The following is a 57,671-nucleotide window of genomic DNA, read 5'->3' as shown; positions in this document are numbered from 1 at the left end:
GGAGAACAAAATGGTTATCTTAGTTAACAATAACAAGATTAATATCAATGGGCACTTAATTATACTTAATCGAAAAATCATTAAAGCGATAGAAATTGATAATGGTTTTGTTCTTGTCTTAATTGATATTCCTATAGGAGATGATGGACTAAATAATTTATTTTCTTATACAAAGAACGGAGAGTTTCTTTGGCAAATAGAGCCTTCGAATTTACAAGAAGAAGGTCAAACAAGTTACCCATACGAACGGTTGAATGTTGTTGAAGGGCAATACTTTGTTGTTGATTTTTATGGAAGAAGAATATTTTTCGATCCTTATACTGGTCTATTCTTATCACGAGATATTGTAAAATAAGATATGGATAATAACGCATTAGCGATCAGTTTGATTCATACATGAGCTAATATAGGTATTTAACATACTTCTAATGGTAGTATTAATTTCAATTATGTTGTTTTTGTGCATTGGGCTGGCTCAAGCTATGTAAAATATGATGGTTAAAAGAGTGATTGGGTAAAGTTTTTATTTATTAAAAACATTATATAGATATTGGTTATATTTTTATGAATCTAACTATTTCTTTATTATCAGATGGTTGTGTCGTTTTTTTATAGACGAAATATTTCTTTTTTCACTTGACGATGTAAATAAGGCTATTAAAAACAGGGGTATTTATCGGACTAATAAGTTATTGATTTATATACTATCACCTGTGTAATTTAATAATCAATCCTTGGATTGAAGTTACTATTTGGAGAAATTTTATGAAGTGTATTAAATGTGAAAACCGAGCATTACATGAATCAGATTTTTGTGCAGCATGTGAAGCGAAAGAACTGAGTGGCATTGGCGGATTTCTCTATTTTCCGGCAATAAATCTTATCTTTGTAATATTGGGTTCTTTATTTAGTGCATATAAAACAATGACAATCTTGATCTCTGGTTATGATTTTTTAAGTGAATTACGTATCTTTATAGGATTTGAGTTTATTTGTTTTATCATTATTTTTGGAGTTGCACTTTATACATCTATTCTTTTCTTTAGAAAAAAGAAAAAAACACCTTTATTTTACATTACCCTTTTAGTTTTTACTTCATTATTTGTAATAACCGATTTAGCATTGGCTCATTATATATATGAAATAAAATTGGATTATAATTATCTTTTCTTGCTTTTTAGAACGGTATTTTATGCATGTATATGGGTTCCTTATTTTATTATATCTATACCCGTCATCTTTCAAGTTGCCTCTTTGTTGGCTGCACTCACTCACCCCGGTCACATAGTTACCTATGCTCCCGGGGATTCGCTCCCTTGCCGTCGCGATGCATCTTGAAATCCATTGGGTATATTCGAGTTAAAAGAACATTTATAAAGTAATGATTAAAATTAAACTATTTTGCAAACAATATTCAACAAGAAACAAGAGTAGGTGAGTTTTTTGTAACTAATATTTTTTAAAAAAATATAAAAGCCAAAAATACCCCGGTCTGGTGAATTTCTGCCAAAAGTTAGATAATTTAAATCACACGTTAATTAAGGTCTGAATCCTGTATTTTACTGGGTTCAGATTATTTAATTGTTATAAATTAGGATTGAGAGAATCTATTGATTTAGCAATAAGTTTTTCTCCGCATTTTTGGCAGATATAATGACTTTCTCCTCGCAGAATTTTATTATGGCGTCGTAGGGTTAGTTCATGTTGCTGGCAATTACAGTAATAAGTAAAAGTTTGACTACGTACTGAATCGATTTTAAATTTGTGTGTACGGTTAGCTGGAACGTTCAGTACTTCTTCCATCATCCAACGCCACTGTTTCCCATGTGGAGGCACTTTCCCAAAGTAGCGATAAACTAATAGATGAGCTAATTCATGTGGCACAACTTCATCAATAAAAGCTTGTTGGTTTTCAATCAGTAACACTGGATTAAGACGGATTTCCCAATTTTTTATATAGGCACTGCCTGCGGTAGTTCCCCGTTGGCGATAGTTTATTGTAGGTTCAGGAAAATCACGGTTGAGATATAAGTTTGCTTGTTGCAGTTTTTGCCGCAAAGTATTCATGATGGCTTGTTGTAAATAAATTGGAATGCTAGCTGATTTCATGTGTTGAAAATAAATAGGTAAGGATCAGTGAATTCTATTAGAAATCTTTGAACAACCGATAATAATATTTTGAGGGATTCTTCAATCATTAGCTAATGCTAAAAAAGCCAGGTTTGGTTATTCAAACCCGGCTTCCATTTTTATATTTTTACATATTCATCGCTGATAGTTTCAAACCCGCAGCATCACGCAGCGCTTCTGCTTTATCAGTGGCTTCCCACGGGAACTGTGGTCGACCAAAATGACCATAAGCGGCAGTATCACGATAGATTGGGTGCAATAGATCCAGCATCTGAATCAAACCATGAGGGCGTAAATCAAAGAATTCACGTACCAGTAGAGTCAGAGTTGCTGTTGAAACTTTTTCAGTGCCGAATGTTTCCACCATGATGGAAGTGGGTTCTGCAACGCCGATAGCATAAGACACTTGAATTTCACAACGATCAGCCAGACCAGCAGCAACAATATTTTTTGCTACATAGCGTGCAGCATAAGCCGCTGAACGGTCAACTTTGGATGGATCTTTACCGGAGAATGCTCCGCCACCATGACGTGCCATGCCACCGTAAGTATCTACGATAATTTTACGACCAGTCAGACCACAGTCACCCATCGGGCCACCAATGACAAAACGACCGGTTGGGTTAATGAAATATTTGGTTGTTGGATTTAACCATTCAGCAGGCAGTACCGGCTTGATGATCTCTTCCATGACCGCTTCTTGCAGATCTTTCTGACTAATATTTTCAGCATGCTGTGTGGAAAGTACAACCGCGTCAACGCCGACAATTTTGTCGTTATTGTATTGGAAAGTGACTTGGCTTTTAGCATCAGGGCGTAACCACGGCAGTACACCATTTTTCCGAACTTCAGCTTGACGCTGAACCAAACGGTGCGCATAGGTGATAGGCGCAGGCATGAGTACGTCAGTTTCGTTGGTTGCATAACCAAACATTAGCCCTTGGTCACCAGCACCTTGTTGCAGGGGATCTTCACGGTCAACACCTTGATTAATATCCGGTGACTGTTTACCAATGGCACTTAATACTGCACATGAGTTTGCATCAAAACCCATTTCAGAATTAACATAACCAATCTCTCGAACTGTTTGTCGCGTAATTTCTTCAATATCAACCCAAGCGCTGGTAGTAATTTCACCACCAACCATGACCATGCCGGTTTTAACATAGGTTTCGCAGGCAACTCGTGCTTTTGGATCTTGTTCTAGAATAGCATCAAGAACGGCATCAGATATTTGGTCTGCAATTTTATCAGGATGCCCTTCGGAAACAGACTCGGAAGTGAAAAGGTATGTGGTCATTATATAACGTTACCTTAAAATATAATTTCAGTTTGGAAATGGATGGATTAACATCTAGATGGCTATTTTAGGGTAATTCTTATCCATGTGCTAGATTTTTTTAGCTCAGTGAGTCATTTTCATCGGGTGAATAAATAATTTCTTGGTTTGTATGTCAGTTTTGTTCAATTTCATTTTGCAATTTTATGTGATTGCGAGTATAAACTGCGGCCGTAGTTGAACTATTTTTGCTACAGACTCGCAGAAAGCTAACTAGCTTCTGTTTCTCAATCGAGAAAATGGCTCCTTAAATATGAGTCATGTGTGGGGTGAATGGGGTAATGAACCATTATCTGCTGATTGCTTATGGCCAACAGCCACACTTGTCGTCGGATGTATCCGCGTCTTTTTCCTTTCTTTTCAATATGTCTTTAATTCGATGTTATCTGTTGTCAGCAAACAGGCCGGATATGTCGGACAGGCGTATTGTCACTCGGTAATTTTGTCGTTGTTTAGTAGTAACTAAACGCTTTTTACAACCTGAGAGCATGCTGTTCCCTGATATTTCTCAACACGCGAGATTATAGTGTTTTGGGTTATTTATTAATTACAGGCGAAGGCGAAAAACTCTAACTCCCTTAAGGAGACTGCCATGAATGATAATATCGCTCGTAAAATGCAACAGACTTACAATATTGCATATTGGGGAGGGAGTTACTACTACGTCAATGATCTTGGCAATGTTAGTGTGTGTCCAAATCCTGATTTGCCGGGGGCAAAAATTGATCTTGCGGAATTGGTGAAAAGAGTTCAGCAGGAGCAGAAACATTTGCGTTTGCCGGCGCTATTTTGTTTCCCTCAAATCCTGCAACATCGTTTGCGTTCAATCAATGCCGCATTTAAACGTGCCAGAGAGTCATATGGTTATAAAGGCGATTACTTTTTAGTTTATCCCATTAAAGTTAACCAACAACGCCGCGTTATTGAATCACTGGCCAGTTCCGGTGAACCTTTAGGGCTTGAGGCTGGCTCCAAAGCGGAATTAATGGCAGTTCTGGCCCATGCGGGTATGACTCGTACCGTCATCGTGTGTAATGGATATAAAGATCGTGAATATATTCGTCTGGCGCTAATAGGTGAGAAGTTAGGTCACAAGGTTTATTTGGTGATCGAAAAGATGTCTGAGATTGCCCAAGTATTGGAAGAAGCTGAACGATTGAATGTGATCCCGCGCTTGGGAGTCCGCGCACGTTTGGCATCTCAGGGTTCAGGTAAATGGCAAGCCAGTGGCGGTGAAAAATCGAAGTTTGGGCTGGCGGCAACTCAGGTATTGCAATTGGTTGAGACTTTGCGTGCTGTGGATCGACTTGATAGTCTGCAATTGTTGCATTTTCACCTTGGCTCACAGTTGGCGAATATCCGTGATATCGCAACAGGTGTCCGTGAGTCAGCGCGTTTTTATGTCGAGTTACATAAACTCGGGGTAAATATTCAATGTTTTGATGTTGGTGGTGGACTGGGGGTCGATTATGAAGGGACCCGCTCTCAATCTGATTGTTCTGTGAACTATGGGTTGAATGAATATGCCAACAATGTTATCTGGGGTATTGGTGATGCTTGTGATGAGCATGGTTTACCCCATCCGACTGTTATCACGGAATCCGGTCGTGCCCTGACCGCTCACCATACTGTCTTGGTCTCCAATGTTATCGGAGTTGAGCGTAATGAATTTACGCAGACGACACCACCGGCAGAGGATGCTTCCCGCCCACTCACCAGTTTGTGGGAAACATGGCAGGAGATGCACTCTGAAGGAAATAGACGCTCTTTACGTGAATCGCTGCATGATGGTCAACTCGATCTACATGATGTTCATACACAATATGCTCATGGCATGCTGGATTTGACAGAACGGGCATGGGCGGAAGAGTTATATCTGAATATCTGTCGCCGTATTCAACAGGATCTTGATCCAAGTAACCGAGCTCACCGGCCAATTATTGATGAGCTGCAAGAGCGTATGGCAGATAAATTCTATGTGAATTTCTCACTGTTCCAGTCTCTGCCTGATGCATGGGGTATCGATCAGTTATTTCCTGTTTTACCCATTGAGGGACTGGATAAGCCGTTGGATCGCCGTGCGGTATTGTTAGATATCACCTGTGACTCTGATGGTATTGTTGATCATTATGTGGATGGTGATGGTGTAGCCGCGACAATGCCGATGCCCGCTTATGATCCTGATTGTCCGCCAATGATTGGTTTCTTTATGGTGGGAGCATATCAGGAAATTCTTGGCAATATGCATAACCTGTTTGGCGATACAGCGGCTATTGATGTTTATGTATTCGATAATGGCGAAGTGACCTATAACCAAAGTGAAGAGGGGGATTCAGTCGCGGATATGCTGCAATATGTGAAACTGGACCCTAATGTACTGATGGCTCGCTTCCGTGATCAAGTAAAAGGCGCGGATTTGGATACGGGTTTGCAAGAGCAATTTTTACTGGAATTTGAAAGTGGTCTTTATGGCTACACATATCTGGAAGATGAATAATCTTCTGGTGTTAATTAAGCCTCCTGTATACAGGTAATGTTATTTGATATAAACCAGATGCGGAGATGCAGATAAATGGGGTTATCTCAGACATACCCCATTTCGTCATGGCATGTATTCTGGAATTAAATAGCTTTGTTCTGTCGGGAAACTTTTGAGGATATATCTCATGACAATAAGTACCTTGGGCAACCAACAAGATGACTCTCTGGTTTCTAATGCCTTCGGTTTCCTGCGCTTTCCGCTGAATTTCCAGCCATATTCCAGCGATGCAGAGTGGGTAATTACTGGCGTACCATTTGACATGGCAACGTCAGGCCGTGCAGGTAGTCGCCACGGGCCTGCGGCTATTCGTCAGGTTTCTACTAACTTGGCATGGGAAAGCCGCCGTTGGCCGTGGGATTTTAAGCTACACAATTGTCTCAAAGTTGTAGATTGTGGTGATGTGGTCTTCAATTTTGGTGATGCTCAGGATATGAGTGATAAATTACAAGCTCATGCTGAAAAAGTGTTGGCTTCCGGTAAGCGTATGCTCTCTTTTGGGGGTGACCATTTTATTACTTTGCCTTTGTTGCGCGCTCATGCCAAACATTTCGGCAAAATGGCTCTGGTTCATTTTGATGCTCATGCTGATACCTATCCAAACGGTAGCCAATTTGATCACGGTACTATGTTCTATCACGCGCCAAATGAAGGGTTGATCGACCCGCATCATTCTGTACAAATTGGTATTCGTACTGAACATGGACGGGACAATGGTTTTACGGTGCTGGATGCTGATCAGGTTAATGACCGTAGTGTGGATGATTTGCTTGCTCAGATAAAAGAGACGGTTGGCGATATGCCGGTTTACCTGACTTTCGATATCGATTGTCTTGATCCCGCTTTTGCGCCGGGTACGGGTACACCCGTCATTGGTGGTCTGACAACCGATCGGGCACTGAAATTGCTGCGAGGTTTGCAGCCGCTAAATATTGTCGGTATGGATGTGGTGGAAGTTGCTCCAGCTTATGATCAGTCTGAAATTACGGCTCTGGCAGGTGCAACTATTGCATTAGAGATGCTTTATTTACAGGCGTCTAAGAAGCGTTAAGTAGTACATAGTCTTAATATAGTTTTAGGGGATATATAGTTCTAGGGGATAGTGAAATAAGCTCGTACTGAGTTGTGGCGCTATCCCCTTGAAACTTAGCTATTATTTGGATTGGTGTAACCTTTATATGCTTTTTTGGTACCCTTTATCGTGTTTCACTTGCTACCTTCAAAATTGAGATGCCGCAGTACTGAACTGGGCATCTATGGCGTACTTTTTGAATCAAAGAATGATATTTTTTAGCGTTATTGTCGTGCTACTGCTAATTTCTTTTCTTTTTCCCACGCATGAGATTCAGCGTTTCTACTGCCATTGAGAAGAACATAGCAAAATAGATGTAACCTTTAGGTATATGCACTTGTACACTTTCCAGAATAAGGGTAAAGCCTACAAGGATTAAGAATGACAGCGCTAGCATTTTGACGGAAGGGTGACGGTCAACGAATTCACCGATAGGACGAGCGGCGAGCATCATAACACCGACGGCTATGATAACGGCTGCCATCATAATGAATAGATGATCGGACAGACCAACTGCGGTGATGACTGAATCCAGACTGAAAATAATGTCCAGCAACATAATCTGGATGATGGCCCCCAGAAAGGAGTGAACAGGGCGTTTTAGCTCTCCTTCATTGTCACCTTCTATCGCTTCGTGGATTTCTTTGCTGGCTTTCCAGATCAGGAACAGACCGCCAAAGAATAGGATTAAGTCACGGGCAGAAATATCATGCTCAAAAACTGTCAATATCGGGGAGGTCAGCCGAATAACCCAGGCAATAGATGCTAACAGCGCCAGGCGCATTAGCATTGCACCCATTAGTCCGATCTTACGTGCTTTGTTTTGTTGATGGTTAGGGAGTTTTGCCACAACAAGTGACAAAAAGATAATGTTATCAATCCCTAAAACGATTTCTAGAATTGTCAGGGTGGCAAGTGCCATCCAGGCGTGGGGATCAACAATCCATTCTAACATTGCTTATTAAAACCTTAAGGTAAAAATCTAATTATACGCGTGATTAGATGTAAGGTAAGTATGTCGATGTAAAAATCAGTCAGAGCTCAACGTTAAATCAAAAAATGACGAGCCAGTAGGGGAGCAGTGAAATTTTTCCTTAGATAGAACCCGCGAGGCAGAGTCATAATAGGCTGGCCGTGTACGCCGATTGCTTCGGTTAATGCTTTGCTGTTAGCCGCTTTTGGGCGCAACTGTAATACTTCGCCATGACGGGCTGTAACGCTCTCTACTTTGCCAAGCACGATGAAATCCATCAATTCTTCCCAGTCGCGGCGTAGTAACTCTTCTTCTTCTTGATTGGGACTCCACAATAAAGGAGAGCCAACCCGGCGTTTGGCTAGAGGAATTTCCCGTTCACCTTCAACAGGTATCCACAGCACCCGCGATAATTTGCGTCTAACATGACAGCTTCCCCAGGTAATACCACTGTTCCCTGTTAATGGTGCAACGCAGACAAATGTTGTCTCCAGTGGATAACCTCTTCTGTCTACCGGGATGGTTTTAAGCTCAATACCGATATGTTCGAAATCTTGCTCTGGCTTACTGCCGGCACTTGCACCGAGGTAATATTCTAGCAACATGCCTACCCAGCCTTTATCTCGTTTCAGATTGGGTGGGATAGGTAAATTTGCTTTTGCCGCGAGTTCTCCCATTGATAAGCCAGCCAGAAGCTGGGCGCATTCAAACAGTTGTTGTTCGTTGTCTGGTGGCGATGGAGGGGAAAAAAGAGTGTTCATTTGAGATATCCGTTTTTTAGGTCAAAAAACAGCCTTAGTTTCTGTGAATAATAAATCTGAGGTTCATTCAATAGCTAAAAAGTGATAATAGCATGATATACAAACATTTTTTATTGCTGTTTCAAATATTGTAAAATTGACTGCCGTTCTTGTTCACCTATTGCCGGTAATAATGAACAGGATCTTACACTATGTTATCCACAGTTTTATGGGATAAGTAGACAAAAATGAGATCACTGGTTTGATTTACAGGTTTGACTAACACTTTTTTCTACAAAAACCGCTGTTTTTTGCTTAACTAAAAAGCATAACCTGTGGATAACATGATGTTTGATTGTTTTTTGTTCTCATCAACTAACGTCGTCCATTATAGCTGTGATTGACGCTAGAAATAGCGAGGTAAATAGCTGCTATTTCAATGAAAAGTAAATACTATTTCATTTTTTGTCTATAGATTGATAATTCATAATATAAAGCTATACCTGAATTACCCTTGCCTTTTTCACATAGATATCCACAGAAAAAGTGAATAAAAGCAAGTTTGCACACCTGTGTATGTTCATAACTCTGGCTTTTTCTGTGAATTACCCTTCATATGGGTTGAACCAGGCAGATTTGAAATCAAACCAACCAAAGGTGTTCATTTTGACTCCCCGCATACTTCTTTGTCCCTGTAACTCAAGCCAGTGGTGGAACAGTGGATGCAGCCAATGTTCATCAACTATTTTTTCGCACCACTCTTCAAGCGATAACTCTTGTCGTCGCCATTGTGATACTTCTTTACTTAAGTCATTACCAAGGCATTTTTTCAATAATGGCATCTCGTACAGCGTAGCGAACAGCGAAAACTCCAGAGGATTATAAAAGTTGGCGGTAGCAAGCCAGAAGTCACTTTCGGTGTTACCATTGAACCATGTGTCATAATCCACGATGTTGATTTTCAATTCGACGCCGCATTTGGTCAGTATGGCTTGAAGGATCTGGCTGATTGTGTGGTATTCGTGATGTTGATGACAAAGCGTGACGGTCAGATGGGTAATATCCTCTGGTTTGTTCAATTCGGATATGAGCTTACTGTGATGCCAGCGTAGTAATAAACCATAAGCAGGTGACCAATGGCGTTGATAAAAGGGGTCACAATGCGCTAGCAGATTGATCGGTGTTAGCAGGCTGCATAGCCATTGGCGAACGTCTTCTCTCTTACATTTAGTTGAACGATGGTCATGTAATAGGAAATAACAGCCTTCTTCTATCCTGCTATCTAGCGAGTTATTATCCGTGCTGTCACTTTCCAGATGCAGAGTTGTACAAACCAGTTTCTCGGCGAGTTCTGGTAGAAACCATATATTCACCTGATCAATCAGTGCCCGAAAGCCAAAGTAATTATCAAAGGCACGAATTTGTAGTTTCTGAGCGCTGTTTTTTATGACCTGGTAAGGGCCGGTTCCCACTGGCATACGAGAGAAGTTCGGTAACTTTTGCCACTCTTGAGGCAAGATCATGGCATGTGGGCTGCCGATTAATAAAGAGAGCCAGAGATCAGGTTCTGAAAGAAAAATATCAATCACATAGGGTGTGGGCGTGGTGACTTTTTCAATATGAGAAAAAAGGGGCAGGTTGCGTAATCTTTGTAGCGAAGCGATGACATCCGCCATCTGTAATTCTCTGCCGTGGTGAAAATGGATAGCCGGGCGTAGATAAAAGCGCCAATGATTTGAGGATAATTGTTGCCAATGATGAGCTAAGTCAGCTTCTGGTTCCCCATTTTCCTCATTTATTCGGGTTAGGCTATTAAATATCTGCCTGACCAGATGAATTTCAGAACGGCGTAAAGGTGAACCGGGTAGAAGATTAGGGAAGGGGCGATAATAGAGTATCCGCAGTAAGTTTTTTCCCTGACGGAAACGGCGTTCAATCTGGGATAGTACCATATGGCGGACTGTATCTTTATCACCAACCAGTTGGACCAACTTCTCAACGTTATGTTGCTCAAGCAACTCTTCCGCTCGTTGTTGTTGAAGTTCCCATCCATCACGTAAGAAATTCAGTTGAGAACGTTTCCCTCGACCAGACTCAGCCTGCCACTGTAACCAGCCCGCTTTCTGCATATTGTTGAGCAGTGAACGGATATGGCGTTTTGAACAATGCAGTACATTTGCCAGTTCTTGTAACGTGGTTTCAGCCTCTTTTCCTTGATGGTGTTGCCATAATCGAATGAATTGTTGTTGTAAGCGTGAACTGGGCATAAAAGAGGAACTCCAGAGTATTATTCATCAATTTTTATTTCCTTATATTGAGACGATAATTATCCATATTGAAAGTAGCTCAATAGGCCAGACGAAATCTGGCTTCTCCCCCAATTTTCTTGAGTAATGGTGATTTGCCAGCCAGTAAGAAAGCTTACTGGCTTTTTTTCTTATTGTACATTGTGTACTCCCCGCTTCTTTTTTACATATCAGTTTAAAGCGAGTAATAATCCGGTATTGGAGGCGTTTTGTCCAGCCACTATAGCTATTTCTATCTGTTAATTTCTTTTAAATGTGATATGGGATGACTAAATATTAGTTAAAACCCTGTATATGACTGAAAAAATGATTGTCTGCATGAGTATTGACGTGGTGGTATTGTTTTTGCTTGTGATAGAAAAATCCCGTAGTAGAAAACTACGGGATAAATCAATAACGGAAAAATTAACGTAGGAAAACCGGTTGTTCTTGCTCGTAGGTTATTATGGCATCCAGATGTTGTAATGTCAGGCCAATACTATCCAGACCATTCATCATACAGTGACGCCGGAAACTATCGATTTCAAAATCATAGCTTTTATTGCCAGCGTGGACTTTCTGTTGTTCTAGATCGACAGTAAAACGACAAGCTTTGTTTTGCTGAACCCACTCAAATAGCTCATTGACATCTGTATCGTTCAGTTTTACCGGCAGTAACTGGTTGTTGAAAGCGTTACCGTAAAAAATATCTGCAAAACTTGGGGCGATAACCACTTTAAAACCATAATCCGTTAGTGCCCAAGGTGCATGTTCACGAGAGGAGCCGCAACCAAAGTTTTCACGAGCCAGAAGGATACTAGCACCTTGATAACAAGGCTGATTTAATACGAATTCAGGATTAGGTTTTTGTCCTGCATCATCAAGAAAACGCCAGTCATGAAACAGATGCTGACCAAATCCTGTACGAGTAACTTTCTGTAAGAATTGCTTAGGAATAATGGCATCAGTATCGACGTTTGCAGCATCTAAAGGGGCAACCAAGCCGGTATGTTGAATAAACTTTTCCATCATTCTCTCCTTTATGACTTCTGTGCTGGGTGGCGTATATCGATAAAATGACCATTAATCGCTGCTGCTGCTGCCATCGCTGGACTCACCAAATGAGTGCGTCCACCACGTCCTTGTCGCCCTTCAAAGTTGCGGTTACTGGTAGAAGCGCAGCGTTCACCGGGTTGCAGGCGGTCATTATTCATTGCCAGACACATGGAACATCCGGGTAAGCGCCATTCAAAACCGGCCTCTATGAAAATTTTATCTAAACCTTCTGCTTCTGCTTGTGCTTGAACGGGGCCTGATCCGGGAACAACGATTGCCTGAACACCAGGTGCAACTTTATGACCTTGTGCGATAGCTGCGGCAGCCCGTAAATCTTCAATCCGGGAGTTGGTGCAAGAGCCGATAAAGACTTTATCGATCTTCACATCTGTTAGTTTAATACCGGGTTTCAAATCCATATACGCCAGTGCTTTTTCAGCAGATGCTCGTTCAACAGGATCACTAAAAGATTCCGGTGCAGGAATTGTTTGATCAATGGCGATCACTTGCCCAGGGTTTGTTCCCCATGTAACCTGCGGGGAGATCTCTTCTGCATTAATCGTAACAATGGTGTCATATTGTGCATCAGGATCGGATTTCAATGTCTTCCAGTAAGCAACAGCTTGTTCCCACAGCTCTCCTTTTGGTGAGAACTGGCGGCCTTTCATATAAGTAAAAGTGGTTTCATCCGGTGCAACCAAACCTGCTTTAGCACCCATTTCAATTGCCATGTTACATAAAGTCATACGGCCTTCCATGCTAAGTGCTTCAATCGCCTTACCACAGAATTCCACCACATACCCTGTACCACCTGCACTACCTGTTTTGCCGATGATCGCCAGAACGATATCTTTGGCGGTAATAGCGTCACCGACATCACCCATCACTTCGATTTTCATAGTTTTGGCACGGGCTTGTTTTAGAGTTTGGCTGGCGAGTACATGTTCAACTTCAGAAGTGCCAATACCGAAGGCTAACGAGCCGAATGCTCCGTGCGTGGCAGTGTGGGAATCACCACAAACAATCGTCATGCCTGGCAGGGTTATCCCCTGTTCAGGGCCGATGACATGAACAATCCCCTGATAGGGATGATTGAGGTCATATAATGTGATACCGAATTCGGCACAGTTTTTCATCAACTCCTGCATTTGAATACGTGCCATGTCACCACAAGCGTTAATATCTTTTGTTTGCGTGGATACATTATGATCCATTGTTGCGAACGTTTTACCTGGTTGGTGCACTGGGCGGCCTTTAGTACGCAAACCATCAAAAGCTTGCGGGGAGGTTACTTCATGAACCAGATGACGATCAATATAGAGTAACGGGGTTTCATTCGGTACTTCCCGAACAATATGAGCGTCATATAATTTTTGATATAAAGTCTTAGCCATGTTAAACACCCTCGGCTATATAACGGGCGATAGTGCTGCCCATTTCATCAGTGCTAATTGCTTTACCGTTTCCGGCTAAATCTGTTGTGCGATAGCCCTGTTCCAGCGCGTAGTTAACCGCTTGTTCAATCGCATTAGCGGCGTCATTGTGACCTAAGCTATAGCGCAGTAGTAAAGCGGCAGATAGGATCTGAGCTATCGGGTTAGCAATACCTTTTCCGGCAATATCTGGTGCAGAACCACCAGCAGGTTCATACAGGCCAAAACCTTTTTCATTCAGGCTGGCAGAAGGTAACATGCCCATTGAACCGGTAATCATGGCGCACTCATCAGATAAGATATCGCCGAAAATATTGGAGCACAGCATCACATCAAACTGAGACGGATCTTTAATTAATTGCATAGTGGCGTTATCAATATACATGTGATTGATTTCTACATCTGGATACGCTTTTGCAATCTCAGTAACAACTTCTCGCCACAATACGGAACTCTGCAACACATTTGCTTTATCAATAGATGTGACTTTATTACTGCGTTTGCGAGCGGATTCGAAGGCGATGCGGGCAATGCGCTCGATTTCAAAACGGTGATAAACCTCAGTATCAAATGCTCGTTCATATTTACCTTGGCCTTCACGTCCTTTGGGTTGACCAAAATAGATACCGCCGGTTAATTCACGGACACATAAAATATCAAAGCCTTTGGCAGCAATATCATTGCGTAAAGGACAAAATACCTCTAATCCGGCATATAAGCGGGCAGGGCGTAAGTTACTGAATAATTTGAAATGCTTGCGCAATGGCAACAGTGCACCACGCTCAGGTTGTTCTGCTGGTGGTAAATGTTCCCATTTAGGCCCTCCCACGGAGCCGAACAATATGGCATCAGCCTGTTCGCAACCTGCTACGGTTTTTGCCGGTAGTGAACAGCCGTGGCGATCGATAGCAATCCCACCCACATCATATTCGCTGGTGGTGATACGGATATTGAAACGCTTACGGATTGCGTCCAATATCTTATAGGCTTGTGCCATAACTTCGGGGCCAATACCATCACCGGGTAAAACTGCAATATGATAATTGTTCGACATGTTTACACCATTTCCTTTGTATTTTGCTGTATGCGTTGTTTCTCTTTCTTAACTTGCTCTGTACGCCAAACGCAGTTCAGAGCATGAACCATTGCTTTGGCAGAGGATTCAACAATATCGGTTTCTAATCCCATGCCGTGGAAGCGACGTCCAAAGCATTCGACAACGATATTGACCTGACCCAATGCATTTTTTCCTTGGCCTTTACCTGATAACTGATAAGAAACCAGTTCAATTGGGTATTCAGTTATTCGACTGATTGCCTGATAGACAGCATCTACCGGGCCGTTACCTGTGGCCGCTTCTGATTTCAACTCTTTACCACACACTAAACATACAGCGGCTGTTGCCATCACGTTGGAGCCAGATTGGATATTAAAGTTGTCCAGATGGAAAAATTCGGGTTCTTGTTGTTGCAAATTGATGAACGCTAAGGCTTCCAAATCATAGTCAAATACCTGGCCTTTTTTATCTGCCAGGCGTAAAAAGGCTTCGTATAAGCTACCCAGATCGTAATCTTTATCCTGATATCCCATCTCTTCCATACGGTGTTTCACTGCGGCGCGACCAGAACGGGAAGTCAGGTTCAATTGAATTTCTTTCAGGCCGATGGACTCTGGTGTCATAATTTCGTAAGTTTCACGATTTTTCAGTACCCCGTCTTGATGAATCCCGGATGAGTGGGAAAATGCATTGCTACCAACAATTGCTTTATTCGCGGGGATCGGCATATTGCATAATTGACTGACCAACTGACTGGTGCGGTAAATTTCCTGATGGTTGATATTAGTATAAACGCCTAACATTTGCTGACGGACCTTAATCGCCATAATGACTTCTTCCAGTGAACAGTTACCGGCACGTTCACCCAGACCGTTTATCGTCCCTTCTATCTGACGGGCACCGGATTGTACTGCTGTGATAGAGTTGGCGACAGACATCCCCAAATCATCGTGGCAATGGACGGATATTATCGCTTTATCAATATTAGGAACGCGTTCGATCAAGTTAGTGATGATGCCGCCAAATTGATATGGCGTGGTGTAACCGACAGTATCTGGGATATTGATCGTTGTTGCGCCTGCTTTGATAGCGTTTTCAACGATCCGACACAGATTATCAATAGGTGTACGGCCCGCATCTTCACAGGAGAATTCGACATCATCAGTGTAACGACGTGCTCGTTTGATTGATTGCGTTGCCATTTCCATGACATTTTCGAATGTTTTTTTCAGCTTGGATTCAATATGTAAATCGGAAGTGGCTAAAAAAACGTGGATTCGAAAAGCGTCTGCAACTTTTAATGCTTCTGCGGCCACGTCAATGTCTTTTTCTACACAACGGGCTAAGGCGCAAACACGGCTGTTTTTTATCTGCTTAGCGATCGTCTGTACAGATTCAAAATCACCAGGAGAGGAAACTGGAAAACCGACTTCCATGATATCAACACCCATTCTCTCCAAGGCCAAGGCAATCTGGAGTTTTTCGTTCACACATAAGCTGGCCTGTAATGCTTGTTCTCCATCACGTAACGTGGTGTCGAAGATAATAACTTGCTGGTTCATATGTAGGTTCCTCTTATGGTTATTTTTTGCGCCCAGCAGGTAAAAAAAACCCGCGCTTGGCGCGGGTTCTTGTTAATGTCTGGTTTGGACCAACTCTGTTTTGAATCAACTCTGTTTTCTGTCCACCAGCATACCGCGCATATCAGATACGATGAGTAGTAGGTTTAGTAGACAAATTGAGTGAATCATATCGATCCAACCTTTCAATAGTATTAATGAGTGTTTGTGATTCGTATGCTTTTATTGATACGTTATCTTAAAAGTGATGTCAAGAATTCATTTAGGCATATGATTCTTGGTTTTACTTTTCTCATGGTGGTAAATTGAAGTGTTGATCTGTTTATATTTAAAAAGATTTTATTTTATCCTTTTTTGTTCTGGTTTGACTTTAATGATAATCTCAGATTTATATAAAAAATAGCGCATTATACTGATTAATTAAAATTAAGTATTTTTTGTGTGATGAGCTGGAAGTCGATTTGTATTTTTCCGAAAAACATCATTTGCCATTGGAAAAATAGATACAAATAGGAAGTTATGTTATATATCTTTGAAAAAATAATTCTATAATATAATAACTCTGATAAAATTGTTTAATAATAATAAATCAGTAATTTTATTATGAATTGTGTAATTCTTTGATTTATCATCATATACAAAATAGCAGGGTGAATAAATTGTTAACATGATTGTACTTTTTTGTGAATGAATAATGAGCACTACATTGTCTACTAATTGGAATTATATATTTTTAACACTAATAAGGGGATGCGCGGGTTAGCTATGCGTATTCAGATTTGTACAAGGACGAGTCTTAATTATTTGTTATCCAAATGATTAAGACAATTGATCTCGTTAATAGTTAGAGTCATCGTAATATCTGAGTAATAAATGAAGGTATTTCCGATGTTTTGTTATTAGCTGGGATCATCTGCATGAGTTTAGTGGAGTTAAACAATGGCTGAATACACCTCAGTAACTGCAATCAAAAAAGATCCAAATGAAATTCATTTACGTAATGTGGATCTCAATCTGCTGACTGTTTTTGATGCAGTTATGCAGATGCAGAATGTAACACGTGCGGCACAGATGCTAGGAATGTCACAACCGGCTGTCAGTAATGCGGTTTCTCGTTTGAAGCTCATGTTCAATGATGAATTATTTGTGCGTTATGGGCGTGGAATACAACCGACGGCAAGAGCTCATCAATTATTTGGTCCAGTCCGTCAGGCATTACAATTGGTATATAACGAGTTACCTGGGGTTGGTTTTGAACCTGATAATAGTGATAGGGTTTTTAGTCTTTCAATTTGTAGCCCTCTAGATATTAGATTAGCTGCAAAAATAGTTGAACAGGTGAAGCAAAACACACCCAATCTGGGTGTGACGATTAGATCATATCTGCATGATAATATTGAACATCAGCTCAGGTATCAGGAAACTGAGTTTGTCATTAGCTATACGCAGCTAGAACGTATGGATTTTCATCATTACCCGTTATTCAATGATGAGTTGGTTTTGGCTGTTTCTAATCATCATCCAAGAATTGAAAATAGTATTAGTGAGCAGCAATTGTATGAGGAACATCATGCCGTTGTATCACTGGATAATATATGTTCATTCAGCGTTCCCTATTATGATGGAGGTAAACGTTTGCGTTCGGTGGTTTATCAGGGGACCGATTTGAATAGTGTGTTGCATATTGTTTCTCAAACCTATTTGGTTGCGATTGCGCCAAGATGGTTAGTTGAGCACTATAGCGAACAATTAGCAATAAGAGCGGTTTCATTACCGTGGGATAAAGTAAGTCGTCCGTGTTATTTGATTTGGCATGAATCTACAACGAAAGATAAAGGGCATCAATGGATGAAATCGTTGTTGAGTCAACTTAGTAGCAGATAATTAACTTGAAAACTCACTACTGGATAAGGGTAGTGAGTTTTTTTATTTTATCACAAATTTTTCAACTTTTGATAAATAGGCTTTTCCTGTTGTTCAGGAATCGGTAGACTGCAAGGAAATAGCTAACACCTGTAAGCTGAAAAGCGAATAAGTGATGCGGAAAGGTATTATCAGAGAATAAAATTACTGTTTTTTCTCCGATAAGAAAAAAAATTTTCGAACAGGAAAAAAATTGTGATAACTAAAAATTTACATCCTTATCACTTGATAAACCGGTTGCAACAACAAATAAAACAACACCCAGAGAAAATTGCTTTTCGCCAATGGTCTCCGGCTGAACAACTCGAACTAAACTGGCATGATATTGGCAAAAAGGCCGACGCTATTAGCCGGGCGTTGTTGGAGATTGGTGTTGATGTGCAAGAAAAAATTGGCCTCTTTGCACATAACAGCATGGCGTGGTCATTGGCAGATATCGCTGTATTACAACTTCGGGCGGTCACTGTCCCTCTATATGCAACCAGTAGTCAGGAACAGGCTGGTTTCATACTTAATGATGCTGGTGTGCGTATTTTGTTTGTTGGTGGGCAGGCGCAGTATGATGTTGCTATTACGTTGACAGAATGTTGCCCTCAGTTAAGTCACATTATTGTCTTAGATGAATCAGTCGATTTGCGGGATTGTTCATTAGCTCAGCATTTATCTGATTTCATGGTCGATAATGAATTACCCTGCCAGTCTGAGTTGGAAACTCGTATTGCTAACCACAATCTGGATGATCTTTTTACACTTATTTATACGTCTGGTACCACGGGTGAGCCTAAAGGCGTCATGCTTGATTACCGCAATTTAGCCTATCAGTTGTATTCACATGATCATATCCTGGCATTAACTGATCAGGACATTTCTTTGAGTTTTCTGCCGTTATCCCATGTCTTTGAGCGTGCATGGAGTTTCTATGTCATGCATGTAGGGGCACAAAATGTTTATCTGACTGACACTAATTTTGTTCGTCAAGCTATGGCGGATGTCTGCCCGACAGTGATGTGTGCAGTGCCGAGATTTTACGAAAAAATTTATAGTGCGGTTTTTGAAAAGGTTTCTAAGGCTCCTTGGCATCAAAGAAAACTTTTTAATTGGGCGATTAAATGTGGTGAGCGTCAGTTTTTACGTAAGTTGCAGAGTAAAAAAAGCTGCCCTTGGTCAACAGCAATGCATCGACTGGCTGATAAATTGGTGTTGAGCAAATTACGGAATGTGTTGGGGGGCAGAGTTCGGTTTTTACCTGCTGCTGGTGCACGTCTGGACGAAACGATTATCCTGTTCTTTCTCGCTGTTGGGATAAATATCAAATATGGCTATGGCATGACAGAGACTTGTGCCACGGTTTCCTGTTGGGAAGAGCAAGGTTATGTACTTGGTTCTATTGGTAAACCATCGCCTGGTATTGACGTCCGTATCGGTGAAGAAGATGAGATACAAGTGCGTGGCCCAATTGTGATGAAAGGCTATTTCAATAATCAGCAAGAAACCACCAAGGCATTTACTCAAGACGGTTGGTTGCGTACAGGTGATGCCGGTAAGTTGGATGAAAATGGTAATTTGTTCATTACTGAACGCCTGAAAGATTTGATGAAAACATCGAATGGCAAATATATTGCCCCTCAAATGATTGAAGGCATTTTGGGACAAGATCGTTTTATTGAACATGTTGCTATTATTGCTGATGCTCGTAAATTTGTATCGGCTCTTATCGTGCCTTGTCATGAAGCATTGGAAGAGTATGCAAGGTCAATTAATCTCAAATATCATGACCGGGTTGAATTACTGCGTCATAGTCAGATTATCAATATGTTTGAGCAACGCTTGAAAGAAATGCAGAAAAACTTTGCTCACTTCGATCAGGTAAAGCGTTTCATATTACTGCCAAAACCATTTTCAATGGAAACGGGTGAATTAACTCCAACACTGAAATTGAGGAGGAAAATTATTATGCAGCGTTACTATGAAGAAATTGAATCTATGTATCAGGATTGATTTTCGGGATTTTATACAAAGAGTGAGTATTACAAGTTATTCATGGGAAGTATGGGGGATATTGTAGTAATATCCCGCTTTGGGTTTTCCCTGAAAAATACCCGTATTTCAAGATTTAAATACTAGAAAAATAAACTTTATTTCAGCCTTAAAATCGCATATAAATTATATTGTCTAAGACCATTTTGTGATTATTAAATATTGCAGATTGAATGATGATAATTTTAAAAATTATCAGATATTTTTTTCTGAAAAATCATATGGATAAGATAATATAAAGTTTGTATGGTAAATAAAATACATTTTGTGTAATTAGGTGAATTGATGAATTTTAATAATGTAGTTATTGTTCATGGTTTTTTAGCAACTCCCGATCACCATTGGTTTCCTTGGCTTAAAGATCAGTATGAAAAGTTAAATATCAATGTTATTGTGCCGGAACTGCCTGAATCTCATGTTCCTTCCCCCCATTTATGGCAAGAAAAATTGCAGGAGAGCATTTCAAATCCTAATGAAAGAACACTTTTTATCGGGCATAGTCTGGGTTGCATTGCTACACTCCGTTATATCTCATCTTTACCTGATAATATAAATATTGGGGGGATTGTATTAATTGCAGGATTTTATGAAAAACTATCAACTTTACCTGAATTAAATACATTTACTGAAGAGGGGCTGGATTTTCACTTGCTCAGACAGAAAATAAACCAACGAATAACAATATTATCGCTTAATGATGAGATTGTATCGCCACAGTTTACCTTAAATTTGAGTCAGCAGCTCCGGGCTGAATTATATGGTTTTCCTGATGGCGGGCACTTTTTAGATCGCGACGGTTTTACTGTTTTTCCTAAGCTAGAAAAGGTATTAAAAGATAACTCAATGTTGTGAATCAGAATTTCCTTATATAAATGAATATGACAGATTTTTTCATGTTTTATGTAATTATGATAGACTTTGTGTGTTTTAAATAAGTTGTCAAAATAATCATTTACCTACTGTAAAATAATCCGCTCTGAATACAGAGCGGGATTATAAGTATATTTTTAGTTACTTTTTCCTACTAATGGGATGGGTTTATATCCCATGAGAATTAAAAAATTATCCCAATGATTTATTATTTCTTGAGATATTTCTTTTTCCACGATGCCCTTTTCAGCATTTATTTTAATATAATGAAATGCCTTTTCTAAATCCTGTGGGCTATTCCCTAAACCATGTAAATAATTCACCCCTATTATCTGATACCCATTTATTATGCCAGAATCTCCAGCTCTTTGAAGTAGATCATTGGCTTTTATTTGATCTTCTTGTACTCCATAACCAAAACTATAAATTATACCGAGATTATATAAAGATTCCGCATGGTTTTTATCTAACTTTAATGCCTTGCTATAATACTCGATGGCTTTTTGGTAATCTCTTTCTGATTTCTTTAATGAACTGTCGGTATAAAGTTTTCCTAATAAAAAATAGGCATTAGAGCTACCATTCTGAGCTTGTTTTTCCAGTTCCCGAAACTCTTCAACTGTTCTCGGTACTTTCAGTGGCAGTTCCTTAACCATACCTGTATATTTAATTCCATCAAATACAGTTCTAGGAATATTTGTTTTCGTCGGTTCTGCACATGCATTGGTAAATAATACGATTATCAGCAAAAGTATATATTTCATTCTACTAGTTTATCCTATCGAGTTGACGGTAAGAAGTTGAATTGGTGTTATCCCGACAGAGATAGTGTTGTTAATTTCTGCTGTTTGCTGGCTGACAAAGCAGGCCATCGCATTAATTAGATTATGTAATTCGTTACTTAGTTCAGCTTCGTGTATAGATATTGGCTCCTGTTTAAACCAGACATCTGTGATCTCTGTCTGATATCCGTTTGACCAGTTGACGGTAGATGTCAGTCCGTGGTAATTACCTTGATTTAAAAAATAATTCTTATCTTTCAGATAAAGTGTCACTAAATTGGTTCTTTTTGTTTTAAAAAATGAATTGAGAAATCATTATCGTTCCTAAAAGGCTTTCTTCGGTTTTGGTTTTTAACGGGTTGAGCACATAGTCAATAATTTTCAGTCGGTCAGTTTTTGTTTCTACCTTTATGTTCATATTGGCAACTAGCATCATTTGTTCACCATTAACAGTCAGATGATTTTTATCTAACTGAATGATAGTCGAATAAATTAGGTTGTATCCGTTTATATTTCTTAGGACGATTATTGAATTGAGGGACACAACTTGGTTTCCTTGGCACGAAATGAAATGTTGTTTATAACCTATAGATTTTAAGATGCATCGCGACGGCAAGGGAGCGAATCCCCGGGAGCATAGATAACTATGTGACCGGGGTGAGTGAGCGCAGCCAACAAAGAGGCAACTTGAAAGATGACGGGTATATCTGTATTCCAGACAGCCCTGCATAAGGCAGGCGGAAAAAATCTTTTTTGATACTTTTAGTCTTTAAACACATAGTCTTTGAACCCATAGTCTTTAAACCCATAGCCTTTAAACCCAATTTATTAGCAGCAAGTAACCACTGGGTTTTATCTAATCCTGCAAGCGACAAATCAGACCCCATCAAACATTAGAAGTTAAAATTGAATTATCTATATCATAACTCATTATTGCCTTTGATAAATAATTTTAATGATATGGTTTGATTATATTGTAACCAAATAGTCTGATTAATTTAAATTACCATTTAATTGTCAGCCTTAAATCATCTTCTTGGGAGATGATCTTTTACTTATTATTTAATTTGCGTATATGAGTATAAAAATCATACATTAAAATCTCTGGGCAAATATTGAATGGTTGAGACTGAGACGACAGGGAAATAATAGACTCTATCGTATTCTCTAATTAAAATGGAGTAAAAAAATTCTACTCGAATTCATTATTTGCAATGGCTATCCAAAAACGAGGAAATGACGGTCAAATTATCTGAGGCATTTGTCTGCATTTCCTTTATCAGCTTCATACCTTGGTGACTTAAACGATCTTGAAAACTGCTTTTTAGTTTTTTATCGTATATATACTGGATAATACCTATACGTTGTCGTTCTTTTTAGGTATAGCCACTCATATTCTACTTACCTTTAGCCTTTTAATAGTAAGATAACGCTTACAAGAGACATTTTGAATGGCTAGAAAGTTGCTATTCTGCCTTGTACTCACATTGCTAACACCCGTTTCTAGCGTTATGTTAATTAACTCAGCATCAATATATCGCTGAGAGGCCATTCGCCTTACTAAAATAAAAGTGGAAGGAACTTCCGATTTATTAACTTGCAAACAGAGCCTGGAGGAAAACCTATGGAGATGTTATCAGGAGCTGAAATGGTCGTCCGATCGTTAATTGATCAGGGCGTTAAGCATATATTCGGTTATCCGGGGGGGGCAGTACTGGATATTTATGATGCCCTGCATACGGTTGGGGGCATTGAGCATATCCTGGTACGTCATGAGCAGGGGGCAGTTCATATGGCTGATGGTTATGCTCGTTCTACCGGGAAGGTTGGTGTGGTATTAATCACCTCCGGTCCAGGAGCAACCAATGCCATTACCGGTATTGCCACAGCTTATATGGATTCAATTCCGATGGTTGTATTGTCCGGTCAAGTCGCCAGTTCGTTGATTGGTAATGATGCATTCCAGGAATGTGACATGGTAGGGATATCCCGCCCGATCGTAAAACACAGTTTTTTAGTGAAAAAAGCAGAGGATATTCCGAAGGTACTGAAAAAAGCTTTCTATCTAGCTTCCAGTGGTCGTCCGGGACCCGTCGTTATTGATTTACCAAAAGACACGGTAAATCCGGCAGTAAAATTACCCTATATTTATCCTGATCAGATAAGTATGCGTTCTTATAATCCAACGATTCAAGGACACAAAGGGCAGATTAAGCGGGCATTAAGAAAACTATTGAATGCGAAAAAACCAGTCATATATGTAGGCGGGGGGGCGATTAACGCAGATTGTTCAGCAGAATTACTGGTATTGGCAGAAAAATTCAATATCCCTGTTGTGAGCTCCCTGATGGGATTAGGCAGTTTCCCTGCAACTCATCCGCAAAGCCTGGGCATGCTCGGTATGCATGGTACATTCGAAGCCAACAAAGCCATCCATAATTCAGATGTCATTTTTGCTGTCGGTGTACGTTTTGATGATCGTACAACCAATAATCTGGAGAAATATTGCCCGGAAGCAACGGTATTACATATTGATATTGATCCAACATCAATTTCGAAAACGGTTTCCGCAGATATACCTATTGTTGGTGATGCTAAACAGGTGCTTGGACAAATGTTGTCGTTGCTGGAGACAGTAGAAGACACACAAGATCCAGATGCGCTAAAAGATTGGTGGTTATCTATTCAGCAATGGCGGAGCCGTAAATGTCTTAGTTTTGATCGCAGTGGTGAAAAGATTAAACCACAAGCGGCTATCGAGGTTCTCTATCGTCTGACGAAGGGAGAAGCTTATGTCACTTCAGATGTTGGGCAGCATCAGATGTTTGTTGCATTGCATTACCCATTTGATAAACCAAGGCGTTGGATCAGTTCCGGTGGTTTGGGGACGATGGGATTTGGTTTACCGGCGGCTTTGGGCGTTAAACTGGTGAAACCGGAAGCGACGGTAGTCTGTGTTACGGGGGATGGTAGTATTCAGATGAATATTCAGGAGCTGTCCACCGCATTGCAATATGGGTTGCCGGTACTGGTTCTGAACTTGAATAATCGTTTCTTGGGGATGATAAGACAATGGCAAGATATGATTTATGCTGGTCGTCACTCTCAATCTTATATGGAATCCTTGCCTGATTTTGTCAAATTGGCTGAAGCTTACGGTCATGTTGGCATTTCTATTCAACGTTATGATGAATTGGAAAGTAAATTGGCCGAAGCCTTGAAAGAGGTGACTGAAAATCAGCGGCTGGTATTTGTTGATATCACTGTGGATGAAACTGAACATGTATATCCTATGCAGATCCGTGGAGGAGCAATGGATGAGATGTGGTTAAGCAAAACGGAGAGAACCTGATTATGCGCCGGATTTTATCTGTATTACTTGAAAACGAATCAGGGGCTTTGTCCCGGGTTGTTGGTCTGTTTTCCCAACGTGGCTACAACATTGAAAGTTTAACTGTTGCCCCAACGGATGATCCGACATTATCGCGGATGACAATTCAGACTAAGGGCGATGCAAGGGTACTTGAACAGATTGAAAAACAGTTGCACAAGTTGGTGGATGTGTTGCGAGTCAGCGAGTTGGCACCGGGTTCTCATGTGGAACGTGAGATTATGCTAGTCAAATTGCAGGCCAGTGGATATGGACGTGAAGAGATCAAGCGTAGTACTGACATCTTCCGTGGGCAGATCGTTGATGTGACTGCGACCTTATATACCGTACAGTTGGTGGGAACCAGCGATAAATTGGATGCCTTTCTCGATGCTGTTCGGGATGTTGCTGAAATTGTTGAAGTTGCTCGTTCGGGTATTGTCGGTGTCTCTCGCGGGGATAAAATTATGCGATGAAAAATCGCAAACTGCGGGGCTATGTGCATACATTTATCAGGCTCTGCGATAAAGTAGGGCCTTTTTTGGGTCTATGAAGGAGTTAATGTGAAACTGGATGAAATCGCCCGCCTTGCAGGTGTTTCACGCACAACGGCCAGTTATGTAATTAATGGTAAAGCCAAGCAATACCGTGTCAGTGATAAAACGGTAGAAAAAGTGATGGCAGTAGTCAGAGAGCATAATTACCATCCTAATGCTGTGGCAGCCGGTCTCCGTGCAGGGCGTACCCGTTCTATTGGTTTGGTTATTCCAGATTTAGAAAATACCAGCTATACCCGTATTGCTAATTATTTGGAACGTCAGGCTCGTCAGCGTGGCTATCAGTTATTGATAGCCTGTTCGGAAGACCAACCTGAGAATGAAATGCGCTGTGTTGAACACCTGCTGCAACGTCAGGTGGATGCAATTATTGTTTCTACCGCATTACCGCCGGAGCATCCTTTTTATCAACGCTGGGCTAGTCGTTCTTTGCCTATTATTGCTCTCGATCGGGCACTTGAAAATGAACACTTTATCAGCGTAGTGGGTGATGATTTTGAAGATGCAAAGATGTTGGCACAAGAATTTCGTCAATTCCCGGCTGAATCTGTGCTTTATCTCGGTGCATTACCGGAGTTATCAGTCAGTTTTCTGCGTGAGCAGGGGTTCCGTGAAGCATGGAAAGATGACCCTCGTAAAGTGATGTATCTTTACTCAAACAGCTATGAGCGTGATGCGGCTGCTGAAGTATTCACCAAATGGTTAGAAACTCATCCAATGCCACAAGCGTTGTTCACCACCTCTTTTGCCCTGTTACAGGGGGTCATGGATGTTACCCTTAAACACAGCGGCCGTTTACCAAATCAATTGGTTATTGCGACTTTTGGTGATCATGAATTATTGGATTTCCTTGAATGTCCAGTGCTTTCTGTAGCGCAGCGTCATCGTGAAATTGCTGAACGGGTATTGGAACTGGTGTTAGCAAGTCTAGATGAAAAGCAGAAGCCAGGGCCAGGTATCACACGGATACATCGTGACTTATGTCGGCGAGGAAGCCTGAGTCGGAAAATATGATAAAAACCCCTCATTAATTTTCTGATGGGGGGTTTTGGTTGTCAGATTGTCCTAAAAGAAGTGTGTGAGGGCAACTTTTAACTAGTTCTTACGTTGGGTGTTTTACACGATCAAATAGCAATTTTGTTCATACATAAATTATTCAGTAGCAAGAAGAGCATGGAACAGCGCTTATTTCAGTTTGAGATTTGTCTATTTACCCCTGTCTTTTACTGTTTTTTATATATTAAATTGATTTTAATAATATTTATCTTGAAGTGTTTTTGTTGCTAGTTAGTTTTAATGTTGAATGCATCAAATGAAATGATAAATATTTCTGCATAATGGTTAAATAGTAATGAAATGTAAATTATGTAAATAAATTAATCACACAACTATTTTTTCATTATTTTGCCGTAAACATTCATTCGCCCTGTGCTTGTAAAATTATTGAGAATTATCATGGTGTTAATTATTATTGATATTGCTAAATTTAATAATTATGCCTCCCAATAGCCAAAATCCTGCCATCAAATATAGCTAAAGCGCATCGGCTCTGGCTTGACAAGGTTTTCGTCCCATCCGTAAACTCCTTATTGTGGGGATTAGTGGGATAAAGTGGTAATTTTTGATCACCAGGGGCGGCCTGAGGATGTTTCGTGGAGCAACGCAGATAAATCTCGATAGCAAGGGGCGGCTCACCGTACCTACCCGATACCGGGCTATGCTAAATGAGGAATCACAAGGGCAAATGGTTTGTACCATTGACCTTCATCAACCGTGCTTGTTGCTTTATACATTATCTGAATGGGAAATTATTGAAGAAAAACTTTCTCGCTTATCCAGCATGAATCCGGCAGAGCGTCGGGTGCAACGTTTGCTTTTAGGTCATGCCAGTGAATGCCAGATGGATAGTGCAGGACGTCTTTTGTTAGCTAATACATTGCGTCAGCATGCAGGGCTAGTCAAAGAGGTCATGCTGGTTGGTCAGTTCAACAAATTTGAATTGTGGGATGAACAGGCTTGGTATCAACAGGTTAAAGATGATATTGCGGCTGAGCAATCCACACAGGAACCTTTATCAGTACGGCTACAGGAATTATCACTATAAATATGGCAAATAGTCATTTTAAACATACCAGCGTATTGTTGGATGAAGCAGTCAACGGGCTGAATATTCGTGAAAATGGCATCTATATTGATGGCACATTTGGCCGTGGAGGGCATTCACGTCTGATTTTGTCGCAATTGGGGACTGAGGGTCGCTTAATTGCCATTGATCGAGATCCTCAGGCGATTGAAGTGGCGAAAGCGATTACAGATCCACGTTTTTCAATTGTACATGGGCCATTTTCTAAATTGGCTCACTATACAGAAAAAGCCGGGCTAATCGGCAAAATTGATGGTGTATTACTGGATTTAGGTGTTTCTTCGCCTCAGTTGGATGATCCGGAACGCGGTTTTTCTTTTATGCGTGATGGGCCGCTAGATATGCGGATGGACCCGACTCGCGGGCAGTCAGCAGCAGAATGGCTGATGAACGCAACAGCAGATGATATTGCCTGGGTATTGAAAACATTTGGTGAAGAGCGTTTCGCCAAACGCATTGCCAGAGCAATTGTGGCATGCAATCAGGAAGAGCCAATTACTCGAACAAAAGCGTTAGCCGATTTGATTGCTCAGGCCAGCCCGATAAAAGAAAAACATAAGCATCCAGCAACCAGGAGCTTCCAGGCTATTAGGATCTATATCAACAGTGAGCTGGAAGAGATTGAGCAGGCGCTGGAGGGAGCATTACAAGTGCTTGCACCGCAAGGGAGACTTTCAGTGATTAGTTTCCATTCGCTGGAAGATCGTATTGTTAAACGATTTATTCGTCAGAATAGTCGAGGGCCACAAGTACCGGCAGGATTGCCCCTCACCGAAGAGCAACTGAAAGCACGCGGTGGGCGTAGCTTGAAATCGATTGGCAAGATGAAACCTTCAGAGGAAGAAGTGGCTGATAATCCACGGGCTCGTAGTTCTGTTTTGCGTTTTGCTGAAAAAGTTAGTGAATAATGGCAGGTGAACGTCACGGATTAACCGGTATTATCGGCAGCGATTTGCTCAAGAATGCCAAGATACCGTTAATTCTTCTAGTCGTTGTACTGGTTTCGGCCATAGTTGTTGTAACCACTGCACATGAAACCCGCTTGTTGACGGCTGAAAGAGAGCATCTGGTGGTGGAACGTGATGCATTAGATATCGAGTGGCGCAATTTGATCCTCGAAGAAAATGCCTTGGGTGATCACAGCCGGGTTGAGCGGATAGCTGTTGAAAAAATGCATATGCAGCATGTTAATCCTGCTCAGGAAAACATTGTTGTTTCACAGTGAGTTAATTTAATTATTAAAAAGGTAAGAGATGAAAGCAGTACGCTCCGTGAAGTTAAAAAGGCAAGAAGATAAAGCCAGTTTTGTTAGCTGGCGTTTTGCTTTGTTATGCGGGGGGATTGCCGTAGCTTTAATTGCCTTATTGCTGAGAGTGACTTATTTGCAGGTCATCAATCCGGATCAACTGGTTAAAGAAGGTGATTTACGTTCCCTGCGCGTGCAATCAATCCCTACCGCTCGCGGTATGATCAGTGACCGAATGGGGCGACCTCTGGCTGTCAGCGTTCCAGTCAATGCTGTTTGGGCAGATCCGAAAGAGGTATTTGAAAAAGGGGGTATTACGGATGATACCCGCTGGAAAGCTTTATCTGATGCCATTAATTTACCTCTTGAACAACTTAACGACAAAGTTAGCGCTAATCCAAAAGGCCGTTTTGTTTATTTAGCGCGTCAGGTTAACCCATCGGTTGGCGATTACATTCATAAACTGAAATTGCCGGGGATTTATTTACGTCAGGAATCCCGGCGTTATTACCCGTCAGGTCAGGTAACGGCACATATTATTGGCGTGACCAACGTTGATGGTCAGGGTATTGAAGGCGTAGAGAAAAGTTTTGATCGTTGGTTGACAGGTCAACCGGGTGAGCGGACTGTACGTAAAGATCGCTTTGGTCGTGTCATCGAAGATATCTCATCTGTTGATAGTCTGGCGGCCCACAATCTGGTATTGAGTATTGATGAACGTTTACAGGCGCTGGTTTACCGCGAATTAACCAATGCGGTGGCCTTTAACAAAGCAGAATCCGGTACAGCGGTGTTGGTGGATGTTAATACCGGAGAAGTGCTGGCAATGGCAAACAGCCCATCTTATAACCCAAATAATCGCATCAATACGCCAAAAGAAGTCATGCGTAACCGGGCTATCACCGATATTTTCGAGCCAGGTTCCACTGTTAAGCCGATGGTGGTAATGGCTGCGCTGAATGATGGTATCATCAAAGAAAATACCGTTATTAATACAGTACCTTATAGGATAAGCGGTAAGGAAATCAGAGACGTATCCCGTTATCCAGAATTATCTATCACTGGTATTTTACAAAAATCGAGTAACGTCGGTGTTTCTAAGCTAGCGTTGGCGATGCCCGCGACAGAATTGGTGGATGTTTATTCACGTTTTGGGTTAGGAAAGGCGACCAATCTGGGGTTGGTTGGAGAAAGCAGTGGCTTATATCCAACAGGAAAACAACGGTGGTCAGATCTTGATAGAGCGACCTTTTCTTACGGTTATGGGCTGATGGTAACACCATTACAGTTAGCGCGGGTCTATGCAACGATTGGTAGCTTGGGTATTTATCGTCCTCTGTCAATTACCAAAGTTGATCCACCTGTGCCAGGCACAAGAGTATTTCCTGAGCCTATTATGCGAACAGTCGTTCATATGATGGAAAGTGTGGCTCTGCCCGGCGGCGGCGGAGTGCGAGCTGCGATAAAAGGTTATCGGATTGCAATTAAGACGGGTACAGCTAAGAAAGTTGGGCCGGATGGCAAATATGCTAGTCGATATATCTCTTACGCCGCAGGTGTTGCCCCTGCAAGTAATCCAAGATTTGCACTGGTTGTGATCATTAATGATCCACTGACAGGTAAGTATTACGGCGGTGTGGTTTCTGCGCCGGTATTTGGTGCCATTATGGGGGGCGTTCTACGCATCATGAATGTGGAGCCAGATGCTTTGGCGGCAGGTGATAAAAACGAATTTGTGATTAATAAGAAAGAGGATACAGGTGGCAGATCGTAATCTACGCGATTTACTCGCGCCGTTGGGTATTGACGCCCCAGTGCGTGAGTTACGCGAAATGACATTGGACAGCCGTAAATCGTCTGCCGGAGATCTGTTTGTTGCTATTAAAGGGCACCAGACAGATGGTCGACACTACATTCCTCAAGCCATCGCACAAGGGGTTGCGGCGGTTATTGCAGAAGCCCAAGGCGAGGTTGATAACGGAACCGTACAAATTATGCATGGTGTTCCGGTTGTTTATGTGAACGATTTGAATAATAAGTTGTCACAGTTAGCTGGTGAGTTTTATTGTCACCCCGGTGATAAATTGCACTTGATTGGTGTAACCGGAACCAATGGTAAAACAACCACTACTCAATTACTTGCGCAGTGGAGCCACGGGTTAGGGGAAACCAGTGCCGTGATGGGAACGGTTGGCAATGGTTTACTGGGGCGTGTGGCGCCAAGTGAAAATACCACAGGCTCTGCTGTTGATATCCAACTGGATTTGCAACAACTTGTTCGGCAAGAGGCGACTTTTGCGGCAATGGAAGTCTCTTCTCATGGACTGGTTCAGGGGCGTGTGGCTGCGTTGCCGTTTGAGGCGGCAGTGTTTACCAATTTGAGCCGTGACCATCTTGATTATCACGGTGATATGGAACACTACGAAGCCGCTAAATGGCTGCTATTTTCCACTCATAATGTGAAGCAACAAATTATTAATGCTGATGATGAGATTGGATTGAAATGGTTATCCCGTTTACCACAAGCGGTTGCTGTAACGATGGAAAACCGTCTGCCGGAAAATTGGCAGGGCCGTTGGTTGGCAGCGCGTGAAATAAAGTATCACGATAAAGGGGTATCTATCACCTTCGAGTCTAGTTGGGGGGGCGGTACAATTGATAGTTCCCTAATGGGGGCATTTAATGTTAGCAACCTGTTGTTGGCACTTTCCACCCTATTAGCTCTGGATTATCCATTGGAAAAACTGCTTGAAACAGCTTCCTGCCTGGAACCTGTCTGTGGACGAATGGAAGTATTCACTACACCGGGCAAACCAGTTGTCGTTGTTGATTATGCTCACACACCTGATGCGTTGGAAAAAGCTTTGATGGCTGCACGTTTGCATTGTCAAGGTAAGCTTTGGTGTGTTTTTGGTTGTGGTGGTGATCGTGATAAAGGTAAACGTCCACTGATGGGGGGGGTTGCAGAGCAGTTGGCCGATTATGTGATTGTTACTGATGATAATCCTCGCAATGAAGAACCGCAGGCGATTATTGCTGATATTCTGACGGGTTTTCTTGATCCGGGGAGAGCGATAGCGATTCATGGCCGTGTTGAAGCGGTAACCAACGCTATTATGCAGGCAAAAGCAGATGATGTTGTATTGATAGCGGGTAAAGGCCATGAAGATTATCAATTGGTCGGCCATCGTCGCCTGGATTACTCAGACCGGTTAACTGTTGCTCGGTTATTGGGGGTAATTGCATGATTTCCCTCACTTTGCAACAACTTTCACAAGTAACAGATGGCGTACTGAATCAGGTGACTGAACAACAGGCTGCCAATATTTGTATCAGTGATGTGACTACTGACAGCCGTCGGGTTGGCAATGGCAGTCTGTTTATTGCCTTGAAAGGTGAGCGCTTTGATGCGCATGATTTTTTTGCTGATGCAGTCAAAGCTGGTGCTGGTGCTTTGCTCGTCAGCCGGGTATTAGATATTAACTTTCCACAGGTCGTGGTTAAAGATACTCGTTTAGCAATGGGTAAATTAGCGAGTTGGGTTCGCCAGCAGAGTAATGCCCGTGTTGTTGCGTTGACGGGTTCGTCCGGCAAAACATCGGTAAAAGAGATGACCGCAGCGATTTTGCGCCAATGTGGCAACACGCTCTATACCGCAGGTAACCTGAATAATGATATCGGTGTGCCGCTGACATTGTTCAGACTAACAGAACAACATGAGTTTGCTGTGGTTGAATTAGGTGCAAGCCATGTTGGTGAAATTGCCTATACCGTAGAAATGGCTCGGCCGGAAACGGCGTTAGTCAATAATCTGTTTGCTGCGCATTTAGCGGATTTTGGTTCTCTTGCGAGTATTGCAAAAGCTAAGGGCGAGATTTTTACTGGTCTTTCAGAGAAAGGTACGGCCATTATCAATATGGAAAGCAATGATTGGGCTCACTGGCAGCAGGTTATTGGCGACAAAACAGTACAGCGTTTTTCCATGCAACAAGCATCAGGTGCTGATTTTTACGCTACAGATGTTCAGGTTAAACAACTGACGACGGATTTTTGTCTGCATACGCCTATTGGTAGCACAGAAATCAATTTGCCGTTGCCTGGAAAACACAATGTCGCCAATGCGTTAGCAGCCAGTGCGTTAGCAATTTCTGTTGGCGCAACCCTGCAAGATATTCGTCTGGGCTTATCTGAGCTGAAAGCGGTACCAGGGCGGTTGTTTCCAATCAATCTGGCAGAAGGAAAATTGCTGCTTGATGATACTTATAACGCCAATGTCGGCTCAATGACTGTTGCAGTTCAGGTGTTATCACAGATGCCGGGTTACCGAGTGCTGGTTGTAGGCGATATAGGGGCATTGGGTGAACAGTCAGCAGATTACCATCGTCAGATTGGTGAAACCGTAGCTTCTTGCGGTATCGATAGTGTGTTCAGTGTGGGCAAATTAAGTATTCATGTTAGTGAAGCGAGCGGTTGTGGTCAGCATTTTGCGGATAAAGCTGCATTGATCGCAACATTGGTTCCACTATTACAACAACACAAAGTCTTTTCAGTGTTAGTTAAAGGTTCGCGTAATACCACAATGGAAGATGTTGTCCACGCATTACAGGAGAGCTTCACATGTTAGTTTGGCTGGCCGAATATTTGGTCAAATATCACTCCGGCTTTAACGTCTTTTCTTACTTGACGTTTAGGGCTATCGTCAGCCTGCTGACTGCTTTGGCTATCGCATTGTGGATGGGGCCGCGTATGATCGCCTTTCTGCAAAAATTACAAATCGGGCAGGTTGTTCGCAATGATGGGCCGGAATCTCACTTTAGCAAACGTGGTACGCCGACGATGGGTGGTTTGCTGATCTTACTTTCAATTACGATTTCTACACTGTTGTGGGTGCGCTTGAATAACCCCTATGTTTGGTGCGTGCTGATTGTGCTGATTGGTTACGGCATTGTTGGTTTTGTGGATGATTACCGCAAAGTTGTGCGCAAAGATACTAAGGGGTTGATTGCCCGTTGGAAGTATTTTTGGCAGTCCGTCCTGGCATTGGGGGTGGCGTTTGCAATGTACAGTTTCGGCAAAGATACTCCGGCAACACAATTGGTCGTGCCATTCTTTAAAGATGTGATGCCGCAACTGGGTGTGCTTTATATTCTGTTGACCTACTTTGTGATTGTCGGAACCAGTAATGCAGTGAATTTGACCGACGGATTGGATGGTTTGGCAATTATGCCAACCGTTTTTGTTGCAGCGGGTTTTGCTTTGGTGGCATGGGCGACAGGTAATGTCAATTTTGCTAACTATCTGCATATCCCTTATCTGAGCCATGCTGGTGAACTGGTTATCGTCTGTACTGCGATTGTGGGTGCTGGATTAGGTTTCTTGTGGTTCAACACTTACCCGGCTCAGGTTTTCATGGGGGATGTGGGCTCTTTGGCATTAGGCGGTGCACTGGGGACGATTGCTGTGTTGCTACGCCAAGAGTTTCTACTGGTGATTATGGGCGGTGTATTTGTGGTGGAAACCCTGTCAGTTATTTTACAGGTGGGTTCTTTTAAACTGCGCGGGCAGCGTATTTTCCGTATGGCACCTATTCACCATCATTATGAATTGAAAGGCTGGCCAGAACCGCGTGTCATTGTGCGTTTTTGGATTATTTCTCTGATGCTAGTGCTGATTGGCTTGGCAACATTGAAGGTACGTTAATCATGGCGGATTATTTGGGTAAAAAAGTCGTCATTATCGGGTTGGGGCTGACGGGTCTCTCCTGTGTTGACTTTTTTATGGCACGAGGCGTGATCCCTCGTGTGATGGATACTCGTACGGCACCACCCGGCAAGGATAAACTGCCCGATGGTGTTGAGTGTCACAGTGGGAGCCTGAATGCTGACTGGTTGATGGATGCTGATTTGATTGTCGTAAGCCCGGGCATTGCCTTGGCAACGGCGGAATTGCAGGCTGCGGCTAATGCAGGTATTGAAATTGTTGGTGATATCGAGTTGTTTTGCCGTGAAGCAACAGCCCCGATAGTCGCCATTACCGGTTCTAATGGTAAAAGTACTGTTACCAGTCTTGTCGGTGAAATGGCGAAAGCGGCTAATTGGCAGGTGGGTGTTGGCGGTAATATTGGCCTACCTGCATTAGAATTGTTGAAGAAATCTTGTCAGCTTTATGTCTTAGAGCTCTCCAGTTTCCAGTTGGAAACTACATATAGCCTGAACGCAACAGCCGCCGCTGTGCTTAATGTAACTGAGGACCATATGGATCGTTATCCTCAGGGGGTATCTCAGTACCGGGCGGCTAAACTGAGGATTTATCATCAGGCGAAAAGATGCATTGTGAATGCTCAAGATCCCCTGACACTGCCTGAAATGGGTATGGATAGCCGTTGTGTCAGCTTTGGTGTCGATTGTGGTGACTACCAGCTTGATAGTGAAAATGCTTTTTTGAAAGTTCACAACCAATCACTGCTGGCGACAAATGAAATTAAGCTGACTGGACGACATAACTACGTCAATGGGTTGGTTGCATTGGCTTTAGCTGATGCGGTTGGTATTCCTCGTGAAGCCAGTTTGGCAACATTGACGGTTTATCCGGGGCTTGACCATCGTTTCCAGCTTGTTCGTCTGAACAAAGGAGTGCGTTGGATTAACGATTCTAAGGCGACCAATGTTGGCAGTACGATGGCGGCGCTCGATGGTCTGAATCTGGAGGGAACGCTTTATTTGCTGTTAGGTGGTGATGGCAAGTCGGCAGACTTTTCTCCGCTTAAACCTTTCCTTTGTGGGAATAAAGTTCAGCTTTACTGCTTTGGTCGAGATGGAAAACAGTTGGCGCAACTACGCCCGGAAATAGCGACATTGACCGAAACTATGGAACAGGCGATACGTGATATTGCTCCGCGTCTGGTGGCTGGCGACATGGTGTTGTTATCTCCTGCTTGTGCAAGCCTTGATCAGTTTCGTAATTTTGAACAGCGTGGTCATGAGTTTACCCGTTTGGCAGAGGAGTTGGGCTGATGTCTATTCCGGGATTCAGTAGATTAAAAGACTGGGTTATTGGTGGCCGTGAAACTGATGCCACCAATATGGTGTTGTATGATCGCACACTGGTTTGGCTGACACTCGGATTGGGAATTATCGGCTTTGTTATGGTGACATCAGCATCGATGCCGGTTGGGCAGCGTCTTGCAGAAGACCCGTTTCTGTTTGCTAAGCGTGATGCAATTTATCTCTTGCTGGCTTTCGGGTTGTCATTGATCACATTGCGTATCTCGATGGATTTCTGGCAACGCTATAGCAATCTGATGCTGCTTGTTTCCGTTATTTTGTTGCTGGTTGTCCTGGTGGTGGGAAATTCAGTCAATGGGGCATCGCGTTGGATTGCCATTGGGCCTTTGAGAATTCAACCTGCTGAGTTATCGAAACTTTCTCTATTTTGCTACCTCGCCAGTTATTTGGTGCGCAAAGTAGAAGAAGTGCGGAATAACTTTTGGGGATTCTGTAAGCCAATGGGTGTGATGGTCGTGTTAGCGGTGTTACTTCTGGCTCAACCCGACTTGGGGACAGTGGTTGTACTGTTTGTAACAACGTTGGCAATGCTATTTCTGGCCGGGGCAAAGTTATGGCAGTTTCTAGCAATTATTGGTTCAGGGGTATTCGCGGTGGTTTTGTTAATCATTGCTGAACCTTACCGTATACGCCGTGTAACTTCCTTTCTGGATCCTTGGGAAGATCCATACGGCAAAGGTTACCAATTAACGCAATCTTTGATGGCTTTTGGTCGTGGGGAATTTTTAGGGCAAGGACTAGGAAATTCAGTCCAGAAACTGGAATACCTGCCGGAAGCACATACTGACTTTATTTTCTCTGTTTTAGCAGAAGAATTAGGTTACGTAGGTGTGGTTTTGGTGTTGTTAATGATATTCTTCGTCGCTTTTCGCGCAATGACGATAGGTCGTCGCGCATTACAGATGGATCAGCGTTTTTCGGGTTTTCTGGCTTGTTCGGTGGGTATTTGGTTTAGTTTCCAAGCTCTGGTTAACGTTGGGGCCGCCGCAGGTATGTTACCGACTAAAGGTTTGACTTTACCTTTGATTAGTTACGGTGGTTCAAGTTTGCTGATTATGTCGACAGCTATCGTATTGCTATTAAGAATTGATTTTGAAACACGCTTGGCAAAAGCTCAAGCGTTTGTAAGGAGCCCCCGATGAGTGGCAAAACCCGGCGTTTGATGGTGATGGCAGGTGGAACTGGAGGACATGTTTTCCCAGGGCTGGCTGTCGCTCATCATTTAAAAGATCAGGGCTGGGACGTTCTCTGGTTGGGAACAGCGGATCGTATGGAAGCCGATTTAGTGCCAAAACATGGCATTGATATTGAATTTATTCAGATTTCTGGTCTGCGAGGTAAAGGGATCAAAGCATTGTTGGCTGCCCCGGTCCGAATTTTCAAAGCAATCCGTCAGGCAAAGGCGATTATGCGTCGCTATCAGCCAGATGTCGTGCTTGGCATGGGAGGATATGTTTCTGGTCCCGGTGGCATTGCTGCGTGGATGTGCGGTGTTCCGGTTGTATTGCATGAACAGAATGGTATTGCCGGGCTGACAAACCGGTGGCTGGCTAAAATCGCTACGACTGTTTTACAAGCATTTCCCGGCGCATTTCCAAAAGCGCCCGTTGTTGGTAATCCTGTTCGCGAAGATGTGTTGGCACTGCCTATACCTGAACAACGTTTGACAGGGCGTGAAGGTCCGATTCGGGTTCTGGTTGTTGGTGGCAGTCAGGGGGCGAGAATTCTTAACCAGGCAATGCCTGAAATTGCTGCCCGTATGGGTGATAAAATTACTCTTTGGCATCAGACAGGCAAAGGGGCTAAAGAAAGTGTTCAGAATGCCTATGACAATTCAGTTAAATGCGAACATAAGATTACTGAATTTATTGACGATATGGCACAAGCTTATGCCTGGGCTGATGTGGTGATTTGTCGTTCTGGCGCGTTGACGGTTAGTGAAGTGTCAGCGGCGGGATTACCCGGGATTTTTGTGCCATTTCAGCATAAAGATCGTCAGCAATACTGGAATGCGTTACCTCTAGAAAAAGTTGGCGCAGCGAAAATACTGGAGCAACCCCAATTTACAGTTGATGCAGTAATCGAATTATTAACTCAGTGGCAACGGCCACAATTGCTGGAAATGGCGGAAAAAGCCCGTTCAGCAGCAATTGTTGATGCAACTGAGCGAGTATCGGCGGCATTGATCGATGCAGCAAAAAAATGATTTAGACCGCCTTAAAAGGGGCGGTGAAGCAAACATATATAGCGAAGAAGAAAACGTGAATACACAACAACTGGCGAAATTAAGAGCTTTCGTGCCTGAGATGAGAAAAGTCAGGCACATCCACTTTGTTGGCATTGGTGGTGCTGGCATGGGGGGGATCGCCGAAGTGTTGGCTAATGAAGGTTATCAGATTAGTGGATCTGATTTGGCACCAAACCCGGTAACTCGGCAACTGACTAAATTGGGCGCTCAGATTTATTTTAATCATCGTCCTGAAAATATACTGGATGCCAGTGTTGTTGTGGCTTCAAGCGCAATCTTGGCGGATAACCCGGAAATTGTTGCTGCTCGTGAGGCCCGAATTCCGGTTATTCGCAGAGCAGAGATGTTGGCAGAACTGATGCGCTACCGTCATGGTATTGCTATTGCCGGGACTCACGGTAAAACGACAACAACAGCGATGATTTCTAGCATCTATGCACAGGCTGGTTTAGATCCCACTTTTGTTAATGGTGGTTTAGTTAAAGCAGCAGGAACGCATGCTCGTCTTGGCAGTAGCCGTTATTTAATTGCGGAAGCTGACGAAAGTGATGCTTCTTTCTTGCATTTGCAGCCGATGGTGGCGGTCATTACGAATATCGAAGCAGATCATATGGATACCTATCATGGTGACTTCGAAAACTTGAAACAGACGTTTATCAACTTCTTGCACAACTTACCTTTTTACGGGCGTGCAGTCATGTGCATTGATGATCCGGTTGTCAAAGAGTTAATTCCTCGTGTTGGTCGCTATATCACGACGTATGGTTTTAGCGAGGAAGCGGACGTACGTATTACCCATTATCAGCAAAAAGGTGCTCAGGGATATTTTACTGTTAGTCGTCAAGATATGGCGGATCTGAAAGTCGTATTGAATGCACCGGGTCGCCATAATGCGCTGAATGCGGCGGCGGCAGTGGCTGTTGCGACTGAGGAAGGGATTTCTGGCAGTGATATTTTGGCGGCGTTGGCAGGTTTTCAGGGAACCGGGCGCCGTTTTGATTTTTTGGGGAATTTTTCTCTGGAACATGTTAACGGCAAAGGTGGTAGCGCAATGTTGGTTGATGATTATGGTCATCATCCAACGGAAGTGGATGCAACCATTAAAGCCGCTCGTGCTGGTTGGCCGGATAAACGGATTGTGATGATATTTCAACCTCATCGTTATACCCGAACCCGTGATTTGTACGATGACTTTGCCAATGTATTGAATCAGGTAGATGTATTGCTGATGTTGGATGTTTACTCTGCGGGTGAAGTGGTTATTCCGGGAGCAGATAGTCGTTCGTTGTGCCGTACTATCCGTAGCCGCGGTAAGTTAGATCCGATTTTGGTCTCTGATCCGGCAAAAGTGACCGCTGTGTTGGCACAGGTGCTGGATGGTCATGATTTAATTCTGGTTCAAGGGGCCGGCAATATAGGCAAAATAGCGCGTAATCTGGCTGAAACAAAATTACAGCCATCTTTGAATGAGGAAAAACACAATGGCTGAGAAAGTCGCGGTACTGTTGGGAGGAACTTCCGCTGAGCGTGAAGTTTCGCTGTTATCGGGACAAGCCGTGTTGGCTGGATTGAGAGAAGCGGGTATTGATGCACATCCAGTTGATACAAAAGATTTTCCTGTGACTCAACTTAAAGAGGCCGGATTTGAGAAAGTTTTTATCGCGCTTCATGGGCGTGGTGGGGAAGACGGTACTTTGCAAGGGGTATTGGAATTTTTGCAGTTACCCTATACCGGTAGTGGCGTGATGGCCTCTGCACTGTCAATGGATAAATTGCGTACAAAACAGGTATGGCAGGGAATTGGGTTGGCTGTTTCGCCGTATGTTTCAATTAATTCTCAGCAAGTTGAACGATTGACTGATTCTCAACTCCAAGAATATGTAGCAGATTTAGGTTTGCCATTAATTGTTAAGCCAAGTCTGGAAGGTTCCAGTGTTGGTATGACTAAGGTTAATGAGATTTCGGAGTTGCGTGGTGCATTAGAGGCTGCGTTTCGTTATGACGTTGACTTGCTGGTCGAAAAATGGTTGCACGGCCCGGAATACACAGTAGCCATCCTTGGTGATACGGCTTTACCTTCTATTCGTATTCAACCCGCTGCTGTTTTTTATGACTATGATGCAAAATATTGGTCTGAAGAAACACAATATTTTTGTCCAAGTGGCTTAAGTGATGAAAAAGAGCAGCAATTGGCAGAACTGGCGCTTAAAGCTTATCAGTCAGTTGGATGCAGTGGTTGGGGGCGAGTTGATGTCATGATGGATACTGATGGTGATTTCTATCTGTTGGAAGTGAATACCTCTCCGGGGATGACCAGCCACAGCTTGGTGCCGATGGCTGCGCGTCAGGCTGGATTAAGTTTTTCACAGTTGGTGGTAAAGATTTTGGAGTTGGCTGATTGATATGTCTCAAGCGGCCCTGAAAGTGAGGGGACGGGATAATGAAAGTAGCAGTTCCCGTCCTAGTAACGGCTCTTACCTGGCAGGGCTTATCTTCTTCCTGATGGTACTTGGGACCATTATTTGGGGAGGTTTGGCCGTCCTTAACTGGATGAAAGATGCTAACAGATTGCCTATTTCAAAACTGGTGGTAACGGGTGAGCGTCACTACACGACCAACGATGATATCCGGCGGGCAATTTTGTCATTAGGGCAACCGGGAACTTTCATGACGCAGGATGTGAATATCATTCAGCAACAAATTGAACGGATGCCGTGGGTAAGGCAAGTCACTGTCCGTAAACAGTGGCCTGATGAACTGAGAATTCATCTGGTAGAATATGTTCCTTATGTGCGCTGGAATGACACACAGATGCTGGATGCCGAAGGTCAGGTATTCAGCATTCCGGCTGAATGGGGAGCTAAAGGGTATTTTCCGATGCTTTATGGCCCACAAGGCAGTGAAAAAGAAGTCCTTGATGGTTACCGGGCCATGACTAAACTTCTCGCTGCCAATAAACTGAAATTAAAATCGGCGGCAATGACTGCGCGTCGTTCCTGGCAACTGACTCTGGATAATGGTATCCAGCTAAAGCTGGGAAGAATGGATACAACAGGCCGTATTAAACGTTTTATCGAGCTTTATCCGCTGTTACAGCAGAACACAGAGAAAAGGGTAGATTACGTGGATTTGCGTTATGACAGTGGTGCCGCGGTAGGTTGGGCGCCTTTACCCATTGGTGATCCTAATGCTCCGGTCAAAAGGCAATAAACAATTACTGGCAATAATTATATGAGGCAGGCAGAACAACGATGATCAAATCGACGGACAGAAAATTAGTAGTTGGCCTAGAGATTGGCACAGCAAAGGTATCTGCCCTTGTTGGTGAAATTCTGCCCGATGGTATGGTTAATATTATCGGGGTGGGAAGCTGTCCATCCCGCGGTATGGATAAAGGCGGTGTAAACGACCTGGAGTCGGTTGTTAAATGTGTACAGCGGGCTATCGATCAGGCTGAATTGATGGCAGATTGTCAAATTTCCTCTGTTTATCTGGCGTTATCTGGAAAACATATCAGTTGTCAGAATGAAATCGGGATGGTTCCTATTTCCGAAGAGGAAGTTACTCAGGAAGATGTAGACAATGTTGTTCATACTGCCAAATCAGTTCGTGTACGTGATGAATACCGAATACTGCATGTTATTCCGCAAGAATATGCTATCGATTATCAGGAAGGTATTAAAAATCCGGTGGGGCTTTCCGGTGTGCGTATGCAGGCGAAAGTTCACTTGATTACCTGTCATAATGATATGGCGAAAAATATTGCAAAAGCGGTTGAACGCTGTGGTTTGAAAGTCGACCAGCTTATTTTTTCCGGGTTGGCTGCCAGCTATGCTGTTTTGACCGAAGACGAGCGTGAATTGGGCGTTTGCGTGGTAGATATTGGCGGCGGGACGATGGATATTGCGGTGTATACCGGCGGAGCGTTGCGTCATACCAAAGTTATTCCTTATGCCGGTAACGTTGTCACCAGTGATATTGCTTATGCCTTTGGTACGCCACCAAGCGATGCAGAAACGATAAAAGTACGCCACGGTTGTGCACTAGGTTCGTTGGTCAGCAAAGATGAAAGTGTGGAGGTACCTAGTGTCGGTGGACGCCCACCACGTAGCTTACAGCGTCAGACGTTGGCTGAAGTCATTGAGCCGCGTTACATCGAATTACTGAATTTAGTGAATGATGAAATCTTGCGATTGCAGGAACAGTTACGCCAGCAGGGGGTTAAACACCATCTGGCGGCGGGTATTGTCTTGACTGGCGGTGGTGCTCAGATTGATGGTTTGGCTGAATGTGCTCAGCGTGTGTTCCATGCTCAGGTGCGTATCGGCCAACCTCTTAATATTACTGGTCTGACGGACTATGCGCAGCAACCCTATTATTCAACAGCGGTAGGGTTGCTGCATTACGGAAAAGCCTCTCATCTTAATGGTGATGCGGATATTGAAAAACATGTTTCAGTGAGCCGTTGGTTTAAGAGAGTCAGTAGCTGGCTGAAAAAAGAGTTTTAATTTTATACAGAGGCTGAGTTTTTTTAGTCTCGATATAAAGGCACAAAGCGGAGAGAAACTATATGTTTGAACCAATAGAATTAACCAATGACGCGGTGATTAAAGTCATCGGCGTCGGCGGTGGCGGCGGTAACGCTGTTGAGCACATGGTGCGTGAACGCATCGAAGGTGTTGAATTCTTTGCAGTAAATACGGATGCCCAGGCATTGCGTAAAACTGCTGTCGGCCAGACTATCCAGATTGGTAATGGTATTACTAAAGGTTTGGGGGCTGGGGCAAACCCGGAAGTTGGTCGTACTGCTGCTCAAGAAGATCGTGATGCATTGCGCACCGCACTTGATGGTGCAGATATGGTATTTATCGCTGCCGGTATGGGTGGTGGTACTGGTACTGGCGCAGCACCTGTGGTAGCTGAAATTGCAAAAGAGCTTGGGATTCTGACAGTTGCTGTGGTGACTAAGCCTTTCAATTTCGAAGGTAAGAAGCGCATGGCGTTTGCCGAACAAGGGATCACTGAATTGTCTAAGCATGTAGATTCATTGATTACTATCCCTAACGACAAACTGTTAAAAGTGCTTGGCCGCGGCATTTCACTACTGGACGCTTTCGGCGCAGCTAATGATGTTTTGAAAGGTGCGGTTCAGGGTATCGCTGAACTGATCACGCGTCCAGGTCTAATGAATGTTGACTTTGCTGATGTGCGTACCGTGATGTCCGAAATGGGCTACGCCATGATGGGTTCCGGTATTGCGCAGGGCGAAGATCGTGCGGAAGAAGCTGCTGAGATGGCGATATCCAGCCCATTGCTGGAAGATATCGACTTGTCAGGCGCTCGTGGTGTTTTGGTTAACATTACTGCTGGCTTTGATCTGCGTTTGGATGAGTTCGAAACAGTGGGTAACACGATCCGTGCATTTGCATCTGATAATGCAACTGTCGTGATCGGTACCTCTCTGGATCCAGACATGAATGATGAGTTGCGGGTGACTGTGGTTGCCACGGGTATTGGTATGGATAAACGTCCTGAAATTACGTTGGTTACCAATAAATCTTCTCAGTCAAGCGTAATGGAACACCGTCATCAGCAAATGTCTGGCGGTATGTCTTCATTGTCTGAAGAAAATAAACCAGCAGCAAAAGTGGTGAATGACCAAAGCGTACAAACGAGTAAGGAGCCCGATTATTTGGATATTCCTGCATTTTTGCGTAAACAGGCCGATTAATAGCTAAAAAATTGGATTCTCCGCTTTTTGTGCTAAACTTGCCCGCCAATCATAGTGTATAGTGATTGGCAGGATGGATAATATTGCGAGATAAAACGATGATCAAACAAAGGACACTTAAACGTATTGTTCAGGCGACTGGTGTCGGTTTACATACCGGTAAAAAAGTCACACTAACAATGCGCCCAGCACCGGCTAACACCGGGGTCATCTATCGCCGTACTGACTTGAATCCACCGGTTGATTTTCCGGCAGATGCAAAATCCGTGCGTGATACTATGCTCTGTACTTGCCTGGTAAATGAGCATGACGTGCGAATCTCAACGGTTGAGCACCTGAATGCAGCGCTTGCGGGGTTAGGTATCGATAATATTATTATCGAAGTTGATGCGCCAGAAATTCCCATTATGGATGGTAGTGCCAGCCCATTTGTTTTCCTGCTGCTGGATGCGGGTATTGAAGAGCTGAACACATCTAAAAAATTCCTGCGTATTAAGGAAACCGTGCGCGTTGAGGAGGGTGATAAGTGGGCAGAGATGACACCTTATAATGGTTTCAGTCTGGATTTCACTATTGATTTCAATCACCCTGCGATTGATTCAAGCACTCAACGTTACTGTCTGGATTTCTCGGCAGAGGCGTTTGTTCGTCAAATCAGTCGTGCACGTACATTTGGCTTTATGCGTGATATTGAGTACTTACAATCTAAAGGGTTGTGTTTAGGTGGCAGCTTTGATTGTGCGATTGTTGTTGATGACTATCGTGTGCTTAATGAAGATGGCTTGCGTTTTGAAGACGAATTTGTCCGCCATAAAATGCTGGATGCAATTGGTGATCTGTTTATGTGTGGCTATAACATCATTGGCGCATTTACTGCGTTCAAATCTGGTCATGCGTTGAACAATAAACTATTGCAGGCAGTTCTGGCGCAAGAAAGTGCATGGGAGCTGACTACTTTCGAAGATGAAGCTGAAATGCCATTGGCTTTTCGTGCTCCATCAACTGTAATGGCATAACTCTCTAGTATGCTGATAATAATTTAATGATATATCAGTGGGTTATGTTATCAGTGATTTTATTTTCGCTGATGTTTTTTACTCGGCGTTAGCACTATTCAGCGTTAGCACTTAAATTTATTTAGCGTTATCGCTTAGTCGTTTTAGCTGTACTGGCACTCTCTCCGGCCAGTGCAGCTAGTCGTTCTAATCTTTCCTTCAGCTTTTTTGGACTACGGTTCGCTAGCGTTATTAATTCTTTCGCACTCTCTTGACTTAACTGACGTGTCGGTAAAGTTTTATGATCATCTCTCATCGTTTTTGCGAAGCTCTGCGCACTATTGCCATGCTTAATCATGAGTGATGGGTTAATCCTGATGTCGATAGATGACAATGATGGTAGAATTCCGCTTCTTAGTGTAGAAAGCAGCGTTGGCAGCTCGTAACGTAATCTGGTCATCCAACTGGCGTTTCCTGCTTCCAGTACCAGAATTTGTTTGCGATAATTAGCGACTCGGCACCACGGATGTAATTGTGCGGGAAGCAAGCTGATAACGGCACGGTTAAGTTTTAACAAAGCGACGGCACGTTGCTGGATAACATGAAGCGGGCTTTTCTCAACGGCGGCGGCGTCTTCAAAAAGAACATCTAATGATTGTGGGCGGCTATCGCGCATAATGAAAGTAGCTCCGGTATGATGAAGGATTAATGGGTATTCTAAATCTTTGGCGACAATTTGGCAGACGTTATTTCTGGTCACATCTGTTATTAGGGGTGGTTGCGGCAAGTATTGGCGTTCCTACCATTTTAGCGGGTGTTACCGATAATATCTCACAAGCTAATACCTCGCCTAGTCAGAGCTGGCAAAATCAGGCTTTATCGGCTTTTGATAATCTATTTTCATTGCAGAATGTTCAACACCAGCCAGCCAATGGCGTTAATTACTGGCAACAACATGCTGTACGTAACGTGATCAGACAGCTTTCTTTTGCTTTTTCTATTTCGCAGCCTATGAGCGATGAAACAGCAAAACAAAGTATCCGGTTAAGTTCTTCCAATATTCAGCAGCTTGTGCTGGAAACCCTGAATACACTATTAATTCGGGAACCTAAGCCACCTGAACCGGTTTTAGATATACCGTTCCTGAATGTTGCATCACAATCTTCTTATATTCTGACGCTTTGGATTGCTAAAGCCCAAGGTATCCGTGCAGGTCCTACTGCTTACCTCTGAATCTTCGTTTTTTTACAAATTTTCGAAATAAATAACTATTTGCTGGCTGCGAAATAACGGCCTTATCTGAGATGTAATTAACTATGCTGATTAAATTATTAACAAAGGTTTTTGGTAGTCGTAATGACCGTACATTGCGTCGTATGCGTAAAGTTGTTGATGTCATCAACCGCATGGAGCCAGAGTTTGAAAAATTGTCTGATGATGAATTGAAGGGTAAAACTGCCGAATTCCGTGCCCGTTTAGAAAAAGGCGAATCGTTGGAAAATCTGTTACCTGAAGCATTTGCAACAGTACGTGAAGCAAGTAAGCGCGTGTTTGCTATGCGTCATTTCGACGTTCAGTTACTGGGTGGTATGGTTCTGAATGAACGTTGTATTGCGGAGATGCGCACTGGTGAAGGTAAAACACTGACAGCGACTTTGCCTGCTTATTTAAATGCATTAACTGGGCGTGGTGTTCACGTAGTCACTGTGAATGATTATCTGGCGCAGCGTGATGCCGAAAATAACCGCCCACTGTTTGAATTTCTGGGATTGAGTGTTGGTATTAACCTGCCAGGTATGCCGGCACCCGTTAAACGCCAGGCATATGCTGCGGATATTACCTATGGTACTAACAACGAATATGGCTTTGACTATCTGCGTGACAACATGGCATTTAGCCCGGAAGAGCGTGTTCAGCGTAAGTTACATTATGCGCTAGTGGATGAAGTTGACTCCATTCTAATCGACGAAGCACGGACGCCATTGATTATCTCTGGCCCTGCTGAAGATAGTTCTGAGCTTTATATCAAAGTCAATAAGTTGATCCCTAAATTGATTCGTCAGGAAAAAGAGGATTCAGAGACTTTCCAGGGAGAAGGCCATTTTTCTGTCGACGAAAAGTCCCGCCAGGTTAACTTGACGGAACGCGGTTTAGTTTTGGTTGAACAATTACTGTCAGAAGCCAGCTTGATGGAAGAAGGTGAATCCCTATATTCGCCAACCAATATCATGTTAATGCACCATGTTACAGCCGCACTACGTGCCCATGCACTGTTTACCCGTGATGTTGACTATATCGTGAAAGATGGTGAGGTCATTATTGTTGATGAGCATACGGGCCGTACTATGCAGGGGCGTCGCTGGTCTGATGGATTGCATCAGGCTGTTGAAGCTAAAGAAGGTGTAGAAATTCAGAATGAAAACCAAACCCTAGCTTCAATTACCTTCCAAAACTACTTCCGGTTGTATGAAAAACTGGCGGGTATGACCGGTACGGCAGATACAGAAGCGTTTGAGTTTAGCTCTATTTATAAGCTTGATACCATTGTGGTTCCGACAAACCGTCCAATGATCCGTAATGATTTGCCAGATCTGGTTTACATGACCGAAGCTGAAAAAATTGAAGCTATCATTGAAGATATCCGCGAACGTACCGGTAAAGGGCAGCCGGTATTGGTGGGGACTATTTCTATTGAAAAATCTGAACTGGTTTCCCGTGAACTGACTAACGCGGGTATCGAGCACAACGTACTTAACGCCAAATTTCATGCAATGGAAGCGGACATTATTGCTCAGGCAGGTCAAGCGAGCGCGGTAACCATTGCGACTAACATGGCGGGTCGTGGTACAGATATTGTGCTAGGCGGCAGTTGGCAGGCAGAAATTGCTAAGCTGACCGAGCCAACAGAAGCTCAGATTGAAGAGATTAAAGCTGCATGGCAGGAACGTCATGATAGGGTTCTGGCGGCGGGTGGTTTGCATATTATCGGTACGGAGCGTCATGAATCTCGTCGTATTGATAATCAGTTACGCGGGCGTTCCGGGCGTCAAGGGGATGCGGGATCATCCCGTTTCTATTTATCAATGGAAGACTCACTGATGCGTATTTTTGCCTCTGATCGTGTCACTAGCATGATGCGTAAACTGGGTATGAAACCGGGTGAGGCGATTGAACATCCGTGGGTAACCAAAGCCATTGCCAATGCTCAACGTAAAGTAGAGAGCCGTAACTTCGATATACGTAAGCAATTGCTAGAATACGATGATGTTGCTAACGATCAGCGCCGTGCTATTTATGCTCAGCGTAACGACTTGTTGGATGTGAGTGATGTTAGTGAAACCATTGGTAGCATTCGTGAAGATGTATTTAAAGCAACCATTGATGCTTATATTCCCCCTCAATCTCTGGAAGAGATGTGGGATGTAGAAGGTTTGCAGCAACGTTTAGTGACTGATTTCGATTTAGAGCTGCCGATCAAAGAGTGGTTGGATAAAGAGCCTGAGTTACACGAAGAGACGTTGCGTGAGCGTATCCTTGAACAGGCTGTTGAAGTCTATAAACGTAAAGAAGAGATTGTTGGCATTGAAATGATGCGTAATTTCGAAAAAGGTATCATGTTGCAGACTCTGGATATGTTGTGGAAAGAGCATCTGGCAGCAATGGATTACCTACGTCAGGGTATCCATTTACGAGGTTATGCTCAAAAAGATCCGAAACAGGAATATAAACGTGAATCTTTCGCTATGTTTGCAAACATGCTGGAATCGCTGAAATATGAAGTGATTAGTACATTGGGCAAAGTTCAAGTGAGATTGCCGGAAGAAGTAGAGGCATTGGAGCAACAGCGCCGGGCGGAAGCAGAACGCTTGGCAAAGCAACAGCAATTAAGCCATGAGGTTGAAAAAGGCGCATTGATGTCTACAACAGAAGCTCAGATTGCTAGTGGAGCTCGTAAAGTAGGACGTAATGATCCTTGTCCTTGTGGATCGGGTAAAAAATATAAACATTGCCACGGGCGCTTGCAGTAACGATGAAAAGGCGGGAAACCGCCTTTTTACTCTGTTAGTTTTAAGTGAGCAACGTCAACGTTGGATATAGTATTTGGTTGTTGAGCAATCAAAAAGAAGAGATAAAGAAGTAAGAGTAATATGGAAAAGAAACACCTACATATAGCCGCTGGGATTATCAGAAATACGCAACATGAAATTTTTATTACTCAGCGTCATGCTGATGCCCATATGGGGGGGTTCTGGGAATTCCCAGGTGGGAAAGTTGAGCAAGAAGAAACGCCTGAACAGGCTTTAATACGTGAGTTACAGGAAGAAATTGGTATTACAGTTATTCATTATGATCTGGTAAAAACGGTTGAACATGATTTTCCTGACAGGTTGATTACCCTGTATTTCTTCTTGGTGGATGAATGGGAAAATGAGCCTTTCGGTAAAGAAGGGCAACTTTCTCGGTGGGTATTACAGAAAGATTTAATTGCTGATGAATTCCCGCCTGCTAACCGCAGCATTGTTGCATTACTTACCGCTTGAGTTGTCAATAGCCGCATTATTAATAACGCGGCTATTTATTATTGCTCAGGTTGTCCACTCCAATCATCACTATCAGAGTTTTCACTTTGGCTTGGTATCCGCTTCTCTTCATTTGCCCACTGGCCTAAGTCAATTAATTGACAGCGTTTACTGCAAAATGGGCGATATGGGCTTATTTCTCCCCAAACCACAGTTTTACCACATGTTGGGCATTCAATCGTGAGTAATTCAGACATAATAATTTTCCTGATAATTAGTTCGTAATATTAGCAGCATGCCAATTCAAATGGTAAATGAGCAGGCACGGAGCCTTTTTCACTATCCAATGGTAAAAAACGGATAGCAAAGCGGGTCTTATGACCGGAAATTTGGGGAAACAATAAAGGGGTTAATGGCAAACGTAATCTCAGTAAATCTGCGCCTTCTGCTGTATTCTGATGGAAACCGTTTTTACTGATTTCTGAACGAAAAATAGCAGATTGGCGGATGAGTTCTAAAATACTGTCCAGGGCTTGTTGGAGAGGTAGCAAACTATCAATCCAGAATGCGACCATTTTATCTCTTTCTGATTGTGGTAAGTGAAGCCATAGATGTAGGGTGGGTAGATCAAAACCACAACAACCACTGGGAATACTGAGGCGCTGGCGCACTAGGCTGATAATTTTATCTTCTTTAAGGGATTGCCCTAATCGTGGTGCTTTACTTAATGCAATAGCCCGCTCTTTCAATTTTAATCTGAAACTATTGACGATATTTATATCAACATCGGGTATTTCAGCCCATTGTTTTAATTTTGCCTGTTGACGTTCTAATTCTTTTAGCAATTCTGAACGTACTTCTCCTCGTTCTAGCACTTCAAGTAACTCAGTTATTGTGCGGAAAAAGGCGAGGCTGCTTGCCAGTGAGTTTAAATGGCGTTGACTTGTGAGTTGTTGTAGGGAAGATTCAATTCTCAACCATGCTCGCATTTTTTCATTCAGTGGATGTTCAAAAATGATTGTAGAAGTTGTGTCACTCATCATGATTGTCCTGTCTGGCTGATTCAGCTAATCTTAAGTATTGTTGATGTAATTCGGCAACACGAGGAGTAATTGCCTGTACGTTATCATGATTTGAGATAATGTCATCGGCATAAGCCAGTCTCTCGCTACGGGATGCCTGTGCCGCCAAAATATTTTCAATTTGTTGGTAGTTAATACCATCACGAGTGGCTACCCGGCTGATTTGTATTTCAGGTGAAACGTCAACGACTAAAATCCGATCTGCCAGATGCCTTAAATTATTTTCGACTAATAATGGAATAACCCAAATAACATAAGGTGCTATTATCTGTTCTAATTGCCGTCGGGTTTCTTGATGTATTAGAGGGTGAAGAAGTTGATTAACCCACTGTTTTTCTTGATTGTTTGTGAATATTTTCTGGCGTAACAGTGCTCGGTTAAGGTTACCATCGGGTGTCAATATGTCATGACCAAAGTGTTCTGTGATGGCTTGTAGAGCGGGCGTTCCAGGAACAACGATTTCTCTGGCAATAATATCTGCATCGACAAGAGGAACACCAAGCGCAGCAAAAGCATTGGCGATAGTGGTTTTACCACTGCCAATTCCACCTGTGAGTGCAATAATATAAGTCATCCTATTCCTTAATATTACTTGATAATATTTCAGGATTGTAACCGAAAGGAGGCAGATGACCTAGAGACAAAGCTATGGAATCATTTTTACTTTAGGTGAGTATCGTACCTAGCTGAAAAATGGGTAAATACATTGCCAGCAATAGCGTACCGACAATAATCGCTATTATGACTATAAGTATTGGTTCTAGTAACTGTGTCATATTATCAGAAATCTCCAATGCTTGTTGTTGGTACCAATTAGCAAGATTTCCTAATAACAGTTCCAGATTGCCAGATTCTTCGCCAACACTGACAAACTGTTGACACAGAGCAGGAAAACAAGATTGTTGTTTCAGTGTTTCGCTCATTGGTACCCCTTGATTAATTTGAGCTCGTAAGAATTTAGTCGCTTGCAAAAATACCGGATGATTTATTGATGCAATAGCACTGTCTAACCCTGCGGTGAGTGTCAGGCCGGCTTTTTGTGTCATAAACAGAATATGGAAAAGTTGTCCTAATTGCTGACAACTAATTAATTTTGCAATAACGGGTAAACGTAACATTAGATTTTTTTCACGAATAATCCATATTGTATGGCGTTGACGTAATTGTAGATAAAATAGAAGCAGTAGAATTAATCCAATAACACCATAGCCACCGTATTGAATCAGCCAGTTGGAAGTGATTAATAAACTGCGGGTGAGCAGAGGAAGTTGTGCATCAAATGAATGATAAATATGTTCAAATTCAGGTAAAACAAAAATAAGCATCAATAAAATAATGATGCTGGCAACAATGGTAATAATCAGAGGATAACGCAGCGCTTTTGTTATTTTCTTCTGTAACTTATCTTGTTGCTCCTGTTGTTTAACCAATAATTGACAGCAGACTTCTAATTGCCCGGTTAACTCACCAACAGAAATAAGTTGACAAAATAAAGGTGGGAATAGAAATGGATAATTTTTTAATGAGGAGGAAAATGATTCTCCACGGGTAATTTTCTTGCTAATATCTAATAATACACAATGCCATAATGGATGAGCGCATTCGCGAATAAGAATATTGAGGCAATTCAGTAATGGCATTCCTGATGATAATAGTGTTGCCAATTGACGAATGAAATTCAAACGGTAGGCAATTTGTTGTTGATGATAAAATATCAATTTTTCACATTTTATATTATAAGGTTGCAATCCAGAATGAATAAGCTGCTGATATAAAGCTTTCCTGTTATCACATAGTGATTTCCCTTTTGATATTTCGCCTTTGTTGTTCACTGCTTGCCAATTATAAATATAATGAATTTTCATTACTATTCCTGACCTGTGACTTGATAAATTTCTTCTAATGTCGTGATGCCTTGTTCCACTAATAAAATACCGGATGAAAGTAAAGTGTCTTTTCTTTGAGCCATAATGGTGTTTTGAACATTTTTAGGATTCTGTTCTGATAATATTTGTTGAATATCATAAGTTATTTCTAAAAATTCATAAATAGCCGTTCGGCCATAATAACCGGAGAAACAATGTTCACAACCAACTGCTAACCATTGATTAATAAATAGAGAATTGTTTTCAATATTAATAACGGTTTCTTCTGTTTGTTGTTTACGGCAATGAAGACATAATTTTCTGACAAGTCGTTGGGCGATAATTAATTTGATACAAGAAGCAGCCATATAACCTGAAATACCCAGATTTTGTAGGCGCGATAATGTATCTATGGTTGAATTAGTATGCAATGTAGAAAGAACCAAATGACCTGTTTGTGCCGCTTTTACTGAAATTTCGGCTGTTTCGCCATCACGTATTTCTCCCACCATAATGACATCAGGATCTTGGCGTAGTAATGCCCGTAATACTTTGGCAAAATTGAGCTCGATTTTGCTATTAGTTTGTGTCTGATTAATGCCATTCAGTGGGATCTCGACGGGATCTTCTACACTGCAAATATTCTTTTTATTCTGATTCAGATATTGTAAGCAGCTATATAAAGTTACGGTTTTCCCACTACCCGTTGGGCCAGTCACTAAAATCATTCCTTGTGGTAATGCGAGTTTTTGTCGGAGCTGATTTAATAATGGGTCAGGAATACCTAATTGATCTAACGATAATTGCTGCATTGTATTTAATATTCTAAGCACAACTTTTTCTCCGTGTATGGTTGGCAAAGTTGCCATACGGATAGCATAGTTGTGTCGGGTGTCAAACCAATCAAATTGTCCATCTTGAGGTAACCGTTTTTCAGCAATATTCAATTTCGCCATTATTTTAAGGCGTGCGGCAATGCTTGCATTCATTTGATAAGATGGCGAAGACAATAAGTGTAATGAGCCATCAACTCGGATACGGATACGGTAACCTTGTTGGAATGGCTCGAAATGAATATCGGATGCACGCCGTTGAATTGCAGTTAATAAAGTTTGATTAATAAGTTGAATGACGGGGGCATCATTTTCATCTGTATTGATATCAGTTTTAAGTGGTAATAGAGAGGATTCTTCCTCTGGTACATGACTCAGTGAAATATTTTGATGTAATACTGATTCGATCCTTGCCAGTGGCCAAATTTCTACATTAACAATACATCCGGAAATAAAGCGTAATGCTGATAATAAATCATCATTGGGTAATTCGCTGCTGGCAATTGTTATCGTATTATCATCTTTTTTTATCACAACAGATTGGTGGCGTTGACAAATATCATGAATTTCTTTTTCCATTAATGTATTTTCCGTTGCTGAAAGTGAGTTCATTATTGCTTCCTGTGTAAGTGTGTATTGATATACCCGTCATCTTTCAAGTTGTCTCTTTGTTAGCTGCACTCGCTCACCCCGGTCACATAGTTATCTATGCTCCCGGGGATTCACTCCTTTGCCGTCGCGATGCATCTTGAAATCCATAGGGTATAAGGGTTAATGAATTAAAATTCAAATATTTCCTGACAACGACTTTTTAATGAATTGTTTGTCGATTCACATTTAATATTCCATTTAATTATACCTGTTTGTGTATTTTTTGTCGGCTTTAATGTAACACTGAGGTTTTTAAGACTCTGTTTACCGTTAATGGTAACTTCCCCATTTTTAACTGAAATGTTATCGATATATCTGCTGTTATGTTCTTTTGGAATTGACACTGCTCCTGCATTGCAACCATTGAAATCTTCAGTTTCAAAACCGCAAAGTTCTATACCTGATTTATAAGGTACAATATTTTGTAGTATATCTGTTAAAGCGGCTTTCTGGATATATCCTTGATAACTAGGAATACCAATGGCACTTAAGATGGAAATGATAGCAATAGCAACCATGATCTCCATTAAAGTAAATCCTTGTTGTTTCATATTTTTTCTCCGTGTTGTGGTATTGCGATATAGAGAATGAAGGAAAGAGAAAAAAATGAAATAGGATATATGAAGATTATGGAATTGACTCGAAAAAGAATTTTTGGATTACAAGGTTTGCAAAAATATTTACGGTGGTGTTCGCAAATTTGTGAGTAACTAATTGCTGATTTACACCACCATCAATATAATTATTGCTAATTAAAGCGCATGGAGAGATCTAATGCTCTAATATGTTTGGTGAGTGCTCCAACAGAAATAAAATCGATGCCTGTTTCAGCATAGCTGCGCAAAGTATCCAGGGTGATATTACCGGATACTTCTAAAGCGACTTTACCTGATGTGATAGCGACGGCTTCTTTCATCATTGGAATAGTAAAATTATCTAGCATAATAATATCAACATTAGCTTTGAGTGCCAGAATGAGTTCATCTAGCGTTTCTACTTCGACTTCAACAGGGACATCAGGGTGAGAATAACGAGCTTTATCTACTGCCTGTTTAATAGAGCCATTGGCAATAATATGGTTTTCTTTAATAAGGAAAGCATCGAATAATCCGAGGCGGTGATTATTACCACCTCCACAAAGTACGGCATATTTTAAGGCGGTGCGTAATCCTGGTAGCGTTTTGCGTGTATCAAGTAATTGAGTTTTTAAACCGGTAAGGCAGTGAACATAATGACTGACTTCCGTTGCAACGCCAGAGAGAGTTTGAATAAAGTTAAGGGCGGTGCGTTCACCGGTCAGTAATATCTGTGCTGGGCCTCGTAATAGGCAAAGTTTTTGGTTGGCTGTAATTGCATCACTATCTTTGACTAACCATTCAATGGAGATCTGGTCGCCTAATTGAGTAAAAACTTCATTCAGCCATTGTTGTCCACAGAAAATGCCATCTTCCCGAGTGATAATGACTGCGGTGGCTTGTTTATCTGCGGGAATTAATTGGCCGGTAATATCAGCGGTGAAATTTGTATTTCCACCCAGATCTTCTTTTAGTGCGAGGGTTACACTGGCAGGAATGTCGTTTTGCAAGTGTTCCATAAGAACAGCACGGCGCTGATCCGTATTGCAATTTTGTTTTGTCATTAAAAAGCTCCAGAGGTGATAACAATATTGATGGTCTTAACATGCTACCCTGTTGCGTAGTGAACAACTACTATCTTGGTTTTATCATCTAGATTAAGGAAAAGAAAAAATGTGGTTGCATGATGAATTGAGTTAGAAAAATTCTTTCACACGATTTGTGCCCACAGGTGAGCAACTGTTTTATTGGTTATTCATCGTATTAGTTTGTCTCCGGGAAAGCTTTGTTGTATTGACACAATGGCTTATTAGGTAGACCCGGATATATACCCTATGGATTTCAAGATGGATCGCGACGGCAAGGGAGCGAATCCCCGGGAGCATAGGTAACTATGTGACCGGGGTGAGTGAGTGCAGCCAACAAAGAGGCAACTTGAAAGATGACGGGTATAAAAGAGCATATCACTGGCTATAATGATGTTGTTCTAGGAAGAAAAATTGATCTGGGACTTTATTTCGATTGGACACATTACCAGCAATTGTTACAGGAGCAGAAAGAATGACTCTCTTTATACTGTTGTTAGTGTTGGCGTGGGAACGAGTTTTTAAAATGGGTGACCATTGGCAATTGGAGCATCGTCTTGAGCCATTGTTTACCGGTATGAAATCCTTTTCGTTATGGAAAAGCCTGTTGATGACGTTAGCAGTCATGTTGATAACATGGTTACTGATTGAAATATTAAATGATTTTATGTTCGGTGTTCTTGAACTGGTGTTATGGGTGTTCATTTGTTTGCTGTGCATCGGAGCGGGGCGCTTACGGCATGACTATCGTGAATATTTTCGTACTGTTCATCAGGATAATAGGGAACAACAAAGGGAATATCTTACGCGTCTCGCAATTATTCATGGTTTACCCTCTGATGCCAGCAAAGAGAATATGTTGCGAGAGATACAAAATGCGTTGCTATGGATAAATTTTCGCTATTATCTGGCCCCGATTTTTTGGTTGATTGTGGCGGGTAAATTAGGTCCTGTTGCTTTGATGGGATATGGCTTTTTGAGGGCTTATCAGGGATGGTTGGCACAATATGGTACACCGGTTCAGCGGGCGCAATCGGGTGTTGACAGCTTGTTGCATTGGTTGGATTGGGTTCCTGCTCGTCTGGCTGGCGTTGCCTATGCTTTATTAGGGCATGGTGAACGGGCTTTACCGGCGTGGGTTGCTTCTCTTAGTGATTTAAGAACTTCACAATATAAAGTGCTCTGTCAGCTTGCTCAGTTTTCATTAAGTCGTGAACCCCATCTTGATTCAACTCAAACGCCTGTTGCAGCGGTGACGTTGGCGAAAAAGGTGACTTTTTCTATCATTGTTGTCGTTGCTTTACTGACGATTTATGGGGCGTTGGTTTGATTCGTTGTCTTAATGACTCTGATTTGTTCAGGTTTCATCAAATTAATCACTCTATACCCAATAGATTTCAAATTGCAGCGCGGCGGCAAGTGAATGCATCCCCAGGAGCATAGATAACTATGTGACTGGGGTAAGTGAAAGCAGCCAACAAAGCAGCAGCTTGAAAGATGAAGGGTATATAAGGAGTCGTTTGACTTACCTAGGGTTGTCAGGGCTAGCTTGTTGCAGCGCCTACCGGCGCTGCAACGATAGCAATAACTAAGCAGATGGGTCGACGAAGTTAACATCCGACCACACGGAAATGACCGCGACGGCTCTGGCTAGCCCTCCGGCGCCGTCAGTTTTCAACAGAACCGGTACCACAGACAGTTGCGTTGAAGCGGTATAACTGTCGTCCCCGAGCTTAACATATCTCGCTTCCGCCCCTGTACCTCGGTGCCCGGTACTGAGTGATAAGGGTTTATTGGCAAAATCGAAGAACGCGAAGGCGACCTGATCTATTGACGAGGCCAGCGCATGCGGTTTGCCCGGCACGAAGGGGCCATCGATCCGGTAGAGCA

Annotated in this window: 52 protein-coding genes and 1 pseudogene; 33 read left to right on the top strand and 20 right to left on the bottom strand. The window is 42.4% G+C overall.

The window, feature by feature from the left end:
- Positions 1–10 precede the first annotated feature (10 nt).
- Positions 11–355, top strand: a complete 345-nt coding sequence (locus tag AACQ38_RS18215; protein WP_165578753.1) for a hypothetical protein — start codon at positions 11–13, stop codon at positions 353–355.
- Positions 356–765: 410 nt separating this feature from the next.
- Positions 766–1,338, top strand: a complete 573-nt coding sequence (locus AACQ38_RS18210) for a DUF2569 family protein (protein ID WP_165578752.1) — start codon at positions 766–768, stop codon at positions 1,336–1,338.
- Positions 1,339–1,584: 246 nt separating this feature from the next.
- Here AACQ38_RS18210 and AACQ38_RS18205 read toward each other — a convergent pair whose 3' ends face one another.
- The gene (locus AACQ38_RS18205) at positions 1,585–2,109 is read right to left on the bottom strand and encodes a SprT family zinc-dependent metalloprotease (protein ID WP_165578751.1); all 525 of its coding nucleotides are present in this window, start codon (positions 2,107–2,109) and stop codon (positions 1,585–1,587) included.
- Between the two features lie 148 nt (positions 2,110–2,257).
- Complete coding sequence (gene metK, locus AACQ38_RS18200; protein WP_011147846.1) at positions 2,258–3,430, bottom strand: methionine adenosyltransferase; 1,173 nt, start codon at positions 3,428–3,430, stop codon at positions 2,258–2,260.
- Positions 3,431–3,722: 292 nt separating this feature from the next.
- Between metK and AACQ38_RS18195 the strand changes: the two genes are divergently transcribed.
- From AACQ38_RS18195 to speB, 3 genes are all read left to right on the top strand, one after another.
- Positions 3,723–3,935, top strand: a complete 213-nt coding sequence (locus AACQ38_RS18195; RefSeq protein WP_011147845.1) for a hypothetical protein — start codon at positions 3,723–3,725, stop codon at positions 3,933–3,935.
- A gap of 126 nt (positions 3,936–4,061) precedes the next feature.
- Positions 4,062–5,966, top strand: a complete 1,905-nt coding sequence (gene speA, locus AACQ38_RS18190; protein ID WP_011147844.1) for a biosynthetic arginine decarboxylase — start codon at positions 4,062–4,064, stop codon at positions 5,964–5,966.
- A gap of 169 nt (positions 5,967–6,135) precedes the next feature.
- Positions 6,136–7,059, top strand: coding sequence for an agmatinase (gene speB / locus AACQ38_RS18185; protein WP_011147843.1), 924 nt, complete (start codon positions 6,136–6,138; stop codon positions 7,057–7,059).
- A 262-nt stretch (positions 7,060–7,321) separates the two neighbouring features.
- On the opposite strand, the gene AACQ38_RS18180 is transcribed toward speB, so the two are convergent.
- The 7 genes from AACQ38_RS18180 to leuA all read right to left on the bottom strand — a co-directional run bounded on the left by AACQ38_RS18180 (position 7,322) and on the right by leuA (position 16,186).
- On the bottom strand, positions 7,322–8,035 hold the full coding sequence (locus AACQ38_RS18180) for a TerC family protein (protein ID WP_011147842.1): 714 nt from the start codon (positions 8,033–8,035) through the stop codon (positions 7,322–7,324).
- Positions 8,036–8,127: 92 nt separating this feature from the next.
- On the bottom strand, positions 8,128–8,814 hold the full coding sequence (mutH, locus tag AACQ38_RS18175) for a DNA mismatch repair endonuclease MutH (protein ID WP_011147841.1): 687 nt from the start codon (positions 8,812–8,814) through the stop codon (positions 8,128–8,130).
- A gap of 584 nt (positions 8,815–9,398) precedes the next feature.
- Entirely contained in the window at positions 9,399–11,060 is a 1,662-nt protein-coding gene (gene sgrR, locus AACQ38_RS18170; RefSeq protein WP_011147840.1) for an HTH-type transcriptional regulator SgrR, read from the bottom strand.
- 444 nt (positions 11,061–11,504) lie between these two features.
- Entirely contained in the window at positions 11,505–12,107 is a 603-nt protein-coding gene (gene leuD, locus AACQ38_RS18165; RefSeq protein WP_041380289.1) for a 3-isopropylmalate dehydratase small subunit, read from the bottom strand.
- Positions 12,108–12,118: 11 nt separating this feature from the next.
- The gene (gene leuC / locus AACQ38_RS18160; RefSeq protein WP_011147838.1) at positions 12,119–13,528 is read right to left on the bottom strand and encodes a 3-isopropylmalate dehydratase large subunit; all 1,410 of its coding nucleotides are present in this window, start codon (positions 13,526–13,528) and stop codon (positions 12,119–12,121) included.
- Between the two features lies 1 nt (position 13,529).
- On the bottom strand, positions 13,530–14,621 hold the full coding sequence (gene leuB, locus AACQ38_RS18155) for a 3-isopropylmalate dehydrogenase (protein WP_058589407.1): 1,092 nt from the start codon (positions 14,619–14,621) through the stop codon (positions 13,530–13,532).
- Between the two features lie 2 nt (positions 14,622–14,623).
- Positions 14,624–16,186: a 2-isopropylmalate synthase gene (gene leuA, locus AACQ38_RS18150; RefSeq protein ID WP_011147836.1), complete on the bottom strand. Its 1,563-nt coding sequence runs from the start codon at positions 16,184–16,186 to the stop codon at positions 14,624–14,626.
- Between the two features lie 957 nt (positions 16,187–17,143).
- On the opposite strand from leuA, the gene leuO reads away from it, so the two are divergent.
- The 3 genes from leuO to AACQ38_RS18135 all read left to right on the top strand — a co-directional run bounded on the left by leuO (position 17,144) and on the right by AACQ38_RS18135 (position 21,016).
- The gene (gene leuO, locus AACQ38_RS18145; RefSeq protein WP_011147835.1) at positions 17,144–18,088 is read left to right on the top strand and encodes a transcriptional regulator LeuO; all 945 of its coding nucleotides are present in this window, start codon (positions 17,144–17,146) and stop codon (positions 18,086–18,088) included.
- Positions 18,089–18,325: 237 nt separating this feature from the next.
- Entirely contained in the window at positions 18,326–20,125 is a 1,800-nt protein-coding gene (locus AACQ38_RS18140) for an AMP-dependent synthetase/ligase (RefSeq protein WP_339367067.1), read from the top strand.
- 324 nt (positions 20,126–20,449) lie between these two features.
- On the top strand, positions 20,450–21,016 hold the full coding sequence (locus tag AACQ38_RS18135) for an RBBP9/YdeN family alpha/beta hydrolase (protein WP_011147833.1): 567 nt from the start codon (positions 20,450–20,452) through the stop codon (positions 21,014–21,016).
- A gap of 155 nt (positions 21,017–21,171) precedes the next feature.
- On the opposite strand, the gene AACQ38_RS18130 is transcribed toward AACQ38_RS18135, so the two are convergent.
- Positions 21,172–21,798, bottom strand: a complete 627-nt coding sequence (locus AACQ38_RS18130) for a tetratricopeptide repeat protein (protein WP_011147832.1) — start codon at positions 21,796–21,798, stop codon at positions 21,172–21,174.
- Positions 21,799–21,807: 9 nt separating this feature from the next.
- On the bottom strand, positions 21,808–22,089 hold the full coding sequence (locus AACQ38_RS18125; protein ID WP_165578749.1) for a hypothetical protein: 282 nt from the start codon (positions 22,087–22,089) through the stop codon (positions 21,808–21,810).
- 1,351 nt (positions 22,090–23,440) lie between these two features.
- On the opposite strand from AACQ38_RS18125, the gene ilvI reads away from it, so the two are divergent.
- The 19 genes from ilvI to lpxC all read left to right on the top strand — a co-directional run bounded on the left by ilvI (position 23,441) and on the right by lpxC (position 45,191).
- The gene (gene ilvI, locus AACQ38_RS18120; protein ID WP_165578748.1) at positions 23,441–25,168 is read left to right on the top strand and encodes an acetolactate synthase 3 large subunit; all 1,728 of its coding nucleotides are present in this window, start codon (positions 23,441–23,443) and stop codon (positions 25,166–25,168) included.
- A gap of 2 nt (positions 25,169–25,170) precedes the next feature.
- Positions 25,171–25,662 carry an acetolactate synthase small subunit gene (gene ilvN, locus AACQ38_RS18115; RefSeq protein WP_011147828.1) on the top strand — a complete coding sequence of 164 codons (492 nt, stop codon included), beginning with the start codon at positions 25,171–25,173 and terminating at the stop codon, positions 25,660–25,662.
- Positions 25,663–25,749: 87 nt separating this feature from the next.
- Positions 25,750–26,757: a catabolite repressor/activator gene (gene cra, locus AACQ38_RS18110; protein ID WP_011147827.1), complete on the top strand. Its 1,008-nt coding sequence runs from the start codon at positions 25,750–25,752 to the stop codon at positions 26,755–26,757.
- Positions 26,758–27,388: 631 nt separating this feature from the next.
- On the top strand, positions 27,389–27,847 hold the full coding sequence (gene mraZ, locus AACQ38_RS18105; protein ID WP_011147826.1) for a division/cell wall cluster transcriptional repressor MraZ: 459 nt from the start codon (positions 27,389–27,391) through the stop codon (positions 27,845–27,847).
- 2 nt (positions 27,848–27,849) lie between these two features.
- Entirely contained in the window at positions 27,850–28,794 is a 945-nt protein-coding gene (gene rsmH, locus AACQ38_RS18100; RefSeq protein WP_109791778.1) for a 16S rRNA (cytosine(1402)-N(4))-methyltransferase RsmH, read from the top strand.
- The gene (gene ftsL, locus AACQ38_RS18095) at positions 28,791–29,111 is read left to right on the top strand and encodes a cell division protein FtsL (RefSeq protein WP_041380284.1); all 321 of its coding nucleotides are present in this window, start codon (positions 28,791–28,793) and stop codon (positions 29,109–29,111) included. The genes rsmH and ftsL overlap by 4 nt, the downstream gene beginning before the upstream one ends.
- A 28-nt stretch (positions 29,112–29,139) precedes the next feature.
- Positions 29,140–30,906, top strand: coding sequence for a peptidoglycan glycosyltransferase FtsI (locus tag AACQ38_RS18090; RefSeq protein WP_011147823.1), 1,767 nt, complete (start codon positions 29,140–29,142; stop codon positions 30,904–30,906).
- The gene (gene murE, locus AACQ38_RS18085; RefSeq protein WP_011147822.1) at positions 30,893–32,380 is read left to right on the top strand and encodes a UDP-N-acetylmuramoyl-L-alanyl-D-glutamate--2,6-diaminopimelate ligase; all 1,488 of its coding nucleotides are present in this window, start codon (positions 30,893–30,895) and stop codon (positions 32,378–32,380) included. Before AACQ38_RS18090 ends, murE begins: the two co-directional genes overlap by 14 nt.
- On the top strand, positions 32,377–33,756 hold the full coding sequence (gene murF / locus AACQ38_RS18080; protein ID WP_165578747.1) for a UDP-N-acetylmuramoyl-tripeptide--D-alanyl-D-alanine ligase: 1,380 nt from the start codon (positions 32,377–32,379) through the stop codon (positions 33,754–33,756). The genes murE and murF overlap by 4 nt, the downstream gene beginning before the upstream one ends.
- Positions 33,750–34,832, top strand: a complete 1,083-nt coding sequence (gene mraY / locus AACQ38_RS18075) for a phospho-N-acetylmuramoyl-pentapeptide-transferase (protein ID WP_011147820.1) — start codon at positions 33,750–33,752, stop codon at positions 34,830–34,832. Before murF ends, mraY begins: the two co-directional genes overlap by 7 nt.
- A gap of 2 nt (positions 34,833–34,834) precedes the next feature.
- Positions 34,835–36,145 carry a UDP-N-acetylmuramoyl-L-alanine--D-glutamate ligase gene (gene murD / locus AACQ38_RS18070; protein ID WP_113024657.1) on the top strand — a complete coding sequence of 437 codons (1,311 nt, stop codon included), beginning with the start codon at positions 34,835–34,837 and terminating at the stop codon, positions 36,143–36,145.
- Positions 36,145–37,338, top strand: a complete 1,194-nt coding sequence (gene ftsW, locus AACQ38_RS18065) for a cell division protein FtsW (RefSeq protein WP_011147818.1) — start codon at positions 36,145–36,147, stop codon at positions 37,336–37,338. Before murD ends, ftsW begins: the two co-directional genes overlap by 1 nt.
- Positions 37,335–38,402: an undecaprenyldiphospho-muramoylpentapeptide beta-N-acetylglucosaminyltransferase gene (murG, locus tag AACQ38_RS18060; protein WP_165578746.1), complete on the top strand. Its 1,068-nt coding sequence runs from the start codon at positions 37,335–37,337 to the stop codon at positions 38,400–38,402. The genes ftsW and murG overlap by 4 nt, the downstream gene beginning before the upstream one ends.
- Positions 38,403–38,457: 55 nt before the next feature.
- Positions 38,458–39,933 carry a UDP-N-acetylmuramate--L-alanine ligase gene (gene murC, locus AACQ38_RS18055; protein ID WP_011147816.1) on the top strand — a complete coding sequence of 492 codons (1,476 nt, stop codon included), beginning with the start codon at positions 38,458–38,460 and terminating at the stop codon, positions 39,931–39,933.
- Positions 39,926–40,846: a D-alanine--D-alanine ligase gene (locus tag AACQ38_RS18050; RefSeq protein ID WP_165578745.1), complete on the top strand. Its 921-nt coding sequence runs from the start codon at positions 39,926–39,928 to the stop codon at positions 40,844–40,846. Before murC ends, AACQ38_RS18050 begins: the two co-directional genes overlap by 8 nt.
- 1 nt (position 40,847) lies before the next feature.
- Positions 40,848–41,654: a cell division protein FtsQ gene (ftsQ, locus tag AACQ38_RS18045; protein ID WP_165578744.1), complete on the top strand. Its 807-nt coding sequence runs from the start codon at positions 40,848–40,850 to the stop codon at positions 41,652–41,654.
- 41 nt (positions 41,655–41,695) lie between these two features.
- Positions 41,696–42,952 carry a cell division protein FtsA gene (ftsA, locus tag AACQ38_RS18040; RefSeq protein ID WP_011147813.1) on the top strand — a complete coding sequence of 419 codons (1,257 nt, stop codon included), beginning with the start codon at positions 41,696–41,698 and terminating at the stop codon, positions 42,950–42,952.
- A gap of 62 nt (positions 42,953–43,014) precedes the next feature.
- Positions 43,015–44,175, top strand: coding sequence for a cell division protein FtsZ (gene ftsZ / locus AACQ38_RS18035; RefSeq protein WP_011147812.1), 1,161 nt, complete (start codon positions 43,015–43,017; stop codon positions 44,173–44,175).
- A gap of 98 nt (positions 44,176–44,273) precedes the next feature.
- A complete protein-coding gene (gene lpxC / locus AACQ38_RS18030; protein WP_011147811.1) occupies positions 44,274–45,191 on the top strand; it encodes a UDP-3-O-acyl-N-acetylglucosamine deacetylase in 918 nt (305 codons plus the stop codon).
- Positions 45,192–45,318: 127 nt separating this feature from the next.
- On the opposite strand, the gene AACQ38_RS18025 is transcribed toward lpxC, so the two are convergent.
- Positions 45,319–45,846 carry a DUF721 domain-containing protein gene (locus AACQ38_RS18025; protein ID WP_011147810.1) on the bottom strand — a complete coding sequence of 176 codons (528 nt, stop codon included), beginning with the start codon at positions 45,844–45,846 and terminating at the stop codon, positions 45,319–45,321.
- A gap of 32 nt (positions 45,847–45,878) precedes the next feature.
- Between AACQ38_RS18025 and secM the strand changes: the two genes are divergently transcribed.
- The 3 genes from secM to mutT all read left to right on the top strand — a co-directional run bounded on the left by secM (position 45,879) and on the right by mutT (position 49,711).
- On the top strand, positions 45,879–46,403 hold the full coding sequence (secM, locus tag AACQ38_RS18020) for a secA translation cis-regulator SecM (protein WP_058589403.1): 525 nt from the start codon (positions 45,879–45,881) through the stop codon (positions 46,401–46,403).
- Positions 46,404–46,486: 83 nt separating this feature from the next.
- The gene (secA, locus tag AACQ38_RS18015) at positions 46,487–49,198 is read left to right on the top strand and encodes a preprotein translocase subunit SecA (protein ID WP_165578743.1); all 2,712 of its coding nucleotides are present in this window, start codon (positions 46,487–46,489) and stop codon (positions 49,196–49,198) included.
- Positions 49,199–49,318: 120 nt separating this feature from the next.
- Positions 49,319–49,711, top strand: coding sequence for an 8-oxo-dGTP diphosphatase MutT (gene mutT, locus AACQ38_RS18010; RefSeq protein WP_058589401.1), 393 nt, complete (start codon positions 49,319–49,321; stop codon positions 49,709–49,711).
- A gap of 38 nt (positions 49,712–49,749) precedes the next feature.
- Here the strand turns inward: mutT and yacG are convergent, their stop codons facing one another.
- The 7 genes from yacG to nadC all read right to left on the bottom strand — a co-directional run bounded on the left by yacG (position 49,750) and on the right by nadC (position 55,760).
- Positions 49,750–49,947 (bottom strand): DNA gyrase inhibitor YacG, encoded by a 198-nt coding sequence (gene yacG / locus AACQ38_RS18005; RefSeq protein ID WP_011147806.1) that lies wholly within the window; start codon positions 49,945–49,947, stop codon positions 49,750–49,752.
- A gap of 30 nt (positions 49,948–49,977) precedes the next feature.
- Positions 49,978–50,730 (bottom strand): cell division protein ZapD, encoded by a 753-nt coding sequence (gene zapD / locus AACQ38_RS18000; RefSeq protein ID WP_011147805.1) that lies wholly within the window; start codon positions 50,728–50,730, stop codon positions 49,978–49,980.
- Positions 50,723–51,346 (bottom strand): dephospho-CoA kinase, encoded by a 624-nt coding sequence (gene coaE / locus AACQ38_RS17995; RefSeq protein ID WP_058589400.1) that lies wholly within the window; start codon positions 51,344–51,346, stop codon positions 50,723–50,725. Before coaE ends, zapD begins: the two co-directional genes overlap by 8 nt.
- A 91-nt stretch (positions 51,347–51,437) precedes the next feature.
- Complete coding sequence (gene hofC, locus AACQ38_RS17990; RefSeq protein ID WP_058589399.1) at positions 51,438–52,637, bottom strand: protein transport protein HofC; 1,200 nt, start codon at positions 52,635–52,637, stop codon at positions 51,438–51,440.
- Between the two features lie 2 nt (positions 52,638–52,639).
- On the bottom strand, positions 52,640–54,082 hold the full coding sequence (gspE, locus tag AACQ38_RS17985) for a type II secretion system protein GspE (protein WP_011147802.1): 1,443 nt from the start codon (positions 54,080–54,082) through the stop codon (positions 52,640–52,642).
- A 167-nt stretch (positions 54,083–54,249) separates the two neighbouring features.
- Complete coding sequence (ppdD, locus tag AACQ38_RS17980; protein ID WP_165578741.1) at positions 54,250–54,672, bottom strand: prepilin peptidase-dependent pilin; 423 nt, start codon at positions 54,670–54,672, stop codon at positions 54,250–54,252.
- A 197-nt stretch (positions 54,673–54,869) separates the two neighbouring features.
- Complete coding sequence (gene nadC, locus AACQ38_RS17975) at positions 54,870–55,760, bottom strand: carboxylating nicotinate-nucleotide diphosphorylase (RefSeq protein ID WP_011147800.1); 891 nt, start codon at positions 55,758–55,760, stop codon at positions 54,870–54,872.
- 377 nt (positions 55,761–56,137) lie between these two features.
- On the opposite strand from nadC, the gene AACQ38_RS17970 reads away from it, so the two are divergent.
- The 3 genes from AACQ38_RS17970 (at position 56,138) to AACQ38_RS17960 (ending at position 57,373) form a co-directional block, all read left to right on the top strand.
- Positions 56,138–56,260 carry a hypothetical protein gene (locus AACQ38_RS17970; protein WP_255562350.1) on the top strand — a complete coding sequence of 41 codons (123 nt, stop codon included), beginning with the start codon at positions 56,138–56,140 and terminating at the stop codon, positions 56,258–56,260.
- Positions 56,257–57,111, top strand: a complete 855-nt coding sequence (gene ampE, locus AACQ38_RS17965) for a beta-lactamase regulator AmpE (protein ID WP_113024671.1) — start codon at positions 56,257–56,259, stop codon at positions 57,109–57,111. The genes AACQ38_RS17970 and ampE overlap by 4 nt, the downstream gene beginning before the upstream one ends.
- Positions 57,112–57,232: 121 nt before the next feature.
- On the top strand, positions 57,233–57,373 hold the full coding sequence (locus AACQ38_RS17960; protein WP_165578739.1) for a hypothetical protein: 141 nt from the start codon (positions 57,233–57,235) through the stop codon (positions 57,371–57,373).
- Here the strand turns inward: AACQ38_RS17960 and AACQ38_RS17955 are convergent.
- Positions 57,370–57,671: pseudogene (locus tag AACQ38_RS17955) on the bottom strand (hypothetical protein); the annotation flags it as partial. The gene AACQ38_RS17960 and the pseudogene AACQ38_RS17955 sit on opposite strands and share 4 nt — an antisense overlap.

Origin of the sequence: Photorhabdus sp. RW14-46, from assembly GCF_963887965.1 — a bacterium.
GTDB classification, from domain to species: Bacteria; Pseudomonadota; Gammaproteobacteria; order Enterobacterales; family Enterobacteriaceae; genus Photorhabdus; species Photorhabdus laumondii.
The sequence above is the reverse complement of the archived record's forward strand: the minus strand, read 5'-3'. Positions and strand labels throughout refer to the sequence as shown.

Bases quoted from the DNA above. Each gene is read 5' to 3' on its own strand.
- speA (WP_011147844.1), top strand. From the start codon at position 4,062: ATGAATGATAATATCGCTCGTAAAATGCAACAGACTTACAATATTGCA.
- ftsQ (WP_165578744.1), top strand. From the start codon at position 40,848: ATGTCTCAAGCGGCCCTGAAAGTGAGGGGACGGGATAATGAAAGTAGC.
- ftsA (WP_011147813.1), top strand. From the start codon at position 41,696: ATGATCAAATCGACGGACAGAAAATTAGTAGTTGGCCTAGAGATTGGC.
- leuC (WP_011147838.1), bottom strand. From the start codon at position 13,528: ATGGCTAAGACTTTATATCAAAAATTATATGACGCTCATATTGTTCGG.
- AACQ38_RS18180 (WP_011147842.1), bottom strand. From the start codon at position 8,035: ATGTTAGAATGGATTGTTGATCCCCACGCCTGGATGGCACTTGCCACC.
- AACQ38_RS18205 (WP_165578751.1), bottom strand. From the start codon at position 2,109: ATGAAATCAGCTAGCATTCCAATTTATTTACAACAAGCCATCATGAAT.
- AACQ38_RS18130 (WP_011147832.1), bottom strand. From the start codon at position 21,798: ATGAAATATATACTTTTGCTGATAATCGTATTATTTACCAATGCATGT.
- hofC (WP_058589399.1), bottom strand. From the start codon at position 52,637: ATGAAAATTCATTATATTTATAATTGGCAAGCAGTGAACAACAAAGGC.
- metK (WP_011147846.1), bottom strand. From the start codon at position 3,430: ATGACCACATACCTTTTCACTTCCGAGTCTGTTTCCGAAGGGCATCCT.
- murD (WP_113024657.1), top strand. From the start codon at position 34,835: ATGGCGGATTATTTGGGTAAAAAAGTCGTCATTATCGGGTTGGGGCTG.
- leuD (WP_041380289.1), bottom strand. From the start codon at position 12,107: ATGGAAAAGTTTATTCAACATACCGGCTTGGTTGCCCCTTTAGATGCT.
- mraY (WP_011147820.1), top strand. From the start codon at position 33,750: ATGTTAGTTTGGCTGGCCGAATATTTGGTCAAATATCACTCCGGCTTT.
- murG (WP_165578746.1), top strand. From the start codon at position 37,335: ATGAGTGGCAAAACCCGGCGTTTGATGGTGATGGCAGGTGGAACTGGA.
- leuB (WP_058589407.1), bottom strand. From the start codon at position 14,621: ATGTCGAACAATTATCATATTGCAGTTTTACCCGGTGATGGTATTGGC.
- coaE (WP_058589400.1), bottom strand. From the start codon at position 51,346: ATGACTTATATTATTGCACTCACAGGTGGAATTGGCAGTGGTAAAACC.
- mraZ (WP_011147826.1), top strand. From the start codon at position 27,389: ATGTTTCGTGGAGCAACGCAGATAAATCTCGATAGCAAGGGGCGGCTC.
- AACQ38_RS18215 (WP_165578753.1), top strand. From the start codon at position 11: ATGGTTATCTTAGTTAACAATAACAAGATTAATATCAATGGGCACTTA.
- gspE (WP_011147802.1), bottom strand. From the start codon at position 54,082: ATGAACTCACTTTCAGCAACGGAAAATACATTAATGGAAAAAGAAATT.
- AACQ38_RS18135 (WP_011147833.1), top strand. From the start codon at position 20,450: ATGAATTTTAATAATGTAGTTATTGTTCATGGTTTTTTAGCAACTCCC.
- ppdD (WP_165578741.1), bottom strand. From the start codon at position 54,672: ATGAAACAACAAGGATTTACTTTAATGGAGATCATGGTTGCTATTGCT.
- ampE (WP_113024671.1), top strand. From the start codon at position 56,257: ATGACTCTCTTTATACTGTTGTTAGTGTTGGCGTGGGAACGAGTTTTT.
- AACQ38_RS18210 (WP_165578752.1), top strand. From the start codon at position 766: ATGAAGTGTATTAAATGTGAAAACCGAGCATTACATGAATCAGATTTT.
- mutT (WP_058589401.1), top strand. From the start codon at position 49,319: ATGGAAAAGAAACACCTACATATAGCCGCTGGGATTATCAGAAATACG.
- nadC (WP_011147800.1), bottom strand. From the start codon at position 55,760: ATGACAAAACAAAATTGCAATACGGATCAGCGCCGTGCTGTTCTTATG.
- sgrR (WP_011147840.1), bottom strand. From the start codon at position 11,060: ATGCCCAGTTCACGCTTACAACAACAATTCATTCGATTATGGCAACAC.
- AACQ38_RS18090 (WP_011147823.1), top strand. From the start codon at position 29,140: ATGAAAGCAGTACGCTCCGTGAAGTTAAAAAGGCAAGAAGATAAAGCC.
- speB (WP_011147843.1), top strand. From the start codon at position 6,136: ATGACAATAAGTACCTTGGGCAACCAACAAGATGACTCTCTGGTTTCT.
- AACQ38_RS17970 (WP_255562350.1), top strand. From the start codon at position 56,138: ATGACGGGTATAAAAGAGCATATCACTGGCTATAATGATGTTGTTCTA.
- ilvI (WP_165578748.1), top strand. From the start codon at position 23,441: ATGGAGATGTTATCAGGAGCTGAAATGGTCGTCCGATCGTTAATTGAT.
- rsmH (WP_109791778.1), top strand. From the start codon at position 27,850: ATGGCAAATAGTCATTTTAAACATACCAGCGTATTGTTGGATGAAGCA.
- secA (WP_165578743.1), top strand. From the start codon at position 46,487: ATGCTGATTAAATTATTAACAAAGGTTTTTGGTAGTCGTAATGACCGT.
- zapD (WP_011147805.1), bottom strand. From the start codon at position 50,730: ATGAGTGACACAACTTCTACAATCATTTTTGAACATCCACTGAATGAA.
- ilvN (WP_011147828.1), top strand. From the start codon at position 25,171: ATGCGCCGGATTTTATCTGTATTACTTGAAAACGAATCAGGGGCTTTG.
- AACQ38_RS18025 (WP_011147810.1), bottom strand. From the start codon at position 45,846: ATGCGCGATAGCCGCCCACAATCATTAGATGTTCTTTTTGAAGACGCC.
- secM (WP_058589403.1), top strand. From the start codon at position 45,879: ATGGGTATTCTAAATCTTTGGCGACAATTTGGCAGACGTTATTTCTGG.
- leuA (WP_011147836.1), bottom strand. From the start codon at position 16,186: ATGAACCAGCAAGTTATTATCTTCGACACCACGTTACGTGATGGAGAA.
- ftsW (WP_011147818.1), top strand. From the start codon at position 36,145: ATGTCTATTCCGGGATTCAGTAGATTAAAAGACTGGGTTATTGGTGGC.
- ftsZ (WP_011147812.1), top strand. From the start codon at position 43,015: ATGTTTGAACCAATAGAATTAACCAATGACGCGGTGATTAAAGTCATC.
- murF (WP_165578747.1), top strand. From the start codon at position 32,377: ATGATTTCCCTCACTTTGCAACAACTTTCACAAGTAACAGATGGCGTA.
- AACQ38_RS18050 (WP_165578745.1), top strand. From the start codon at position 39,926: ATGGCTGAGAAAGTCGCGGTACTGTTGGGAGGAACTTCCGCTGAGCGT.
- AACQ38_RS18195 (WP_011147845.1), top strand. From the start codon at position 3,723: ATGAGTCATGTGTGGGGTGAATGGGGTAATGAACCATTATCTGCTGAT.
- leuO (WP_011147835.1), top strand. From the start codon at position 17,144: ATGGCTGAATACACCTCAGTAACTGCAATCAAAAAAGATCCAAATGAA.
- yacG (WP_011147806.1), bottom strand. From the start codon at position 49,947: ATGTCTGAATTACTCACGATTGAATGCCCAACATGTGGTAAAACTGTG.
- lpxC (WP_011147811.1), top strand. From the start codon at position 44,274: ATGATCAAACAAAGGACACTTAAACGTATTGTTCAGGCGACTGGTGTC.
- mutH (WP_011147841.1), bottom strand. From the start codon at position 8,814: ATGAACACTCTTTTTTCCCCTCCATCGCCACCAGACAACGAACAACAA.